The following is a 55,695-nucleotide window of genomic DNA, read 5'->3' on the forward strand; positions in this document are numbered from 1 at the left end:
TCGGGGCATGCAATGATTTTTGCAGAAGGCATTATTCGCTCGAGCTCTCCCTTCAAGGCGGTAGCTTTAGGTTTGTATAGTTCGGAGAAGCCAAGCCGATGCCTACCTAGATTTCCTGGCTGCAGCGACTCCTTATCAACTAGAGCGACCGAGCCGCCAGCAATCCCAGCACCTGCTTTAACAAGCGCCTCTGCCAGATAGCCTCCTATCGTCCCGCAGCCGACAAGCGTTATACGAAGGCCCGAAAGGGTGGTGCAACCGGGGGTGTTTCTTTGCGCGATGTATTCATCATCTAGCCTGAAAATGGCGATCTGCTTAATAGGCAAACGATAAATGTGCTGGAGTGCGAGTGCTGGCTTCTTGAGGAGTCGGCGCTCATTCGGTTGCGGCAGATCAATGAACACTCCATAGCTCATCAACGGCGACTCTATAATTACGACAATTGCCATATAGGGCGAGCGGATGCCTCGCTTCACCGCCTCCAGCACCTTGGCTCTCGCAGTGTGATCTAGCTCATATTGCCAATTCACGACTTCGCCGACGGTCTTTGGAGGCCAATCATTTTGGTAAGGTCTGGGTTGCGCGGTCGTACTAATTTTATAAACCTTGCAACTCATCTCTTCAAAACTGACCCCCAAGCTCTCCAGCTTACGACTTGTGCGCTGCACATCATCCGTCGCAATCACGTCATTACGTCGAAAAACACTTTTACCGTCTCGAATCGTGACTGCGGAAATGACCCCAGTCTGGCGGTCGTCAACATCCATAAAACAGTGAAGATCGAACCAAGATGCGAAGAACTCCTCCGCTAAATCTTCGACCATCTTTCCCTGCAAAACCATGCTCAGAACGTGAGTGGCTTGGCGAACGCACAGTAGCGTCTGGCCTACTGGATCAAATATATCGAACACGATGGTTCCAGGCATGGCATAACAAATTCCACCCGTGGAACTGATATGAGGTGACAGATGCGGCAACTGTGCAGGAGAGTTGAGCAGTTGCACTTGCGGTAAACGGCGGAATTGACGATCAATGCCGACAAGGCAATCGAAATCTCCAACTGAGGTTTTAAGTTGCCCTTCTAATATGAGTAACCCACCAACAATTTGATGCGCAGACCGCTCGAATCCGATCTCACGAAATTTGGCGATGAGTTCAGGAATCACCTCCATCGCCTCGATCATCCTGCCTTCGTGGTTTTTGCCAATTCTAGTGGCCCTGGCTCCGCCGCCGCTGAGGTGACCACACTCGCGACCGTGGCGGCAACAATTAAGTCAGGTCGGATCGGGAAGCGCTTTCCGAGCATCTGTCCAACCCAGACGCAAGCCTGCTCTTGGTTGGAGCAATTGATGGCTGCTCGAAGATACTTATGAAACTCTTCGTACTTGAGCGCAGCGTCCTCTAAGTCATCCGCTGTGAGCGCGTCGGTCAGGTAAATTTCGTCGTCGATAGGACTCACGACTCCTTCTCTAAGTACGCCAGGCAGCTTTTCAAGGACATCTACGAGAGCTAAGTCGTCGCGCGCATGCCGCCCCTCGAAGATCAGTGCAGAGGCCGCCATCAACAGGATCGAACTCGGCCCGCGCACAGGCCATTGCATATCGCGAAATGCCTTGAGGTAGCGAACTATGCGTCGGAACTGAATACCCTTGTCCTCGACCTCTTGGACGAACCAATCATTCATTGCGCGTGGGTCAGACTTAAGCCAGTTCTCAGTCCGGTGCGCGAGAAGCACTTTATCCGTCGGAAGGGCTGCCCAGCGATCTGGGACAGATCCTTTCACCGAATCGAAAACGGCGCTATTGCGTGCCTCCATGGATGCCCTGAGCACCAAGAATTCGTCGTCGGGAATCGCGTATAGCGGAATATCGATGTGGGCAAAATCAGAGATCTCAATTCGAATGCAGGTAGGCTTTTTGATCACCTCCCAATTATTTTCACGTGCTAGAGGGCTAAGAGCGAGTTCAGCTGCTTCGAAGAACAAAGCACTGGCAACACTCGGACGTCCCTGCCCCTTGACGATGCTCATAGGCAGGTAGACGCCATCGTCCAGATCTGACTGCTGAGGAGGTGTTTGGCATGGCCTGTTTAGTGTCTTGTAAGCCCACGACCCCTGAATGTAAAACTTCGGCTCAATAGTCTGAGACGGCAGTCCGTGCTTTCTTAATTCAAGGGAAATGCTTTCGGAGAGATTTCTGCGTAGGGCGTTCCTCACGTCAGTCTTAGCTTTCGAGATGAACGTCTTTTCCTCGGTGGTGAGATCCAGCTCATCGTGAAAATGAGGTTGGTCAAGGGTGGTGAAAAATAGAGCACTTAGGTTGAGCATGAATCCCTCCAACTGCCACCAAGCGGCACACACTATAAAGAGTCAATGGCCATAGTGCTCTACGCTGAAAAGTCAGATAGGAACCGGCTCATCGGTTGAGCTCATAGTGCCACTACACCACATATAGTGCAACGAGCGCAAACACACCACCACATGTTGTTTTTTGTTGCGAGATATGTCCGCCGGATGGAATATCTCAACATCACCGTGATTTCAGATTGAGAGCGGCGGTGTAGCGTGCTGGAAATTCTTTCGCACAAGAAATGCTAGTCACGGCTTGAGGGGGCACCAGGCCTACGCAGGGCGATTCTTCCCGCCGTATTAAACCCTTCCGACCACTTACGATCCGTCCAATACGTACCATCCATCCAGATACAGAGGCCATCATCATGGACGTTCAATCGGGCAGCGCCGTTGTGAGTTGGGCTATCGGTACTCAGAGGAACATCCGTCTCGTTGATATACATATAATTTAACTGCACGCTTGAATCCTGCGCGTCTCGAGAAACGGTCACATGAATGGTCTTTGATCTCGAGTATCTGTCCGCGCTAGTCAGATTCATCCGCACGAAAAAGAGAGTAGATTTTATCGTGACGTGCGCTATCAACGGCTTAGCGGAATCCTCTGCCAGCTTTCCCTGCAATTCTTGGATTTTATTCCAGTTTGAACTTAGCTCAGCCACCCATATTCCATCGATGGGTGGAAAAAAACTTTTGATCAGCGGAGCTCGACATAGATACGAAAACAATTTTGTCTGCCCGATTAGGACAACCAGCAAGGTTCCGATTGCTATCGATGATGAGATCAGTCTCCATCCATCAGCCATCGACCCATCGAACTGGTAACCTAAGAACCACACTCTGATTATTACGATTGCTCCACAAAGAGTCGTGAACCAGGCGAGCATGGTCTTAACGCCAAAAACTTGATACATGAATCGATCCTTGAAAGGCGATGTAGGCAAGCAACATAGCGCACCTGAGAGACGTGTCGCTATACAAGCCCATCCTCAACCATTTTTTATCCCCCCATTTTCGCCCTCCTGTCACCGCGATTGAGGCACAGGCCGGGGGCAATTTCACACATTGAGTGTCGACAAATGTTTCCACCGATGGCAAATCCCAACCTCGAAATCAACGCCACTGAATTCGAATGCTTGGTCAGGGACTGGATCGCAAAGCAAGGTGGTGAACTGACATCGCTGAAGGTGACGCACGACGTGAAGGTAGAGGCCTACGACTCAACCTACCAGATCGACGTGCTAGCGAAGTTCCAAGCCTTTGCAGGTGCCGAATTCATCGTGCTGATTGAGTGCAAAAAATACCGTAACGCAGTCGAGCGAGAGCTGGTTCAGGTGCTGCACGACAAGGTGAGATCTGTGGGCGCTCACAAAGGAATGCTGTTCACCACAACAGGGTTTCAATCCGGAGCGATAAAGTACGCTACAGCACACGGTATAGCGCTGGTCTCGATAATCGACGGTGTAGCTACCTACGAAACTCGCTCGGCGTATCCAGTTGCGGCGAAGCCACCAACTTGGCTCAACTTGCCGAAATATGCGCTTTGGCACGTCGGTGAAAATGACGCCGGCAACATCACGATGAAATCCTTGGGGCGTGCTGATACAGAGCTCAACAAGATGTTTGGTGAGTAAACCTAACCCTACAGCCTAGGTACCTATAAACCTCCACGTTAGTGGGTTCTCCATGAAATCGATGGACGTATCGCATTCATGTTTTATGTCGGCAGTCGTCTTGGGTAACGAATTCGCCGCAGTCACCAGCTTGATATAGAACCCTGCCCAGCGAGAGGGGTCTGCTCTTGTATCAGATCTCGGGAATACATCGAATGTCCGCGCAACACAGCCTAGTAATACTCGCTCGTGGAGGCTACGCCGCTCGAGGATTGCTGTATTTAATCATCGGTATTTTCGCGTTGCTCGCAGCACAAGACTCGACAAAACCGAAAGACAGCCACAAGAGCCTGGAAGCATTGCTGAGCCAACCATTCGGCTATTTTTTGGTTGGGCTTGTGGTGGCGGGTCTGCTCGCGTTTGCGGCGTGGCGCGTGCTTCAGGCAACGCGTGATGTCGATCATCATGGCAAAAAATTCAAAGGTTTGGTAATTCGTGCAGGCCTGTTCGCGGGAGGTATGGTCAACGGCGCTCTTGCGTTCTTTGCGTTGGGCCTACTCATTAGCGGTATTAAAAGTTCGGGCGATTCCGGAGGGCAAACCAAAGACTGGCTAGCGCATTTTTTGTCTTGGGATCACTCGAATTTATTGGTGTACCTGATCGCTCTCGTTCCCCTTGGTGTGGGTGTTGCTCACATCATCAAGGGATGGAAGGCGTCGTTCGAGAAATATTTTGAAGCTGACGAAGACGTCATGCGGTATGTCCGTCCGGTGTCGCGGTTCGGCCTAATAGCCCGAGGGGTTGTTTTTATAGAGATTGCGTTACTACTCGCCATCAGCGGTTCCACTTATCAAGCCATGGATCCACCTGGTATGAAGGAATCACTGGATGCTCTCCAAAATCTGCCAGCTGGATGGTTGATTTTGATGGTTATGGCTTTAGGGCTGATTGCTTTCTCGGTTTACAGTTTCTCAGAAGCCTTTTGGCGCAAGATCAACATGGATGTGCCGGGAGTGCCGAGCAGGGGTTGATGAGAAACGGAAGTCTTACCGCCATGCGGAGCCTTACTCGCACCAAGGCCCCCATGTTGGCGGGTTATCTACGATATCGATGGACGTGCTGAGTTCGTCTTGCATGTGCTCGAAGACTTTGTCGAGACGCGGATGAGCTTTCGATTCTCGCAGTGCACTTACTAACTCCAGAAGCTCTCGACCCTGGGCTAGCGGCATCTGGATATCGCAGTACACCGTGTCATCGTCTTGTCCCATGCCCTCACCCGCGCAGTCTTTTTAAGATTTATTTCTTGCGGCCCTATGCTGCTCCAAGTGCCACATCTCTGCTTCCCAGCTCGCCAGGAATTTATCCCAGTCTGACGCGTATGGCCCATCAACCAACCTAGTCGACCCGACGCTTGCCTGGTAGAAACGCTCTCTCCAGGGCTGCGGGATAGTCTGCTCCAAAATGATGTCGATTCCGGAGTTATGGCGCATCATCGAGACAGAGTTACGAACCTCAATGAGTTCGAGTGGCTTATCGCTACAGGGGGTGTCGTTTCGCTCTTGGTCATCGAGATCATTTAGGATGGCAAGGAGGTCGGATGCAGTGGGATCGCCAGGACGGAGGCATGTAAGGGCCCACAGAGTCCTTCGCCTAGCGCCCTCAAGCTGACGGAGTTCATCGTGGGTCATTTCAGCCGCATCCTTGTTGATTTGATATCGGGCAGTAGCTATGGCGTGCCGCCTGCGGCGGAAGGCTGGCGAGAACTGAGCCACGGCTGCGCCGCGTCTCAGCCCGTTGGGCGCTCATCGTGCACGCCTGCGCGCTCCGCTTGCCTGATACTCGCATGGAAAGTCTGGCGCAGCGAGTCCGAAGCCGGGGCAGGTTTAACCGTCCCCTACGTACAGGATATTACTTATGGAGCTTACTGAAGCGACTAGATAGCACTGCAGCTTCGGTAGCTTCCCAAGCTTCAGGATCAGACGTAGCGTTGAACATCACCAATGCCCTCCACAGGAAAAAAGCGGCAACCAAGCTCGACTCAATAACTGCAAATACCGTAGTGGTATACATATAATCTGAATTTTCCCCGAAGAAAAACAGCACTGGAAAGATCGAAGCGATCCAGCCGGCGACGAAAGTTAGACAAAATGCGATGGCCGCAGTGACCGTCAGGAAAATCGGGACTTGATATCTATACTGGGTTGCAAATGATTTCTCGCCGTTTTGCTTCGCTAGGCCGTACAAGATGCCTGTGTTTTTTTCTTTGTTATTGTTTCTTTTAAACAAGCCATACAAAGTTACACTCTCGCCGACCTCTAGCTCTTCGTAAAGCTTGTTCGACACGTGCAAATTCGGGATAACTGCACCATCAATGCTGACTTTAGCTTTATGTCCGCCGTTCATTCGATCAACAGATCGGACGTAGTCAACTTTTCCTGAAACTTTCACGCAATCGAACTTCATCACTCACTATCCCTGCCTTCGCTTAAAAAACCGCATTCAGTTCATGCCAGGAAGCCTTCTATGATGGTTGCAGGGAGGCATGCGGAGGCTATCCAATGCACGCTCTATGGAGCGGCTCGCATCAAGGCCACCGAGCCATGTCCCACCACCCGCTCTCCTGATCAAACCATCGCTCCTGACACCGTGGCGCCTTGCTCGACGACCGCCTGACGAACCTGATGACACGATAATATCACTATGATCTGTTTATCGAAACACGCTTGCCGTGGCTCTATCCTCAGTTTTGAGGATCCGACTCATGCATCTGAAAGAAGCGCTGGCAGGAGCATTGCGAGGAGCTCGTGCTCATCAGGGGTTGAGTTACGAAGAGTTGGCGGGGGCAACGCACAGAACGTACGTCGGGAAGCTTGAGCAGGCCCGAGCGAACGCGACGTTGGAGAAACTGGACGAGATCGCTGACTACCTAGGCCTCGATCTTTTGACTATGGTCACTCTCGCCATTGCTGCGCAAGGTGACGAACTTCCATCCGAGGCTTTGCAACGTACTGCCCTGCGAATCAGGGAATTCGAGATGTCCGGAGGGTGGCAGTTGGTAGAGGAGCAATTCAGTGAAGGAAAGCTCATCAGGCGCTCCCAAGGAAAGCCTAAGCAGCCGCTTAAAGCGGAATACATTCGAGCCTTGAAAGCGCAAGGTTTCGACAGGAAAACAATCGCTGAAAAGCTCGGCATTGCTAGAAGCACAGTCCAAAAATATTGGAATACATAAGCCTGCAAAACATCAGCAATCCTGCAATCTAAGCACATCGCGGTTTATGGCGCGCCCTATCGGGTCGGCTGTCGTAAACCATGCCATGGCTGACGCCAAGTCATGGCCCTCTGGGCTTCCATCCTCGCGTCTCCGGCCTTACTGGCCTGCGCGCTCCGCTTGCTCTCGTTATTTCCATCGACGGAAGAAACTCCAGGGATACCTTCAGCCCTGCGCACTGGAGTGTAGTCATCCTGTCTATCCATATTTCTGTTGGAAGGTGCGGTCGCTGGGTGGACAATACGGGTTTGGTCACTTGATAGATGGCCATTGAGGAAGGAACCCGCGCATGAGTCAGAAAGTCCTGAGGCTTCCCCGGAACGAGGTCGGTCGCGACTTCGTTATCGGTGACATTCACTTCAAGTCGATTGATCTCTACAAAGGATTGATGAAGCTCGGTTTCGACAAAACTATCGACCGAGTCATTGGGGTGGGTGATCTCATAGATCGCGGGCCTGGAGTCCTCGACGGTCTGAAGCTTCTTGGTGAGCCGTGGTTCTTCACCGTTCAAGGTAACCATGAGCAGATGCTTATCAAGGCTTACAGGGAAAACCCCTGCGCTCGTTATGTAGCTCATGGTGCGGGCTGGTGGTCGACCATCGCTGACGCATCGAAAGAGATGGTCATTGGGAAGCTCAAGAGCCTTCCCACAGTCATAGAAATAGAGTCCCCTCGTGGTTTGGTTGGCGTTGTTCATGCTGATGTCCCTGCCGGGATGTCATGGGTCGAGTTCACCCGAGACATATCAATCCCTGCTGTAGAAGAGATCGCGCTATGGGGGCGCGAGCGGATTAAAAAGCACCATCGAGACGGTGTCAAAGGGGTCTGGCGTGTGTGCACGGGGCACACCTGGATTCCAGAGCCTGTTCGGCTAGGGAACGTTCTTGCACTTGATTGCACCGGAGGGGGTGAAGGGCCACTAGCTGTCTATTGCGTTCAGGCGGACACGATTTATGTGGAGGGGCGCCCCGTGTCACTTGACCAGTCGGAGGCTGTTACCGAGCTACTGGACGAACTTGAGCAGGCTTTAGGTCATCTTAAGGCCACCACCAACGCTAACAAGCTAATTGAGTCACAACGCTTGAGCCATGAGGCCGACGAGTTAGCTCGTCGAGTGAACACTACCTGGCTGACTTTGCGTTCGGAAATTGGTGAGTCTCAGAAGTTGCTTAATGCGCTTCACGGACTCAGCTTGCTCACCGGCGAACGAAGGGAAGCTAAGCTCGAAGAGCTTAAATTCAAGCATGCAGGCACCCAGATAGAGGGATTGTTGTCGAGGCTTCTTGATTGAAGGTTGAGTACCAGTAACCTTGGGGATCTAAGAGAAATGATGGCCGAATCTGTGCGAGTAGTTCGTAAATGAAGCATGTGAGACTAATACGACATGGAGAAAGCGCTGCCAACGCGGGCGAAGCCACTTTAGATCACGCGACCATTACTCTGACCCCGAGAGGAGTTGAGCAAGCGCAGCTGGTGGCATTGTCGTTCAAACATGCTCCGGCTCTAATCGTTGCCTCGCCTTTCACCCGAGCGCATTCAACCGCTATGGCGACCGCAGCGTTGTTTCCTCATATCCCTTTTGAAACTTGGCCCATCCAAGAATTCACTTACCTTGAACCCGCGCGGTGCACTAGGACAACCGTCGCTGATCGGCGCGAATGGGTGGAGGCATATTGGGCCAAGGCAGACCCGGCGCTCACGGACGGTGAAGGCGCAGAGTCATTCCTAGATTTTATATCTCGAGCCCGGTCTTTCCTGAAGCGTCTTGCTGAACATCCCGCCCAACACATCGTTGCGTACTCTCATGGCCAGTTCATTAACGCTGTAGCCTGGCTGATTGATCGCGAACCGCTCGGCATTGATGGCAGAGCTATGGTGGACTGGCGTAAGTATGAGATCGCGAACCATGTGCCCAATTGTGGTGAACTCCTGCTTTCGAAAGATCCCGACGAAGTCGGTTGGAGAGTAAGCCGAACAGCCCTTGAGGAACCACGAATGGATGCCATTTGGCGCGTGCCGGGCAGAGCCTATCAAGTCGCTCGTGATCCTGAGTGCCTGCTCATTGAAGAGCGCGCCGAAGCTCTCTCAGTCGCAGGCTATCCGCTGCCAGGTGATGATACGGCTATGTACGCTGAGCAAAGGCTGAAAGCTGCCAGAACGGCAGCTCGTTCATCCCAGGTAGGTAGCGTTAGCGAAAACACTGCGGCTGAGCTATCCGCAAGAGAGGTATCTCAGGTACTGAGGGAGGCGATTTTCGGTCGAAGCGTTATGAGTAAGGTTGGTCATGAATCGTGGGACGAGATTTATTCCGGCCACTTCCAGATCAATGTAGATGATTGGCAGATGTCGATTTATAACGACTGCGATCAGCTGGATTACTGCGAAGAATGCGTCAGTCCGGATGGACGGCGATGGTCGTTTGACGCGGGGGATAGATTTGGAACAGATCCCATTGCGTTGCTCAGCACATGGGAACATCAGACGCTTAAGCGTCTCCTGAAGGCGCTCTAGGGAGCCAATGTCGAGCGGGCCTCTGCGAGGACGGCTGTCGTGAACCAAGCCTCGCCGTTGCCGAGTCTTGGCCCTGTGGGCTTCCATCCTCCCGCCTGCGCGCTCCGCTTGCTACTGACCCCATGTCACCTTTCCACGAGCCAAGAGGCCCAACAGCCTCGCCTTAATTCAGACGCGGTGCTTGGATGGAAGTGAGTCGGGCACACGAGACTTCACGAATGAAGCGCCTCAACGAGCGCGGCAAGCAGCAAGCAGACGCTCGCCACGAAGGTAAGCCGTAATCGCATCGGCAGGTACCAGGCGGGCAAGCTCATAACCCGCAACAGCTGCCTGTCCTGCCGGAGGTGGATAACAAAGCCGATGACCAACAGCAAGCAACCCAATGGCATTGGCAATAACGTGGCAATCCAAGCAATAAGTGCAGGAGTGACACTCCAGATAAACCGGTCGGAGCGTTGCTCGGCGCTTATGTCTTGCACGCTCATGGCGAAGCCCCAGTGCAAGGCTCCGACGAAGCTCAGGATGACTGCGCCATAGTTAACAAGCGCAATTTCAAACAATGGCCGATAGTCGAGAGAGAACGGGATCAGCAGCGCCAGAAAAATAAACGGCAACAGACCGCCATAACCCAGCAGGCTGACGCGCTTTGGCATAGAGGTTAAAGGCAACGCGTTCATTTGTATTCCTTACGCAGTGAGCGACACTCAAGACTCTAGGCCCAAAAGCCCTGCTTGGGCGAGATATTGATGGCAAGGTGGGCTACATGAGAGCCCGCTTAAAAACGGGAGACACCATCGCTCCAAATACTGGAGTTCGGGAGGTGTGTTCGACATCCTCTTACGACGGCCCCCCGTACGGATCCGGTTTAGGTTGAACCTCTGTTACTTAGGAGGACTCCCAAATCTAAATCCAGGAGAAACGTATGACCCAGACAGCTTTGGTTGTGGGCGCCAGTGGCATCGTCGGCAGCGCCATCACTCAGTTACTAATCGACAACAAGTGGCAGGTCGCCGCGCTATCGAGGCACCCGTCGCAATCGCAAGGCGTGATCCCCGTCGCGGCAGATCTCCAAGATCCAGCTTCGCTGGAAGATGCGCTTGCGGATCTGAAACCTACTCATGTGTTCATCACCACATGGTCACGGCAAGCTACGGAGGCCGAAAACATTCGCGTTAATGCCGCCATGGTTCGCAATGTGCTCACCGCCATTCGCTCAGCCAAGAGCGTCGAGCACGTAGCATTGGTCACTGGCTCGAAACACTACCTCGGCCCATTCGAAGCCTATGGAAAAGGCAGCCTCCCGCAAACGCCGTTCCGCGAAGAGCAGGGTCGTTTGGACGTTGAGAATTTCTACTACGCCCAAGAAGACGAACTCTTCGTTACTGCTGAAAAGGACGGCTTCACATGGAGCGTTCATCGCCCGCATACCGTCACCGGGGTTGCTGTAGGTAATGCTATGAACATGGCAACTACCCTCGCCGTCTATGCCTCGATTTGCAAACAGACCAATCGCCCTTTTGTGTTTCCCGGATCAAGGGTGCAGTGGGACAGCCTCACCGATATGACGGACGCCCGGCAGTTGGCGAAACAACAAATGTGGGCGGCCACCACACCGGCTGCGGCCAATCAAGCATTCAACGTCACTAACGGCGATGTATTTCGTTGGAAATGGATGTGGAGCCGAATTGCCGACTACTTTGACTTGCCTGCCGCCGATTATCCCGCTTCACTCTCCCCTCTTGAGAAGCAGATGGCTGACGATCAAGCCCTATGGACGCAAATAGTCGCGGAGAACGGCTTGAAAGAATCCGATATTGGTCGCCTGATATCCCCATGGCATACCGATGCAGACCTCGGTCGACCAATCGAAGTAGTAACGGATATGTCGAAAAGCCGTGTCATGGGCTTCACTGCCTACCAAGCGAGCGATCAAGCATTTTTCGATGTGTTCGACAAACTACGCGAGATGCGCTTGATACCCTAGGTCGTGCCACAACGGATATGCTCAGATGATTCCAAGGAGAGGAGAGGGAAAATGGCAAGCGAATATTCGTTATCAGACGTTCTGGAAAGAATGTACCAAAATCAGCTCGCTCTCGAAGCTGCACTCATGGAATTGACCCTCCATGTGGAGGCTCACGGACATGCGGATGTAGGAAACAACGTCCGTGGCGCCCTTGAAACCATTGGCGAAAACGCCGGACATATCAAGCAAGGTCTAGCCCGGCTCAAAAAACTCCCATGAGGCAGCCGCTTTTTGATTTTGATCTCAAACGTGTCTCACGCGAGCACTACGTCACAGGGAAAGCAGCCATCAACTTTCCGCATTCAGGAAGCACAACGGGTGGTTGGCATTACCTGTCCTACTTTGACCGAGTGTCCGGCGTAGCCAAGGTATCTCTCGCGGGTATTCACTATCCTGACACCACCGCCTTCTTTAGCGACCTGGGCATCATCGATGTCACTGAGCAAATGGCGAAGCCTGGCTGGTCTGTAGAAGGTCGACAGTTACACATGGCGGATCACTATCGAGCCGCCGCCGACATGATCAAGCGGTGGGCATTTAGTGAGTCTGCTAACTGCAATCTCGAGGTTGATGAGTGGTTCCCATCCCCATCAGAGAAACAACAACTCCTTAAGGTACTCGACGTGGCAGAGCCGGAGCTCTTCTAGGTTGGCAGGCTGCAGAAAGTGGAGGCTTGGCTAAGCTTGCAGTGAATACCGGCACGCAACCAGCAGCTTGGTGCGAACTGTACGAGGGCAATGGATATGCGCAAAAAATCCCAGTCATGGTTAGTCCCGCTTGTAATTCTCTTCGTGGTCTTTTGGGCAATAAGCAAGAAAGACACGCCTCCCGCTAAGGTTCCGCCCAACAAGCAGCCCACGCCGAACGCCTTAATTTCTGCTCCGCTACCAGCGATCCAGCCAGTACAGAGCGTACCAGTCGATCAGTTTGTAAATGCGGATAGGTTGAACCTGCGGAACCAGCCTGGAGGAAAGGTTATCTCGACCTTGAAACGTGGCGACAGGATTCAAGTCTTCGAAAAGAAAAATGATTGGGTTCGCATCAGCGTGGATGGTCAGCCAGCTAAATGGCTATCATCTAAAAGCCTCTGTGACGGGGCGAATTGCTACGCAGTCTCCAAGCAGGAACCAGTGCGTCAGACGAGACCTGCTCCTCAGCCTATTCCTCGGCAAACGCCGAGCTATGGATCCTCTTGCCCTTGTTCATCCGGAAACGTCTGTATCGGGCCTAGAGGCGGTCGGTACTGCATCACTTCTGGGGGGAACAAACGTTACGGTGTTTGATTCCATCTCCATCACAGCACACCAGTCCTAATGGGCTGCGGCGACTCGCAGGGAGCTAATGGGCACAGCGACCTCGATGGTGTAGTCCATAGCCACCATCCTATAATCCGTGCCTGCAATCTCCCCAGGAGCTAATCACTATGGAAGCGAATATGCCTCAGCCTTGGTACAACACTCGTCCAGCCCCCGTCTTCATGATCGTCTTCTACTGTTTCATCGTCCTGCTTCAAGCTGGCGTCTGGGTGGTGGAGGAAGGTTTCGAGCAAACTCGCTTTGGTGACATTTCTATCTCGGTGTTTCTCAATATCTGCGTAGTAGCGCTGCTGATGTTCGTTGGCGGCTTGATGCTATTAGCCAGGAAAAAGAGTAGTTCGCTTTGCTTCATTCTTGCCTTGGCGTTAGGTGTAACGTTTTCCATTAGCCGAATGGGCAGCGGTTCTATAGTCCACCTGCTCACCCTTCCGATGTTCAAGGAGTACGCTTTGGTTTTCGGGATCTGGGTTTACAGCCTTCAACTGCGCACCACCGGATACTTCTTATCGAAGTAAACTGCTGACCATCATCAACGTGGGTGCCGGTGTGAAAAAGAGCGAGCTTCCGGTAAAAACATGCCTTACGTGCGGCCTTCCTTTCACTTGGAGGAAGAAATGGGCGCGCTGCTGGGAGGAAGTTCGTTATTGCTCGGAGCGCTGCCGGCGCACAAAAAGTTGAGCCAAAAAAGGGCCATTAGGGGCCCTTTTCTATCAATAGAGATTACTTCGCGAGCCAAGACTCTACAGTCGCCGCGCCGTGCTCACTTTTCCAATCTTTCAAACCTTTGTGATTGCCGCCCTTCGTTTCGATGACCTCGCCGGTATGCGGGTTCTTATAGACCTTTACCTGACGGGCCTTACGCGTACCCGCTTTCGGCGCCGCTACCGGAGCGCGTCGACCGGCTTGCGGATCAAGCAGGTTGATCACGTCTTTTAAGCTGTAGCTGTATTTTGCGAGCAAATCGCGGAGCTTCGTTTCAAACTCAATTTCTTTCTTGAGGCCTGCATCGCCCTTGAGAGCTTCGAGCGCCTGGAGTTGTTCAGCTAGATGTTTTTCGAGTTGGCGGAATTCTGCGAGTTTGGACATGGGAGTTTCCTGAGTAATTAGTATTGTCACGTTACGAGAGAATAGACACTCGCAGGAAGGAGAAGACTCAACTCTTAGACCCCTATAAAATGCTGGGTGTTAACGCGCTATCGGTAGGAGCGTAAGCAAAAGCTGGAGGGAGGCAACAAGTTGAGCTCCCCTTCTGTCGCGTTACAGCTTGAAACGCGAAACGACAGTACGCAGTTGCCCAGCCAGCAGCGAGAGTTCTTCCGCAGTCACAGCGTTGTCCTCTATCCCCTCCATCAATGCAAGGCTACCGTTACGAATCTCGGTCACATTGCGATTTATATCCTCCGAGACGGCGTGCTGCTGAACCGCCGCGCTGGCTATCTGGGTGTTCATTCCTACGATTTGCTCAACGCCGTCATTGATTGCATCCAGGCTGGTAGAGGCCTGATCAGCGGATTCGATGCACTCCTGCGCGCGCAGTTTTCCCGTTTTCATTTGCTCGACGGCGTCGCCTGTTGCCAGTTGCAGCTCTTGGATAATCCGGCGGATCTCTTCAGTGGAGTTTTGTGTGCGCGAGGCCAGAGTTCTGACCTCGTCGGCGACCACCGCGAATCCTCGACCCTGCTCAGGCTTAGGCACAATCATCGGCCCCCTGGTAACTTCTCGTCATTACCTGACGCTGCAAAATGGTTGCTTACCATTGGCATGCTGCTGGGACGGCTGGAGATACTCACCGTCCTGGTACTCGTAAAACCGGTTTTTTGGAGGTATTAGTCCTATCAATGAATAGGTGAATACCCATGGGCGCGAAAAAAGCCTGTCGAGCGACTCCGCCAAAGCTGTTTGGAACGAGCTGCTTATTTGGTTAGTCTTGCGGTCAATACAGCGACTTCAAGAGGAGCTCCTCGGGTGATCAAGCCGATAATGCTGTTACGCCGAGGCTTCGCCTCCATACGCTGGCGCACCAGGGTAACGCTATGGATTGCAGCAACCATTGCTGGGCTGCTGGTGGTGGCTTTCGCTAGGCTGGCAGACATGGCCTTGGCGCAGTTTGCTCAACAGACCGCTGAGCGAGCGTGGCTTCCGCTTGTTTACACCCCAATGATCGGCATGCTCGTAGTCTGGCTGACAACGCGCTTTTTTGTGGGCGCCCAAGGTAGCGGAATTCCTCAGGTAATCGCAGCAACACGACTTGCGCGTCAAGGTAAGCCCATTAACAGACTGGTTTCATTGCGCATTGCTTTCGCCAAGATAAGCCTTGGAACTCTGGCGCTGACGGGCGGCTTTTCGGCGGGGCGTGAAGGCCCCTCAGTGCAAGTTGCCGCATCCATCATGCAATTCTTTCACCGCTTCCTGCCCAATGCGCGAATCGTGCGCAGCGAGGATCTCATTCTGGCGGGAGGTGCAGCGGGTATTGCGGCAGCATTCAACACGCCCTTGGCAGGGATCGCATTCGCGGTAGAAGAACTTGGACGCAAGCTGGAGACCCGTACCAGCGGGGTTCTTCTCAGCACCATTATCCTCTCTGGGATGGTTGCCATTGCCTTGCAGGGAAACTACAACTATTTCGGTCACTTCGGCATTCAGGACATAAACCTCGACATTGTCGTCCCGGCATTAGTCATAGGAATTGGATGCGGGCTATTGGGTGGTTTGTTTAGTCGAATGTTGTTATGGCCGCAGCGGCATCCACACTTCATCATCTGGCAATGGCGGCGCCTGCACCCGGTGTGGTTTGCCGGCATCTGTGGATTGGTCGTCGCCATCTTAGGTTGGTTGAGCGGCGGAATGTCGTTCGGTAGTGGGTACGGCATTACTTCTCAGGTCATCGCATCCGATGTAGTCCTGCCATGGCACGCCCCCATTACTCGCTTCTTAGCGACCGTAGTGACCTACTTCTCTGGTATTCCAGGAGGTATTTTCGCCCCCTCGCTCGCTGTAGGGGCCGCAGTCGGCGCCAATACCGCAGAGCTATTCCATCTAGCCGCGCAGCCCACTATTGCACTCTGCATGGTCGGATTTCTGGCTGCCGTTACTCAGTCGCCAATCACCTCCGCAATCATTGTGATGGAGATGATTAATAGCCACAGCATGGTGATCAGTCTCATGGCGGTAGCCCTGATCGCCAAGGCTGTCAGTTCAAGAATGGGCCCTGAGTTGTATCAGCAGTTGGCGCGAGGCTTTCTCGAGAGTGCAGAACCTGCCACTAAGCCAAAGATTCCTACTCGATAAGCCTACCGCGTGGTCGTTCTAGCCAGTGAGCTCAGTTTATCCTTCTCATGCTGCAGCGCTAACGTGTCCTCTGCACGAGTGATAAGAAGATCCACGTGCCTGCCGCATGCATCCTTAAAGATCGCTGGGTTTATTCCAGCGAGACTGATGCACCTGCATCGCTTTGCCTTTCAGTGCAGCGTTGGCGATGGAAGAAGATCGTAATCATCTATCCGATCCCTGCAATGACTGGATGTGTACGGCAACGTCTTTCAGCAGGCTTTTGAGTAGGTATTCACCCATTCCTAGCCCGCAGAAACTATATTCGCTAGCTCTTAAATCACTGTCGATTTCTCGGTGGAGACGTCTGTGTAGTCAGCTTACGATAGCGCGATCTGCATCAGTCTTCTCTCTCCGGGGCACCACTGAATGACGCCACTAAGTGCGGTTTTCCGCAACCTTCACCAAGATAATTTGTTGGTACTCGCCAACGTGAGCGATGCTGGCAGCGCACGTATTGTCGAGAGCGTAGGGAGTAAGGCAGTCGCGACCAGCAGCGCCGCCGTTGCTTGGGCGCATGGATACCAGGATGGCAATCAACTTCCCCTAAAACTGCTGACTACTACAGTTGAGTCAATGGTTCGAGTGCTTACAGTCCCCCTCACGGTCGATGTCGAAGGGGGCTATTCCGACGACCTTGAGTCGGTTGCTAAAGTTATTGACTGCGTAGTTAGGGCTGGAGCCGTTGGAATCAACATTGAGGACGGAACAGGCAGCACTGATCTGATTTTGCGAAAAATCGAAGTGGCAAAGAAGGTAGCAAACAAGCATGGAATAGACTTGTTCGTGAACGTACGAACTGACGTTTATCTGAGATGTTTGGTAGAGCCAGCGCGACAATTGCCAGAGACCCTCTTCCGTGCATCGCTGTTCGAGCAAGCAGGTGCAGACGGCATCTTTGCGGCTGGAATGGTTGAGGAAAACGACATTGCTACACTGTGCGAGGCAACGCGGCTACCCGTCAACCTGCTTGCCTGGAACGGCCAACCCGGCATGGATGAATTAACGAGTCTAGGCGTCAAACGGCTAAGCGCTGGTTCCAGCATTGCTGAATTCTTATGCGGCGCCAACAAGGCGTTCGCCAAGAGCTTCCTGCGAACGGGAAAGCTTTTCGAGTATCCATTGGACGCATATACCTACAGCGACCTGAATAACCTTATGGCAGCAAAAAAACACCTAAGCGAAAAGTTATCTTCGCCCTATTAATCTGTGATCCGCATGAAAATCGCCGCTGTTTTCCGCACCTCGAAAGCGATTTTCACACCCATTCGAAGACGAGGCTACGCTCTAATGAGATCTTACAATCACGCTCTTCCGCCCAGAAGCGAGATGGTAAATGCGATGCTATGCAGCGACACCGCCTATGAAGGCGTTTTTTTCACTGCTGTCAAAACTACAGGTATTTTTTGCCGCCCTACATGTGGTGCACGTAAGCCAAAGCCCGAGAATGTAGAGTTCTTTTCGCAGGCCAACGAAGCGATGGCTGCAGGTTATCGGCCTTGCTTACGATGCAAGCCATTAGATCTCGCGGCTTCCGCGCCAGATTGGGTCAAGGGGCTACTGGCCTCTGTATCTGCATCACCTGACGCTCGCTGGAGTGATGCTGAACTAACTACGCGTGGTATCGATCCGTTACGCTTACGCAGGTGGTTCAAACAAAATTTTGGCATGACTTTTCATGCATGGATGCGCTCTAGAAGGCTCGGTGTCGCCCTAGGCCGGATTTCTTCGGGCGAAACCCTGGATAACACAGCATTTGACTTAGGATACGAGTCATTGAGTGGCTTTAGGGATGCTTTCAAAAAAACATTTCAAATGCCCCCCGGTAAGGCAACTGAAACGTCCCTCCTGCTTTATCGCCATCTGACTACACCGTTGGGCCCAATGATTGCCATGGCAGAGGAACGAGGTTTGGTACTCCTCGAATTTCTTGACCGTCCAGCGCTAACCGCTGAATTAAACGAACTGCGTGGGCGTCATGGGTATTCAATTGCGCCTGGCGAGCATCTCCACATCAAGCAAATCGAAGTGCAACTAAAACTTTATTTTGAGGGAAAGCTAAAGAAATTTTCAGTACCGCTCCATATGCCAGGCAGTTCTTTTGACAGGCTTGTGTGGGCAGAGCTTTTAAAAATCGACTATGGAACCATTTCAACCTACGGTGCCATCGCTGGGGCCATCGGTAAGCCAGGTGCAAGCCAAGCAGTGGGCAATGCAAATGGACACAATCGCTTATCCATTATCGTTCCCTGTCACCGTGTCATAGCGACGAATGGAGCACTCGCCGGATATGGCGGAGGACAGCCCCGAAAAGAATTTTTACTGCGTTTGGAGAAGACTTCTTTGCAGATAACTCAACAGGACGAATTCCTGTTGGATTAGCTGCTAATCGGAACATATGCAGACACAACTAAAGAGTTCCGGAAACAGCCCCTCCGAACTCCAGAACTAATGGCGTAAGTCCCCACGTGTCAGCAGGTTAATTCCACATCACCTATTTCCCAACGGTGCTGGATTGAGTGATACGCGATGAGACATCCCGGGCTAACCACAAGACGTGTTGGACAGAACCTTACGATCAGCTATTGTCGCACCAGTTTAAGCTTGGCTTCTAACGTATCAGCGAGCGTTCTAAATGCAATCAATACTACGCTTCAGGACTATCACGTTTGGTCTGATGCTTTTTGCAAGCCAACCCCGCGCAGACTCACTGGTAAGCGAAGAACAACTCTTACTGCCCATCCAGGTTGACTCACATATTGAGAAAATCGAAGCATTAATCGTTCGTCCCGTAAAGGAGGGTAAGTACCCCATTGCATTGATTGTTAACGGCTCGGCGGCAACATCTCCGTCCGCCGCACATGCCGATTGGCTTGCTCATATCGCTCACGACTTTGCGCACCGTGGCTGGCTTGCCGCATCTATTGTATGGCCCGGCTATGGTCGTTCGACCGGAAACTTCATGAATGAAGGGGGAACTTGCACCAATCCCAACGTGGCACGATTTCTCGATGCGCATGGCAGAGAGCTTGGCGCCGCATTGGCGGCTGTGCGTGAGCGTCCAGATGTAGATCCATCCTTGGCAGTAGGTGTTGGTATCTCTATCGGCGGAGCGTCAATGTTAGACCTCGCGGCTCAACCAAGTCACCCATTGACGGCGGTAGTTAACATCTCTGGCGGCGTTTACCACTACACAAATGTGGGCTCTGCGGACTCTAATTGCTCGTTATATCAAACTGATCTTGTGCGAAACCTCACGAAATTTGGCAAAGGCAACCCAACGCCAACGCTCTGGATTTACGCCGAGAATGATCCGTTTTTCAGCCCAGATCTTGTAGGTCGGATGATCGCGGGCTACCGCTCGGCGGGAGGTAATGCTGAACTGGCGCTGCTACCCCCATTCGGTAGGGATGGGCACTCGCTCTACAAACAAGAGGCCAATACCCTTTTAAAGCCTCATATCGAAGATTTTCTCAGGAGCAACCGGCTTCCTGCCATGGACGACAGCGCATTAATGCTGCTGCTTTCGAAGCTGGCGCCCGAAGACCGTGCGAGCGCTGAGGCTTATCTTCAGAGCGTTACCGAGAAAGCCATGGCCATGTCCAAGGAAAGTAGCAGCATTTACTGGTACTACGGCGCGCGCTCACTCAAGACAGCACGAAAGCAGGCGCTTAGCAATTGTCGCAAGGCAACTGGCAAGCCCTGCCAGCTCGTTGCGCAAAATATGGAGTTGATTGATGGCTGGCAAGATGTGGTTTCCCCATCGGAGAAATGACGAGCTGCTTGGCGTATCGACCATATCGCACTGAGTAACCAACGCAAGCGGAGCGCGCAGGCTGGCACAGCCGAAGGCGTGAAGGATGGACGCCCGCAGGGCCGAGATACGGCGGGACGCGGGAGCTCGGTTCGCCACAGCCTGCCCGCGCACAGCGGCTCGCCAACTGAAGTAAGTCAGTCAGATCTTGCGGCCCGACTCAGTAGCGCTAGAGAAGCCACCAACCCCACATCGGTAAACTCCCAAATTTTCCCACCAGGATAAGCAATCAAAATGGGGAGTGTATCGTAATGATAAATTGCGACTGCTGCTTTGCCAGCTCAGCGATACCTCCATTGCAGTGCGCCAGAGTAGTAGAGCACTGATCACAAGGTAGTCAGGCGATTAAGCTGCTCAACCGAAGGAAATCCCAGTGTCCGATAGCGACGTGGATAGCCCGCTTCTGTAGCCAGCAGATCGCCAAGCTCGGATTCAAGTTCACTCCAGGAGACGGTTTTGACTGTCGCTTCCCCACCCTCAACAGGTTCAACCAACGCGACGCGATCTGTCTTGGGCAACAGCGTCAGCACACCTTTTGTCCAGGCGCTCATCGATACCGTCTGGTTTGGTTGGTCAGCCATTTGGAAGAGGTTGTAGGAGGCGACGAAGATGTCGATGCCCTTTTCCAGATTGAGCTTGTCGAGCAACTCTTTCTGATTGGCATAATTACTCTGCAGCAGCAAATGCTCCAGTGTAACCAACCGACTGCTGACCCCTTCATCATCACAGTTAAACGGTATGATATCGCGACCTTCGTAGGTGTAAATATCGGTAGAGACAGCACGCCCCCTTTCAAGAGCCTGGAAAGCAAGCTCTACCATCTGACGAATTCCCTGTTCGTCCTTGTCTCCAGTGACCATCAGGACGTCTCGACTGGGCACCATGAACACTGGCCGACCTTTAACTGGCACGCGCTGAAGGACATCTGGCAACAACACCCTGCTGGTGTCGTACCCATCCGCCCACTCCCCAGCGTATAGGCCTGGAATAATCTCCCCGAAGGCTTCGTTTGTCGTATCACGCAGGTTCTCGCTGGAGATCTTTACCGCCTCTTCCATCGTCACACCCCAATGTGCTTCGGGGCCATTGGTAAGGGTGGCAGTGGACTCGGGCGAATCGACAGCAAGCAGAATAACGCAGTCTCGGCCCAAAGGCTGTGAAACATAATCGTACTGCTTGTCGCCATTTTTACGGGCGTGTTCCAGTCGAATTTCTTCAAGCATGGCAAGGTTGCGAATCACCGGACGCAGCAGTGCTTTGACATTATCAAACACAGTCTCGGTTTTTCTACCCGCCTCTAACAGCGTCGATACGTATCCGGTCAGAACGGCGGATTTCTGTGCTTTGTCTGCATTTTGATAGTCGCGAAAGGCATTATGGAGATTGAAGTACGATCCATCCCCATGGCGGATGCGGAACTCGTTCTTCTCAAAATTCAGATTCTCGCTGAATCCAGCTTTACGAGTCGAATCCATAAATTTTTTGGCAAATGCTTCATCAGTTAGCGGTCGATTGAAAAATTTGTCGAGCAGGGAAAAAAGCATGTACAGAATCCTTTTTGTCAGCAGGCAATTGTAAACAGCGGGAATTGGGCAGGCTTAAACTTGTTCAGCGCTTGGGACGGCTGCTCTCCATATCGACAGCTATCAGACGAAATTGACGTTACGTAGCGGAAAACGAGCAGCGCCAATCATGTGCCTGATTGTAGTGGATGTGTGGATACTGCCCTCCTACGAGGCGGCAAAAAGCTCCAGACCTCTCACAAGCTTTGTTAACTATTCAGCCGGACTTTGGATGCGACGAAGCTCACTCCACGTAACGGAGCCAAAGATGCGTCCGACCGGAGATCGCCTGCGCAACTTTGGAAACACGTCCCTGTAGGTTTTCATCGCTAGTGTTATAGAGCGCACAGAAGTCTTTGGCTACGACGTTAGCAAGTGATGTATCAGGCGGTTCAGCACGAATGAAGCCGATGTAAGAAGCACCTACGCCCATCAACTCATAGCCATGCGCTTCTGAAAAATGACGCGCAACGGCAAAGTTTTTCGCGGGATCCAGATCCGAAGTGAAATAGCCATTCGGAAAAGCCGCGAGTGCCTGGCAGGACTGCTGAACTGGTACCAGGAGCGCTGAAAGAGGCTGCTCTAGAAGAGAGATAGGGTTGTTCTGGTAACCGATCCACTCCTGGAGGGCCTGCTGATCTAGCGTCAAACCATGAGTACAAGCATCCTCGAAAGACGTGGCTGCAACCAGGGTCATGAAATTGCGAAGACAGATTGCGAACTCCTCTTTTGTAGTCGGATAGCCTATGTATTCACCATTCTCAAAGCACTCTGGAGGCAAGCCCGCTATGTCCTGCTCCGATGCATCGTCCATCCCTAAATTATTGCGCACATGTCCCGAGGTGTAGCGGGCTTGGTGCAGATCATCGAGCGAGAACAGAGGTTTAAAGCCTGGATGCGCCTCAGCAATCTTACGACGAGCTTCGGTCAGATCGTCAAAGCTGGTAATCCCGCTCACGCCGTACTCATCGCATGTACCTACAGACGGATTATCACGCTTGCCGTTACCGCGAAATTCGATATCCATAAACCGTGGCCTGCTCCATTTTGGTACTGAATTGAGTGAGTAATCCTAAGCGTTTCAGGATCATCATTGAAGGTCTGCCGCCAAGCGACAATAAGTCTTCCTGCCATCACATAGCAGCGCGCTACGCTAACTTTGACGTTCGCACTTCGAGGTAATGTTGATGTCCGAAACTGGCCTACCATGCAATTTCTAATCGACTCAGGGAAGAACTGATGACTACAGATCCGTTATGTCTAGTCTTTGTGCCGGCTCTGGCGGCAGTGCTGCAAGCCGCCGAGGATAAAAAGGGCCAGCCGCTTACCGAGATTGAGGTGTGTGAAATCCGAGATAGATCCACCTGCATCGCTTTGCCTTTTAGCGCAGCCTTGGCAGTGGAAGAAGATCGTGGTTATCCAGACATCGTCGCGGAGGACTGCTGGAATGAATGGCAACGTCTACGCTCCCAGTGATTTGCGCCTGTACCAAAACAATGCAGCCCTTATGTGATCAGACAATCATCCGACTGTAAGCAACCGTTGCTCTCTGTCGACCACGAGACGCTGATAGCACACCGAGTACCTCCCTATCTGCCAAAAGTGAGTCACCCCCTCATGAACGAAGGTTGGCAAAACGACGACTATTTCATCATCTTCACGGAGGATGAGAGCTTAGCTGCCATGAAGGCCTACGGATTTGATCATCATTTTCCGGGGTACACGCTATTAGGTCTAAGAGGGTGGGACGACTTTATCGTCATCAACTCTTCCGGAGTAATGTTTACCATTCCGACGCTGCCACTCGATGCGTCCTATGCCGCGCCGTTTGCCCTTCCCCAGCAGATTTCCCTTGAGCCGGACGAGCGTTTCGCTGGCAAGATCAAGTGGTATACGAAGCCCTTAGTCTTTGGGGGCGACCCGGCGGACAAAACAAATTTTGCATGGATCACTCACGAGCAACATGCTGAACTTGTCATCTGGTGGAACGAACAGTGCAGGAGCGCCAAATCACAGAGCTAGTGCAATTTGCCCATAAAGCGGAAATCGCAACACATGCTCAAATGGCGTACTGAGGCACTCACGACTAGCCGAGACCCTATTTTTTTACCAGAGCTGCTGGGTGCTATCGATGAGTGTCCGTCTCCTCAGCCGGATAAAACTCGCCTTCCTTCCCCATCTTTTCCAGCCGTTCGCGCACCATCAACTCAACGTTGGCCACAGCAGCGTGATCGCCAAGGTTGACCACCTTCACGCAAAGACGTCTGACGTTCTGATCGTGGGTGCCCTCGCTCATCATCTCGTGGGTGAAGACCTGTTCGCCACGCCATAGGCATAGCTGGGTATGAGTCCCGCCGAGCCATATCTCGTTGATTGATCTCAGGTCAGTGGTCGCCAGTTGATCGACGGTGATTGTCTTATCCATTGCACTGTACCTTACCCGTGAGTAGGCACAGGTAGACATACAGGCATAGCGGGTCGTTCCAAGCGTCTGCAGCTCAACCGCGCCAATGGTGGAAAGTACGCCCCGGATCAACGTCGGACAATTGAAGGCGCAAGTACGAACAGACAAGGGGAATCCCATGACTGACCCGCCTGGTTTTACATGCAGATGGCCGCGCTTGGATAAACCTTAACCCACCCTCCCCTGTCCAATACTGCCAGCTCAATAATCAGCACAGCACGGAAGAAAAGCACTGGCTTCAGACGCATTCCGGCACAGTTCACGACGGCGTGCTGCCTATGGAACGACTGACAGCTATCGGCCAGAAGCGGTCAGTCATTTGTCCAAATTACGGCAGTGAAACTGGGATAATTACACCTGTTTTCTAAGAACGCATACCCATCCAGATTACCGCTTCAGTCCATGCAGTCACCATCGGTGTCAGTACCCTGAACCAGGGATCGCGCACATCAATCTGCGCTGCTGAGTGGTCATGATGTTGCTGCTCCTCCTCCACAATCGACGTAATGGCAGCCACCGCGTGGAGATCGATAACAGCCAGCACATCAAGTTGATGAGCCAGGTGCTTGAGCACCACACTTTCAACCGCGACGGTAGTAGCGACAATGGCTTTGCGGCCACAGATGCCAGTAACCAGACCCAACGCCAGACCGCCGATGCCACACAACCAATAGCTACGGCAGCGGGGATAATTGCGACGTTGCAGCTCCTCCAGAAAAACCGTCCGATGGCGGCGCTCGTGGGAGAGGAACTCCTTGAGTTCGTTCACCATGCCCGGGACGAAAAGCCGGGCCATAAACAACTGTCCACTGTAGATACAGATCGCACCATGCTCGCCCGCATGGTCGACCTTCATCATGCGGTTGCCGAGGTCTTCGCCCTTAGCCGTGTAGTCTGGTGAGTTCACATTGAGATTTCTTGTTCGAGGGGCTTGGTCATCGGGCCTATCCTTGCTCTTGAGCCGGCATCGTGCTGTAACGCCAAGCAGATAAGCAAGTGGGACTTCACAGGGCGCCCCCTCACCATCGTCGATTTGGCCGATCTTTAAGCAGCTGACAGACCGCTTTGGGGCCAGGCTGTGTGAAAACACCGCCGAGCAGTTCAAGACCTGCGGTTTAAAACAGTATGAGTCGATAGTGGACTTTCACGACCGGCAGCCTTCGTTCGGTCGTTGTCCTTCGAACAGCAATGGCTGGGCTCATTCATAAAATTTACCAGCCAGCAAAATGGCCGCACAGCGTTGCCATACGTTTGATCTACTGGCACTCACAGGGGAACTGCGTGAGCTGGCAGTCGCCCACGCTGCGGCAGCATCAAGAAAGGTATCAATAGAGCCGTTTTCCCACCCCAACGCCCCCGGTCCATAGGCAGACGACGGAGAGGTCTCCTCCAGCAAACGCTCCTCGGCGAAATCCATACCTAGAGCTTCAATGAAGCCGATGAATGATTGTTCGTCGTCTACGGTTTTCAGTAGCTCATCAAGATTTATGGACATGGTGACCTTGGAGGTGCGTGATAGGTGATAGCGAAGGAGTAAATTCTCACTATGCTGCTATGCCACGAGATGAGGGGCAAGCTTACGTCCTCTTTGGGGCCAGGCTGTGAGAAAGGGCCAGTAATCGTCTAACCTTTTCATCGTCGAGATCGTAGCAGGGGCGATCATGAAGCGATTTATTGAAGGTGAGGCTCGGACGCAAGTCACCTTGCTGCCGGAGTGTCTGGACGATTACGTAGCCGAAGAAAATCCAGTGCGTGTGGTCGATGTTTTCGTTGATGAACTCGACCTGGGCGCACTTGGTTTTGAGGGCGTCGATCCTGCCGCAACGGGTCGTCCGGCCTATCACCCAGCGGTGTTGCTGAAGATCTATATCTACGGCTATCTCAATCGGATTCAGTCCAGCCGCCGGCTTGAGCGTGAGGCTGAGCGCAACGTCGAGTTGATGTGGCTAACGGGGCGTTTGGCTCCGGACTTCAAAACCATTGCCGACTTTCGCAAAGACAACGGCAAAGCCATTCGCAGCGTATGCCGCCAGTTCGTAGTGCTTTGCCGCAACCTCAATCTCTTCTCCCAATCGATCATCGCCATCGACGGCAGCAAATTCAAAGCCGTCAACAACCGCGACCGTAACTTCACCCAGGGCAAAGTGAAGGCGCGCATGCAACAGATCGAGCAGAGCATTGATCGCTATCTGGCGGCGATGGATTCGGCGGATCGGGCAACGCCAGAAGTGGCCGAGGCCAAAGCCGAGCGACTGAAAGAAAAAATCGAAACGCTGAAACAGCAGATGCAGAAACTCAAGGAAATTGAGGCGCAGCTGCACGACAGTCCAGACCAGCAGATCTCTCTTACCGATCCAGATGCACGCTCAATGGCCACGAGCGGCCGAGGCACCGGAACGGTTGGCTACAACGTACAAACAGCTGTCGACGACAAACACCATCTGATCGTTGCCCATGAGGTGACCAACGTTGGTAATGATCGTGGGCAACTGAGCAATATGGCGAACCAAGCGCGTGAAGAAATCGAGGCTGAAACGCTAACGGTGGTGGCCGACCGAGGCTATTACAAAGGTCTGGAAATCCTTGCTTGCGAGCAAGCCGGCATCACTACCTTCGTACCGAAACCCCTCACATCTGGCAGCAAAGCCGAAGGCAGATTCGGCAAGCAGGATTTCATCTATCTTATTGCGTCGGACGAGTATCGATGCCCTGCGGGGCAGTTACTAACCAGGCGGCATTCGTCGATGGAAGACGGCATGTTATTGCATTGTTACTACTTCTCGGGCTGCCAGTCCTGCTCAATGCAAAAGCAATGTACGACGGGTAAGGAGCGCCGTGTGAAGCGCTGGGAACATGAGGCGGTAATCGACGCGATGCAGGTTCGGCTAGAACATGACCCGGGGAAGATGAAGGTTCGCCGCCAGACTGTTGAGCATCCTTTTGGAACGCTCAAATATTGGATGGGAGCCACCCACTTCCTGACCAAAACACTTCCGCGGGTAAGTACCGAAATGAGTCTTCATGTACTCGCCTACAACCTCAAACGAATGATGAGCATCTTCGGCATAGTAGGACTGCTTGAGGCGATCAGGACGTAAATCCAGCCACTTGCTCGCCCGTTAGTAGCCGTTTGGGCCGCTAACGCGGCCCAAACAGCATTACGAATGTCTATGTAGCTGACTAAGGCAATTCGCGCTTCCGTCTGCTGGTTGTCGCAGACAATGCTCGTAGTTCTCAACTTTCGACGTATTCAGTGCGTTTTCACACAGCCTGGGGCGGAAGCAGTCAGTCGCATGTACCTATAAATACTTGGGCCAATTCACCCTAAAGAGTTCAATGCCGACTCCCTCAATACCGTGCGACGCCTTTATGGCTTCATTGCGCCGACTCACAGGCCTTCAACGGCTCCTTCGGGTGCAATGCACAGATGTCGAAACCGTCACGCCGGGTATAGCCCGCACGCTTCATACATACAAATCGCTGGGCCATCTCTTGGAAGCTGGCATTAGGATCGATGCCGGAGCCATTTTTCTCACCGCAAGCTAGCATGGACGCCAAGACATCATTCCTGCTCGCTCCCGGCTTCTCCCATAAGTCAGCATCAGCCGTAGGGGGCTGAAAAGGCTCGCTGAAACATGCGGTGACGAGGGGGCAAATCAACAGCGCAAATGCCACATTTTTGAGCCACATGATCAATCTCCTTATTTTCTGGTGCTGACGGGCATCAGCGCGGGCTCGCCTTCCGGCTAATAATCTTGCACAGGCTCGTGTATCACTTTCATAACAGCTGTGCATAGTCGTGACACCGATGAAGATGTTACCCAACTCCTTTAACAAGCTACTGCCCTCAGGTAGCACGCTGAATCGTCCAAAATTTCGTAGGGACGACTGACCGCTTTTGGCCGATTTCTGCCTGTCGTAGCGGGCAGTAATCGGCCAGAACCGGATGTTTAAAGCTGGGGCAATGAACTCGTTGAATTTCTTCCCGCTTTAAGAGTTTGCCGACGCGCTCTTACACACTCTGGGCTGGCAAGTAGAGTTAGGAAATCAACTCGTCCCTTTTTATAAAGTAGGTGCAAATGGTGGCTCCCTTCGTTCTCCAGGACTTTGATGTTGGATGGGTCGCCACCGACGCCGTCGGGCAGGTTGCGCTCTTCACTACGGGGGCCGGGGCCGGTTCCTAATTCCGCAATGCCCTCCGTCGAAAACTCCGAAGAATTTGTCCTTTCATTGCCGGAGGTGTCCGATGTAGATCGGGTCACTGCCAGGGCTGGCGTAAACGCTTTCGTTGAATTTGCCAAACGTGGGTTCTTCGCGTACGACTGGTCAGACGTTCATCGCGATTCACGCCAGGCCTTGAGGAGGTATGAGCTGCAATGCCGCCCACTGAATCCACTGACACTTTTCGATTTGCCTGCCCCTTTACGGGCATTAGCTGAGGCTACTCGGCTATCTGATGTAACCTTCGGAGCACCCATCATAGTGATAGGTGATCAGGTTTCTTAGCCTTCATTCGGCGATTCGGAGCCGCTTTTTTGGGCCGGAAGCTTTCAGTTGCGTACCGCAGCTCCCGGTCAATAGCTGCGCTTCGCGATTGACGACTTTCGACCCATGGCGGACGTTCAGCAACCTTTCGGCTAAGTACGTACGGTCAAAACGGCACAATCAGTTGTAGCCCTAGCGCCCGCTTCAAGCCGAACGCTTAGACTAAAACAACAGCCCTGACCTCTTTAGCTTGTTGAAGGACAAAGCTGGCACCTGCACTTTGCAGGATCTTAATCAACGTACGAGGAGGCGTGAGGTGCGCGACAAGCAGATTTGGGAACTGACAGAAAACGATCTGCACGATGTTGGGGTATGGTGCTTTCCGATGGACGAGTCCGTTGAAGATGAATGCACAGTCCGACCTTGTGTTGAGGAAGTAGGCTTGGCGATGATCGTGCGAGCCGAATTTTGCGATGTCGATGGCACTCGCTATCTGGGGTACGTGCACTGGAGTCTGGTTGAACATATTGGCCATCGACAACCCACTCTGTTCCTCAATGACGGCACAGCTGTCTCGTTCTGGGGAGGAATTGTTAAACCCTCCTGGGATGAAGCCTCAAATGAAGCGAAACGGATTTCTTTCCCTATCACATTTAAGTCTGAACCATTGCTCGGGCTTACGCCGATGGTTGGCTTCCTAGATGGGATGTATTACTTAGACAGCAATGACCAGATTTCTTGCCTTTCGATAGGTTAAAGGTGAGGACAATAGCTACCCTAATCTGACTTACACCAGTGCTTGAAAGCGGCAAAAAAGCCAGAGCGAGTCGACCGGTTCTGGCCGATAACAGCCAGACATAGGATTTAGCCCCATGATTTTACCTGCCAACAATCCTGCGTGCTCTATGACGGCAAGACTGAGACCGCGTTTTGTCCTCGGCGCAATGAGCCAAGAGCTCGGTCAGCGCAATGTCTACAGGAAAACCATCCTCCAACCATTTAAGCGCCAGTCCCGACCAATATTCGGAATGCGACGTCAAGGCTGTGATCACCAGCGGCTGCAACGCAATGTCGGCAGGTAGCGTATATTTTTTGCTAAGAGCACTTGCCGCATCTGGCAAATCGAGTGCAGCCGTTTCGAAAGGTTTCTCAAGCAACGGTAATAGCCAGACATAGCTCAATTCTTCGTTCATCTTCTCCCCCGATTAATGGTCGTTTTTTGCCCTAGCACTAAGAGGAGGAATCAACCCAGCGGAGAACAGTCAGCACCAATGGCGTCAGTATCCGGGTGCGCCAAAAACAGATTTTCTAGAAGGCTCAAGGTTTATTTTCCTTGGGTTTGTGAGTCCAGGCGTCCAAGGCCGTAGTAATTCATGAATTCGCGCATAGTCGGTGAAAGTGTCTCTTGCGAAGCAATCTGCCAGAATTTTCTTTCCCCGAGAACCGGCTCAAACCGCTTGATGAGTTCTTGCGCCGTATTGTGATGGCCAGCACGCAGCCAGTGCCTGAACATGTATTCGTTTTTCTGCCTAGGTAGCTGTGCCGCTTGGAGCAGTCTGAGTGAGTGCCGAAAGTTCAGTGGCCACAGTTGCTTTAAAAAATCGAGTCTCTCAGCGATTGGAAGGCCCACTAACCATTGCCTCACATCCTTATCCACCTGAGCATTACCAGATCGCAATGCCACCTGCTCGGGTGTGAAACGAGAGTCGTCCATGGTGTCCAAGGCCTAAAAACATAAGGGAAGGTCACATTCTGTCGTATGCATAGGAATAACGGGCAGCTTATTTTTACTCCTCTTGTCTGCTATTGGCCGGTAGTCACCGGCAGATATCGACCCATTGCGACCATTCGCAGGAGCCACCAGAATCGGGGGACTTCTGGTGGTGAGGTGACGCATGGTGAGGATTGAAGTATCAGAAGAAGCCGACTGGACGCTTTTCGAGGACGTGGCCCGGGTGCTTGAGCAAGGGCTGGGAGGTTGCTGGAAAGAGAGGCTCAATGGCCAAGACCAGCGCTACTGGGATCTGTTGGTAGATGAACACACGCTCACCCTACACCTTGAACACTATTTAGGCATTTCAGTGGACATTCCCGATGGCGCAGATGACATCGCTCGAAGAGTATGTGCGTTGCTCAAGCAGCCTCTTTGCGGGTAAGCCCGCTCCAACAAAGATCACATCTGATCTAGACGGCTGCAGTGGGTCGATTTCTGCCTGTAGCCACCGTCAGCTTTTGGCCGTATATAGCCGTAGCAGACATGCTCATAAACGAAAACCAGCCGGTTGCTAACCGGAAGTACCGTTCTTACATGAAGGCACCCTTGCTCCCACGATTTAGAGCTCAATGGTTCGGAGTTTTTATGGTCTGCCCTGCCTCGAGTGCATTTATTTATGTGTGTGTTGCCCTGTCGGCGAGAGCGAGCACAGGTGATCAAGGAGACGATGGCTTTTAGCCTCGATGCCAGCTAGATTTGGAGCTTTCTACGATCAAGGAAGGATATGAAAAAGCTCATCGCAGTAATGGGAATCTGTGTCGCACTTGGCGGTTGCGCTACGTCCCACTACACCGCAGGACGAGACTTTCCGTCGGCCAGTGTAGCGAGCATCACCAAAGGCAAAACGACGACTACTGAGTTGAAGTCCCTGTTTGGTGAGCCCTACGCCAAGAGTGCTGTAAGCGAGACTGACGAGAAGTGGATCTACACCTACACCAATGGCTCAGCCCATGCCCAAAGCTACGTGGTCACTATGAAGGTGACGACTACTGGCACTCAGAAGACCCTCGACGTCTTGATCCGAAATGACGTGGTCATCAACTACACGTTCAGCGAAGGCCCCGCTCCAGGCACTACCACTGCGACGAACTAAGTTCGCCACCTTGCCATTGGGCGACCCCACTGCGCTCAGCACGTTGTTGATGGAGCAAGCTCATGGACAGAACATATGCCTTCGTGGATGAGTCCGGGAACTCCGACCTTGATACGTCAAAGGGAGGAAGCTCGGGCTTCTTCATCGTGTGCTCCATTCTGGTGGCAGAGAAAGACCTGGAGGCTGCTTATGCCCAAGCTGAAGCACTCCGCATGCGTCATTTTCAAACGGGCGAGATCAAATCCAGCAATCTGAAGCCCAAGGATTCAGATCGCCGTGCTCGGATCCTAAATGAGCTCGCCGAGCTGCCATTCAAGCTCTATTTCACCGTCGTTGATAAGTCCCGAATTCACGAAGACGGCGGTCTCCGTATCAAGACCTCGTTCATAAAATACGTGAACGGGTTGCTCTATGAACGTTTGTTCCGCGCATACCCTGACCTCCAGATGATCGTAGACGAGCATGGTGGCCAGGAATTTCAGGAGAGCCTCAAAAGCTACGTTGCAGAACGATTCGTGGACGACCTATTTGGCGATAAGGATGCCTTCCGGACGATGGCCAGTAAGGACAACGTTTTGGTTCAGGTTGCAGATTTTTTTGCTGGCTCAGTCGCTCAGATCTACGAAGAGAAAGCATCGGAAGAAGCAGTTCTTGCCTACAAAAAGATCCTACGCAGCCTGACTCTTGGAATGCTTGAGTGGCCACCCAAGTACCAGTCTCTTCTGCCACCGCCGAAGGATGAGTCTGGGTATGCAGACTACCAGGTACACCAAGAAGCTCTCCGCCAGGCTGATCGTTTTAGCGAGCGGGCTGGCGAACACCCTGATGAAGGTGAGCGCCTGCAATTGAGTATCCTGCGGTTCTTAAGATTTCAAAGCGAATTCGTCACCAAGGATTACGTGCTGACTACGGAGATCATGGCCCATCTAAAAGACAGCGGACTGGGAGAGGTCAACGGCCAGAGAATTCGTTCCAGTGGCATTGCCAAGCTTCGGGATGCGGACGTCATCATCACAAGCGCGGCCAAAGGCTACAAGATCCCTCAAACACGGGCAGACATTAACGAATTTCTTGAAAGAGCGTCAGGCATTGTTGTTCCTCTACTGGAACGGGTGAAAAAGGCTCGAGAGGTATATCGGCTGAGTAGTCGAGGAGAATATGACATCGTGACTGCAGCCAACCTGACTGAGCTAGCCAAGCTGCTCGCTGCGCTCGAGGCATTTGCAGATGACTGAACTCAGTAATGACCAGGAACCTCACCAGGCTGCATTGATCCAGGATGAAATCCTAGAGATTTTGAAAGAGGCCAAGGTGCTCGCGCGTAGATTCTATCGCCTGACCGGCAAGCCGCTGGGCGTGACCGGCGAGGTCGCAGAGTACGAAGCTGCTGCTAGGCTCGGCCTGTTACTACATCCTGCAAGGCAGGCAGGTTACGACGCTACAGAGGCGCTGGAAGATGGTGTCGCGAGAATCCAGATCAAGGGTCGCTATATCCTGAACCGGCAAAAGATTACGGGACGTATGGGTGCAATCGATCTACGACAACCCTTCGATACTGTGCTCTTGGTGCTGCTTGATTCTGAGTTCAACGCATTTGCAATGTACGAAGCGAGTCGCGGCAAGGTAGAGGCAGCACTGACCCTGCCTGGCTCGAAAGCCAGAAATGAACGGGGAGCGCTGGCGATTAGGCAATTCATGTTGATAGCTACTTTACGCTGGTCTCGCCATGAGGCCAGCGGTGTTGGCGCTGACGCTGAATTGACCCATTGACCGATGCGGTACTGACCCAACACCAACCGACAGAATCCAGCGCTGGTAACACTCCCCCAAGCGAGGAGCCCGGGCCAGTGTAGTTTCGGTAACTGGGTCAATCCTGCTCTGGCGATAACAGCCAAGGCGTCAGGTGATCCAAGCGAGATGAAGAATGCCAAGGATCGCGTTCAGGCTGCCAAAGTGAGTCTAGGGGAGCGTGGGCTAGTTTGGTAGGGCGACGGTGCACCAGATTCGAATCGGCACCCAGTGGAAAACACTCTGTATGCTGACTGGTTTCGAACCACCGGGAGAGGTCAATAAGACTTATATGCTGCTCATAATTGTTTGAGCCTCAATCAGAGCTCTGAGCAAAACGCGCTGGCATACAAACGATGCCAGCGCTAGCCGGGTAACGCATCTGACACGCATGGAATCGGCTACGCCGTTCTGGATCAGCTCACCAAACGGTTCAGGTGTTCTATGAACGATTCGTCATCAGACAGTTGGGATGAGCTCAACGCTCCGAGTAGTTCTTGGGATCGAACCTTGAAGAACATTTGAGCAGTTTCATCCCAATCTTTTCCATTGGTCATACCGAAAATATCAATGAACGTGAGACGGGTGGAAAAGATGTAAATTGGGGCGCCGTTGTACGCTTGAGTATCCACATGCCATGCCCACTTACCATCAGTGCCGGAGGGAATGGAAAGCTCTAGTTGACTGATCAGGGCTTCATCAGGGCCGACGAAGTCGATACTGTCCCCCCAAACACCGAAGCCTATGCTCAGCTCAGGCAAACCTTCCGAAGCCGGTGAGATGTCGTAACAAGTTTTAGAGAGAACCCCAGCCCAGACTAGGAGTGACGAAGCGCTGGCCTTTTGTCCCTCGTAGCTAAGGGCTGCTCCGAAAAACGTAGGTGGGGTCAGTTCACCTAGATGAGCATGCTGTAAAGGGAAGCCATCAGTCGTGCTGTTGATTGCCACCAAGCTTTGGGATAATTCACGTTTTGCAATGCTTCCAAGCTGCGTCATCCCCTGATGGAGTCGCTCATAGGCTGGAAGCACAACGATGTCGCTTAGTTCGAAATGAGTACCGGCCATCCCAATTTCCTCCATGTGTTGTGTAACTTTCAGTCCAATATAATTAAAAGCACTACCAGGGGTCCCTTTGCGATAGCAGCGGCGCATCACGTTGAATACACGGCTCCAATAGCTAACAGGCCCGAACCAGCAGGCGGGTGGATCAGTGGTATAGGTGATGAAAGCGACCCCGCCGTATCGCTCCGGCCTGCTATCTCGATACGCTTGATAGAGTGGGAGCTGATGTTTTACTTCTCCTGTCTCCTCACTCTCGTAAGAAGTGAACCCAGCTGAGACCTTGTTCTCGATGATCAGGAAGAAATTCTTCCCAGAGCCTACAAGGTCTGGACGCTTACCGGTCGCGTCTCCGTAACCTGGCCCAATAATGTGCTGCGTGTCCCAGCGAACAGTTGCCAAGGTAGAGCTATCACCGATTGAATCTTCGCAGTATCCAAAAATGCCTTCTAGCACCTCTCCGAGCATTCCGGCCTCAGTAGCAAGCCGCAGCCATTCGGCCAAGAGCTCCGTTAGATAATCTTCGCAGGCATTCCTAAATTCAGACTGACGATAGCGGTATAACCGAGAGAAAAATGTCATTTGGTACCTATCCCTGAGACTCCCAAAACACTGCAGCCTTTGTCGGTTGATGTTGGCCAGAACTTTAGGAAAAGGAGTAAGTACCACAGTCCTCAGCAAGCGGAGTGCGCCGGCCCGAAGGGCCATAGTCGTGAGGTTGGAAGCCCATACATTCGCTCATGGCTATCTCCTCACCGGTTTGATGATTCTGGGAAAGCATTCGAAGTCGGTGAAACGAACAAGCAATCTCAGAGATCGTCTTTTTCCTTTCGGATTTCAAACTCCCCAAACGCCTAAATAGATATTCTTACAGGTCATTTTGGTGATGAGGCCCTGTTCCAAAAATATTCGTGGGATGTCACTCATCAGACTGGCTATTTCCCAGGGCTCCGTCACGGGCGGTGTAATTTCTTCCACAAAGTCGTCGAGATCAAACTATCGCATAACTTTAAAAGGGCCCGCCCTGTCGTACCCTTCGAAGATACCTGATGCGATGCAAATGACTTCGCCTTCTCTAACGATCATGACAAAACCTCTAGGTTTTTCAGGAGGCTTCGCTCACGGCAAAAACAAGCAGACCGTTACTGAAGTACCGGTGGTACGGAATGGTGCTGTCCTCGTGAAAGGCGCAAATATTCACGCAGGCTCGTGCGCCCGTTGTCACGTTGGAAGGTTGCGAGCACGTACCGGCTATTTTCCGTAGTCATCACCCAAAACCTCCCCTCACGTTCGACCTTCAGCACGTCAGAAGTCCTGATCAGGTGGCCATCGCCAAACCGACCGTACTGGTCTTTACGCTTGTGGCCAAAAACAACACCGATGCCTGCGCGCGCCCTGATGGATACGCCGCAAAGGTAAGCAGTTACCGGTATGTCGAAGCCCTGTTCTTGGGCTTTTATGATTCGCAAAAGGTCGAAGTCTGTATGGCGTTTAGCATGGAAATTTACATCAATGGTGTCGAGCATCTTTGCGCTCCAATGGGGAGTCCGTATGGCGTCATCAGGAATTTCACACGCAACCAGAGGCGCTGGTATCGTGGGGAATTCTTGATAAATTTCAGGCTGATCGAATCATGGTTTCAAGAAAAATTGGCCGGCAGTTCTGTAGTAACTGAACTTGAAAACCTGGGCGGTGTGAGTTGTGGTAAATAGCTCCACTGTCCACCTCCATCAGACTGACTTCAAAGTCGTTATCATCACCGACAGTCACCTTAACGACACGATCCATGCGCCAGCCATCGCAGTTATTCATCCAAGGCGGGGTAACCACTTGCACGTCGACTATCACTTCCCCCGCATTTTGCTGCACAAGCATTTGCTGCAGTCTGTGCTCACCTTCGATCATTCGCGTGAACTCAGTGCTTCGACCCTGCTCGCTGATTCGAACGGTCAAGTGATACCAGTGCGATCTGAGCACCCGTGACACGCCCTGCCAGTGCATCAAGCCTTCGCCAAACAATCCCGGAACGCCAATAGCGTCTGAGTCTTCAGTTCTGAACATCAGGTGCCTCAGTTTTCTGCGGACGCAAAGCAGCCCGGTTGGTTAATTCAAAATAGAGAGAAGATCTCTTTGATGGTTGCTGATTTGCGATGACCCGGCCCGAGCAGCACATAGACGCTATTCCGAGTTTCGAACAGAAAGCCGTCGTTGAACGCAGTGCCCATACTCGACCTGACCCAGTGGCCAGGTTCAAAACGTCTCTGCTCGTCATCCACGACCTTGTGGGCAAACATAAACATTGGTTGGCAGCCTGCGGCGGATACTTTGGCTCGCTCTTCGTCGGTGACGATGGCATCTAGGACAATCCACTCCTCGACGGCGCATAGGGGCATCCATTTGTAGCGCTTTCTGGCTACATTAAGGGCCTCGTCTATAGCGAGTCTGCAGCCTTCCAATTCAGTCCCAGCATCCCCCAACAGCCCATCGTCGATAAGACTGCCCATCCACTCCTCCCTAAATTTGCATGAATTGACGACGCCCACCAACAGCAGCAGAGATTGATTGCGGCGCAATACTCGCATGTCATCTCGACCTAAGCGCCAATCATATCAATATATAGATTTGTGTGACGCTAGGCAAACACGGCATACCGTCTACTTTTGCGGGTATGGAAAATGTCGCTGCGTAAATCCTTCGCAGCAGCGCTCAAGCTGCTTCGCACACAACGTGGTTTTTCTCAGGTTGAGATCTCCAAAACCGTTGTGCAATCCCACGTCAGTCAGCTCGAGAGTGCATTGACCACTGCTACAGTCGACGTGAGCTACGAGCTCGCCTGCGCCCTAAGTATTCAACCACTGACGTTGTTCACGCTGACACTCGCTGGACACAAGCAACAGACGGGACGCCAAATTCTTCTAGACTGCTTGGCTGAGCTCGAAAACTTAGATGTAGCGGATACGCTCCTACCAGATGAACCACCCGCAAAAATGACGCCAGCGATGGTAGAAGCTAGAAAGAAGTGGGTCGCAGTACAGGAAATGAAAGCTCAAGGTTTAACCCAAGCAGAGGTGCGCAAGCGACTAGCCCTACCTGAGCCGACAGTACGTAGGCTCTGGCATCGAGAATCGGCGGGCGACTAAGAGGACGGCAGACGATTGCAACCTTGGATTAGATAGCTATCCATCAACCAGAAAAAGTGCTTTGAGTTGAGATGTGCTAAATCGTAAAAGATTTATTTTAAATACGGATCTACTCCATATTTTCCTGAGGTGAGTTTTATATATCCAGTTTCTGACGCAAGCCCTCAAGCCGCAATAGGTCATCGTACGTAGCAATCAAGTCCATCGGCCCATGCAAGCCAGCAACCGTGAAATCTTTATCTTCCTCACCTGGCATTTTGGTGACAAACATCCCGCCTGCGCCACTTAATACGTCATCAAGCATACCAATAACGAACTTAAGATCGCCTGATAAGCAAGCATTATCTTTTAGCAATTTCTCGCCATCTAGACTCGATACAGAGTCGCCTGAATCAAGATTTCGGATCGTCAGTTTAAGCTGTTCAATGTGGCCCGCCAGACTAGCATTTCGTATTTTTAGCGCTTCGAAGTCTGAGGAGCTTATCGAGACTGGAACGCAAGATTCCACGTTCTGACCTAGATGCTGCTCAAGGATTTGCCGGTACTTATCATTTCTCAACAGTGTGATGTGACTGATAGGTTTAAAGACTTTAGCTTGCATCTCACTTGGCAAACCTAAATAGTTCCTTAACTCAATTTCGGCGACGATTCTGGCAACTGCTTTAGCCAAATTAGTTATATTTTCATAGTTAGCAGATGACAAAACATCCAAGGCACTTTGGATACGTGCAATCCGAGCAGCCCTAGCCTCCTCCCTGTGTTCTTCAAATGTATCAACGCGCGATGCCAAGAGATTACCCCTCCGGTAGAATGACCCCAATTTTAGCAGACATGGATTGCACAGGCTTAGCTTCCAAGGACGGATTAGCAGCAGCGTGTCCAATTTTAACCACATCCCTCACATTCAGCACTCCGGCGGTAAGCATGCTCGCAATCTGGGAGGATAGCTGATGGCTCGGAGGCCTGGGGTCGACACGCAACAGTTCTTCAAACCTACCTTGCCGCACAAGCATCATGCTACGCATGTAAGCAAATTTTTGATCAAGACGCGCACTGTTAACATCAGGAAAGTTTTGAACGTCGATAAGACGCTTCAGCAGGTGCTCACCTTCTGAAAGGTGAATTTTCTTATAATGAGCGGTCAACCCTTTCTTATCCGTGAGAAATAGGCTTTTGACATCCCCATCAGTAGCCATTTTGTAGAGCTGTTGTTCAATTGCTTCAAGAGCACAAGCCTCCCTAGCATGGCGGTCGTATTCACTATTGAGCGTCTCCTCCACCTGGTGATTCCGAGAGGACGGTTTCAGAGCCTGGTACTCCCTCAGTTTGTCCAAGACACCCCGCATCATTTCTTTAGACTTATCTTTTTCCGCACACACGGCTGGCAGATGATCAACGCCTCGAATTGCGTAGGGGCAAAGTGCGCAAGGTCTACCCACGCCGAGTTGATCCACAACCTCTTTCGGACAATGGTTGTTAAAAGGACAGATATGACAGTTGTTATATGCCAGTGTCGTGTAACGTTTGGCGCGCAAAACCTCCAGGCCGTTTTGCTCTTCCTTAACACCAGTCAAGCTCATCAGACCATGAGTCTCAATAGCCTTAATTGGGTCTTGATGTATGCTGTCCTTCAACCTTGCATTCAGCTTGAGAACCGCCTGCGCAAGTTCTGGCGCTTCACCGCCTTGAAGCTTGTCCATATTCTTGGTCATATAGTCAGCGAGTAGTTTCTGGTGGTCGGGCATATTTTCATCATCGAAAATGGTGTAATACCATACAAGCTCTTCCGTCTGTCCCGTCATAAATTGACCAATGATAGAAGGTGGCAGGAAGCGCATCGCCTCAGTCACAAATCCAGCACGCAAACCGTGAGGGGTATGCGGACTGCTGAGTGAGCTCACTGAAACCTTACTCAGAGACAAATCGTCGTATCCTGCGATAGGCGTTTTCTCATTCGGTGCGGTCTTAATGAGAACCAAATCCTCACCAGAGTCATCTTCCATAATGATCTTGATGAAATACTGAAGAATCATCAAAAAAATAGGAAAATGCCGGTTATTTTTCCAGTTACTGTCTGTGGTACCTGAATTACGAAAAAGAGGTTTGTATTGACCAAATTTCGAACCCTCTGTCATACCATACCAGAGATCTTCCTTGTAAGACTCGGAACTGCACGAGTCATACCATTTCTTTTGTCGATCCATGATATGGATAACATGCCTGGACACAATGGCAGTCCATTCACCATGAGACTTATCTGAACTTACGAAAAGCGGCGCTAAAGGACTCTTCCAGTAGCGATCCAGAACACAATCATATTTATCCTTGTTAAGCCACGCGAGGTGGTGCTGACGAAGCCCCGTCTCGCACATAAGCTGTGTCAATCGTACCTCGTTGGGAGAGACGAGTTGCAACACACGCCCTCCAATTTCGAAGTCAACAATTTTATAAAAGCGGGGTAAGAAATCAAACCTATATATCTGTTTCTCATGATAAAAAATAGGCGTGTAATTCAACAGGGATTGGTTGACCTGCTCCATGCCCTGAACCTCCCGCGAAATCAACCCCGCCCATGCATGGGAGTGCAGAAGGTCAGCCATAGACGGCTGAAGTAGCTTTCCATCCATTACGCCGTAATTGATGTCCATTTCCTTCCGACCTGCGACGAATGGCATCAAATTGATATGCTCGGCCAGGTACTCAAGGCTATAGAGCATGCTGAGAAATGTGGCGAAATAAGGGCGTGGGATAGGGCGCTTTACTGTTCCCGACTTCTTTTCAATCGACGGAAAGCAAGAACTTGTGAAAGTACACTTAGATTCGTTAGCGTCAGGCAAGGCAAGACGATTATCTTCAACATACTCACAGAAGTGCTGCATAATCAACACTCGCGAATAGTGAGTTTCATTAGTCCAACCATGCGCTCTAGCGAACGCCTCCACATATGTCAAAAAAGTATGAGGCGGAGCCCGCAAATATTTGATAACGCCGTCTAAGAAAATTGATTCACGTGTAAAATACAGACTGCAAGAAAATTCATTAAGTGTCCTGGGATAGTTTTCAAGCGACCCGTCACGGCGCATGAAGAAATTCGGTAGGTAGGCTAACAAATAGCTCATAAGCATACCAAGCATGAACGTGTGGCCGTCCGACTTCTGCAACCGCTTAGACTTCAAAAAAGATCTGAAAACGGCGTCGATATGAAGCGCAAACGCCTGTACTTGCGGATGCGACCATTCAAAAAAAGGGAACCGGGCGCCCTCCTCTCCTAAACTAAAGATTTCTCTGATACGAGGTGAGGGGAAGTGGGCTTTGAACGTTTCTTTGAAGTCGAAATCACGATTTCCAGAGGCTAACTGTTGCGCGACTTCAAACGACCTCAAAACGGACTCTTCAGCTGCAGTCTTTACCTTCACCTTAGTCGAAACGCGACGTCCCAAGCGAACACGCTCCGGCTTTGCTACTAGCTTAGATATCTTGTATTGGGCAAAGATCGCTTCTACTAGCGCCTTTTTTTCTTCGCACGCGGCAGTAACACTCAGGAGGAAGTCGTTGACGTAATACCTACGAAGCGGCAAGACGCCAACACCGTTCGCACTATCAAATAACTTCTGACAGTCCTCCGACTGGATATCATCCACACCATAAAAGTTTGTACTCAGCAGCAACCTCAGCCAAAAATTAACTCGACTACTTCCGTCATTGAATTCGCCTCTTTTGAAGATACTCGCGATCTTTGACTCAGGATGCAGGCCCCGAATCAAGGTGAGCGACTCAACATCAAGCTTCTCACAGAGCATATCAAAACACTCAACCTGATGATTGATTGTCTGAATTGACAACGGTGCAATCAGCACTCTCCGCCCCCAAAGGGCAATGAACACCATACGAAAAAATTGGCTCAGTGCCGTGCCGTAGGAGGGTGGTGTATTTGCGAGCGTGCGGTCGACATAGCTAAGCGTGACTTCACTATCACGAAATGTCACTTGCAAAAGAGCATCGAGTTCTGGTCTTCCCCACCTACTGATATCGACGCCACAATTCAAAACCGCCTCAACCTTATAAGCTAAGGAAGTGGTGCTGCTTACACCATGAACTTTCCTGTAAATTTGGCGTACAAGCGAGACGGCCTGTCGAAACTCGCCATTCAGTTGCTCGTCGGAAACCAACCAAATAGCGCTGTTCTTATTCAAATTAATCATGCCGCCTCCCCTACAGAGATCAAAAGCTTCAACTGCTCAATTTCACTCTCCAGATGTTTGATCTGCACTTGAGTTACGCTGAAATTAGATGCAGACATTCGAAGCATGTTAATCGCGGCAAATGTCGCCTCGAGCATTTTTGCATCCTTGCGCGCGTAACGTTCCGTAGATTTGATTGACTTATGCCCCATCAACGTCTGCACCACCTTGAGCTCCAACCCGAACTTGTTTTTACCCGCTGGATTAGGACAATGATTAACAAGATAATAGGCGTACATATGACGCAATGAATGGAAGCCATAGCTAGTGCCCGTCAAGTTGGCTGCGGCCCTACTAAATCGCTCCCAAACTGCTTGGTAGGATAGAGGCATAGCATTGCCATTTTTGAGGTTACGAAAAAGAAAACGATGCAGAACTGGACGGCGCCGTTCTTTTTCCTTTGCACGCTGCTCTTCGTTGTAGAGACCAAGGTTGTACCAAAACATCGAGGCAAATGGCTCAATAAGGAAAGTACCGGGCTTGTCCCTTCCTTTATGATTAAGCTTATTCAGATCTGCTTCAGACATGTAATCAATCAGCACATCCCGACGCGTATCAGGATCAACGATATATATCTTGTTCAGATTCGGATGCTCAGTGTCGACCTCAATATCATCAAGCAGTACCGTCAGGGCTTCTGAAATCCTACAACCAGATGCAGCGATGAGCGACCACAGCACCTTGTCTCTCAGACAAAGTGCGCTGTCGATCAGAGATTTGCACTTATCAATAGGAAATGCTATCTCATCGCCCCCAAACTCATCTGTGCGCGCCAAAGTTGATGCCTTTGATTTGGGTGCAAGATTTTGCATCTTGATTCGCTTCACACCGCCTGCAAGGCAACCCGCTAACCAACTATTAGCTTTAATAGATGCACTGACAGCCTTAGGGGCATCAATGTGTTTAGAGATAGTAAGAGGCATCATCGAGATCGCCGCTTCAGATACATAACCACTGCGCTGCATTTGAAGCAAGCCGTCTCGCATAGCCTCACTAGCAGCGATGAAACGGTTTACTGCAACAAGATGCACACCGACAGATGCCCCCGAAATTTTCGGGGAGCTCAGCGCCTTTGCAGCATCACGAGCAATCGGTGCATCACTACCTTCTCCGAAGACCAGATAACTTTCATAGCTATCCAAAGCATCATTGAGAAGAGTCGGGGTAAGGCCGTGGTTATAGATGCTAACTTGGTGCATGAAGTTAAGAAGGCTTTGAACCGCATAGCAGTACGCCTTAACGGTTTTGAATTTCTTCAATTTGGCTAACTGATAAGCCCAGCTATCAAAAAATTCAGACATCGCCTGATCCGGACAGAGGAGCCGGAAAGTAGGGATACCGTTACGGGTGGTTTCATACAGTTCTACGTGTTTCATAACCTGACATGCGCCCTCATATAATTCTTCAGAGCATGACTGGCTCCAAATTTCGGGCGCATCCTTCCACATCAAAATGATGAACGCAATAAGATGCAATAAATTAGTTGCATCTTACAGTATGCTCGCAGCATACCGTTTTTTAAACGCTCAATGAGGGCTGCTATGATGGTGTGACACCGCCCCCAATAGAGGGCTAGTCATATCGTCGCGATTAACAGCGACGGACGAAACAGGTGGCTCTGCGTCCAAGCGAATGCTTTGTCAGCTCGGGCTCTCCTATGACGCACATCCCATCTCGTTTACCGCTGCTAAGTGAACGGAAGCTTTTTAAGACCAGAAATGGATTCAAGCTGGCGCCACATCGGCGACTTTTCGATACCAAAAATCCAGCAACATCGTGCGGGGAGGATCAGCCAGGAATCGGAGGAAATCGGTCTCTGAACGAAGACTCTGCACGAGAAGTAATGTTGCCGAAGGAGGAAGCCAATCAGTTCGCCAATCTGAAAATGCCCCTACCGAGCATCTTACGCCGCAGCTTTTTCATTTCTGCTAGTCATCAACGGGGCATCACAATGTGCACATGCCCTCTCCTTTGGCCACCATCAGACTCTGGGCTCTAGCTCATATTAGGATTGAGGCAAATCGCCCGACTAGCGAACCACGTTCATTTATTGGACGTGCGTCTAGGGGAAGAACAGAGAGAAGTGAAAGGTAGCCACTCACCAACCCAAAGCGTCAACTCAAAGGATTGGCAACGCGCAACTGGAATTGTTGCAGTCTTAGAGAGCACCTCATTTTATCCAGAGAGCGGCACGCCCTACTCCATCTCTCGTCCGAAAAAAACACAAAAAAAGGGCCTAGATTTTCATCTAAGCCCTTGATTTTGTTGAGTTCGCGGCGGGAAACCAGGGATTCGAACCCTGGGAACGCTATTAACGTTCGCCGGTTTTCAAGACCGGTGCATTCAACCACTCTGCCAATTTCCCGTTTATTCCGATGACGCGATGAAGCGGTACAGCAAGGTGCAACTGGAGATAGCCTTAGATAAGAACCCTGGGAACGCTATTAACGTTCGCCGGTTTTCAAGACCGGTGCATTCAACCACTCTGCCAATTTCCCTTGTGCATCACGGGATTATAGTAGCCCTTCCCGTCTCAGCGGGCGCCATAATACCCGAATGAAACACACTGTCAAACTCTCGCCATCGCTTGTTACAGAGCGTCTGTTATGATCTTTGCGACTGAACGTTTCAAAACCACAGGAGTGTCGCCATGCGCGAACAGAATTACGCAGTGAATGGCAACGCCCAGGCTGAGCAGCTTGAAGTCAGCCGCGTGTTGCGCAACACCTACGGCTTGCTTGCCCTGACCCTCGCCTTCAGCGGTGTGATGGCGTTCGTGGCTCAGCAGATGCGTGTTGGCTACCCGAATATCTTTGTTGTGCTGATCGGCTTCTATGGTCTGTTCTTCCTGACCAACAAGCTGCGTGACTCGGCCTGGGGCCTGGTGTCGGCGTTTGCCCTGACCGGTTTCATGGGCTTTATCCTTGGCCCGATCCTCAACCGTTACCTGGGTATGGCCGGCGGCGCGGAAGTGGTCAGTTCGGCGTTTGCCATGACGGCGCTGGTGTTTGGTGGCTTGTCCGCCTATGTGCTGATCACCCGCAAGGACATGAGCTTCCTCGGCGGCTTCATCACCGCAGGCTTCTTCGTGTTGCTGGCGGCGGTGGTTGCGGGCATGTTCTTCCAGATCAGCGGCCTGCAACTGGCGATCAGCGCAGGTTTCGTGCTGTTCTCGTCGGTGTGCATCCTGTTCCAGACCAGCGCGATCATCCACGGCGGTGAGCGCAACTACATCATGGCGACCATCAGCCTGTATGTGTCGATCTACAACCTGTTTATCAGCCTGTTGCAGATCTTCGGCATCATGAGCCGCGACGACTGACTCATTGCCGCAATAAAAAATGCCCCGTATCGAAAGATACGGGGCATTTTTGTTGACGCGGGACTCAATACTGGTTGGGTTCCATCTCCAACTCAACCTTGAAACGCTGAGCGATGTCCTGCTGGATACGCCGCGCGAGGTTGGCAATGTCCTGCCCGGTGGCGCTGCCGTAGTTGACCAGCACCAACGCCTGCATGTTATGCACGCCGGCATCGCCGTCTCGAAACCCCTTCCAGCCGGCCTTGTCGATCAGCCAGCCAGCGGCGAGTTTCATCTGCCCGTCGGCCTGGGGATAGGCGACTAGGTCCGGGTACTGGCTTTTCAGCTCGGCTGCGAGTGCCTGGGAGACCAGCGGGTTTTTGAAGAAGCTGCCAGCATTGCCCAGCTCTGCCGGGTCCGGCAGCTTCTCGCGACGAATGCTGCAGATCGCACGGCTGACGTCACTCGGCGTGGCATCGGTGATGCCCTGCGCCGCCAGACGCTGCTGCACCGGGCCATAGTCGAGTTTCAAGTGGCGGATGCGGCTCAGGGCAAAGCGCACGCGCAGGATCAGCCAGCGTCCGGTGCGCCGCTTGAACAGGCTGTCACGGTAGCCGAACTGGCACTCTTCCAGGCTGAAATCGCGCAGCTCGCCGGTCTGGCGATCCAGGGCGGTGAGACCGGCGAATACATCCTTGATTTCCACCCCATAGGCACCAATGTTCTGCATCGGCGCTGCGCCGACAGTGCCGGGGATGAGGCTGAGGTTTTCCAGCCCGCAGAAACCATGTTCCAGGGTCCACAACACAAACGGATGCCAGGGTTCACCCGCTTCGGCCTCGATCACCACGCGGCTGCCATCGTCCTGCAATACCCGAACGCCCCGGGTTGCCATGCGCAATACCAAAGCGCAAATGTCCTGGGTCAGCAGCAGATTGCTACCGCCACCGATCACCAGCAACGGCAGCGCCTGCGCAGCGGCGTAAGCCAGGGCTTCACGCACATCGGCGTCGCCATGGGCTTCGGCGAACAGCTGGGCACGCACATCGATGCCGAAACTGTTGAAGGGCTTGAGCGAGACCTGCGCCTGCACCTGCAAGGTCATAACCGCCCCTTCAATTCGATCACCAATAAATCACAGGCGCGCTCGATCAGGTCCAGCACCCTGTCGAAGCCTTGCTCGCCTTCGTAGTAAGGGTCTGGCACTTCGTCCACGTCGGCATCGAAGCGACGCAGGAACAGATCCAGCTCCGCCTTGCCCTGCCCCGACTGCATCAGCTTGAGGTGACGCAGGTTACTGTGGTCCATCGCAAGGATCAGGTCGTAGCGCGAAAAATCGGCGCGGCTGACCTGCTGGGCACGCTGGGACGACAGGTCATAACCGCGCATCAGCGCCGCACGCTGGCTGCGCTGGTCAGGCGGGTTGCCGACATGCCATTCACCGGTGCCGGCGGACGCCACGTCGACCTGACCCGCCAGCCCCGCTTCGCGCAATTTATGGCGCAGTACGCCTTCTGCCGTGGGCGAGCGACAGATGTTGCCCAGGCAGACAAACAGAACCTCCATCAGGCCCCCAGCAGGCGACGAACGCGCTCGAGGTCTTCCTGGGTGTCGACACCGGCCGGCGGCGCTTCGAGTGCATCGCCGACATGGATGCGCACGCCATGCCACAGGGCCCGCAGTTGCTCCAGGGATTCGGTGTTTTCCAGCCAGCACGGGCCCCAACTGACGAAGTCGTGCAGGAAGCCGGCGCGGTAGGCGTAAATGCCGATGTGACGGCGGTAAGGCACGCCTTCGGGCAACAGGTCGGGGTGTTTGGCAAAGGCATCACGCGCCCAGGGCAAGGTCGAACGACTGAACGTAAGTGCCAGGCCGTTGATGTCGCTGACCACCTTGACCACGTTCGGGTTGAACAGGGTTTCCACATCTTCGATCGGTTCGGCCAGGGTGGCCATGCGCGCTTCGCCATGGGCGGCCAGGTTGGCGGCGACCTGATCGATCACGCTCGGCGGAATCAACGGCTCGTCACCTTGCACGTTGACCACGATGGCATCATGCGCCAGGCCCAATTGGGTGGCCACTTCGGCCAGGCGGTCGGTGCCGGAATTATGGTCTTCACGGGTCAGCACCGCCTCGGCGCCAAACCCTTGGCAGGCGGCGATGATGCGCGGGTCATCGGTGGCCACCACCACCCGCTCGGCGCTGCTTTTACAGGCCTGTTCCCACACCAGCTGAATCATCGGCTTGCTGCCGATCATTTGCAGCGGTTTGCCCGGCAGGCGGGTCGACGCATAGCGCGAGGGAATGACAACGGTAAAGGCGGTGGTCATTTATCCAGACGCTCATCGGTGGTGAGGGTGCGCGCTTCGCTTTCCAGCATCACCGGGATACCGTCGCGGATCGGGTAAGCCAGGCCCGCGCCTTTGCTGATCAACTCGGTTTTGTCGGCACTGAGCTTGAGCGGGCCTTTGCAGATCGGGCAAGCAAGGATATCGAGCAGTTTGGTGTCCATGAAGGTTTCCTGGAAAGAAGCGTATTAGGGCAAGGGACGTGCGGGCAGCAGGCGCGTCAGCTGCGTGTCGAACCAGGCGACAAACGCTGGCGACGGCAGCGCATCCACCGCAAGGTACCACCAGTCGGGCTGTGCGAAGGCGCGGCACTTCACCGCGTCCTTCTCGGTCATCACCAGCGGCAATGACGGGGTAAAACTCAAGACCTCGGCGCTGTACTGCGCATGGTCGGCAAATACATGGGGTATGGGCTGCCAGTGTAGCGTTTCAAGGGTAGTGAAGAAACGCTGCGGGTTACCGATGCCAGCGACCGCGTGCATGGCCTGGCCCGCCGGAAAATAATCGACCGGCCGGTGTTCTCCGCTGTGCAGGTTGATCAGGGCGGTGGGCTGCAGGCGAAAGGCAAAACCGTCTTCACGGTCGGCCCCTGAGCCGTTATATAACAGCGCATCGACGCTTTGCAGGCGCTCCACCGGCTCGCGCAGCGGCCCGGCAGGCAGGCAGCGGCGATTGCCCAAGCCACGGGCGGCATCGATCAGGACCAGTTCAAGATCACGGGCCAGGCGATAATGCTGCAGGCCGTCGTCAGACAGAATCAGGTCCAGCGATTCGCTTTCCAGCAAGGCTCTTACCGCACGACTGCGGTCGGGGTCGATCATCAGCGGCACGCCGCTGCGCTGCACGATCAGCAACGGCTCGTCGCCGGCCACGGTGGCACTGTGGTCGGCCTCGACGCGCCAGGGCAGTTGCGGCGGTTTGGCGCCGTAGCCACGGCTGACCACGCCCACCCGCAGACCGGCGCGGCGGCAGTGTTCGATCAACCACAGAATCAACGGCGTCTTGCCGGTGCCGCCCACGGTGATATTGCCCACCACTACGACTGGCACAGGCGCCTTATAGATGTCGCCCTCGCCGGCCACGAAGCGCGCGCGCTTGCGCTGCACCACCCGACGATACAGACACTCCAGCGGTGTCAGCAGCGCAAGGGCCGGATGGCCTGCGTACCAGGCCTTGAGCAGACGGTCGGACATTGCCATCAGGGTTGGCCCGCCGCCTCGACGGTGCTCATGCGCAAGTGGCTGAAGCCCAGCTTGCCGGCGGCGTCCATCGCAGTGATCACGGCCTGGTGCTGGGTCTTGCCATCGGCACTGATGGACAACGGCATTTTGGTATCGCCGCCGGATTCCTTCTGCAGCGCGTCCATCAAGCTATTGAGGTCGTTTTTCTCCAGCAACTGGTTGTTCACAGTGAACACGCCATCAGCGCTGATGGCGATGTCCAGTTGCTTGACCTCCTGGTCCTCGGCCGGCGAGCCGCTCACCGCCTCCGGCAAATCAACCCGCAGCGCGGTCTGCCGAGTGAAGGTGGTGGTCACGACAAAAAACAGCAGCAGGATAAACACCACGTCGATCAGCGACGCGAGGTTGATATCGACATTTTCCCGTCGCTTGCGGCGAAATTTCACACCTTGTCCTCAACCAGGTCCACGTCACGGTCGCCCTGCACCACTTCCACCAGCTTGATGGCTTCCTGCTCCATGCCGACCACCAGCTCATCGATGCGCCGTTGCAGGAAACGGTGGAAGAACACCGATGGAATACCTACCATCAGGCCCGCTGCGGTGGTGATCAAGGCTTTGGAAATACCGCCGGCCAGCACCGCCGCGTTGGTGGTCATGCCCGAGCCCATGAACGAACTGAAGATATCGATCATGCCCAGCACGGTGCCGAGCAAGCCGAGCAACGGCGCCATCGCGGCGATGGTACCGAGCGCATTGATGTAGCGCTCCAGCTCATGAATGACGCGGGCAGCGGCCTCTTCGATGCACTCCTTCATGATCTCGCGACCATGCTTGGAGTTGGCCAGGCCCGCCGCGAGGATTTCCCCCAGGGGTGAATTGGCGCGCAGCTCCTTGAGTTTCTGTTTGTCGAGCTGCTTGTTCTTGATCCAGCCCCATACCTGCCCCAGTAGATGCTCGGGGGTCACGCGACTGGCACGCAGGGTCCACAGGCGTTCGGCAACGATGCCCAGCGCTGCGATGGAACTCAAGATGATCGGCAACATCATCCAACCACCGGATTTGACCAATTCCCACACAGTGAATGTCCCCTCGAAAAAGTGCGCCACTTTACCATATAGGTTCGGTCGCGGGGCCCGCCCGTCGCAGGCCGTGAGCGCGCTGGATAGCGAATCAGCGTAACGGTTCACGCCAGAAGCGGCGTTGCGCGCGTGCAACTGTGGCTGGCTGGAAAGCCCCCAACTGCAGGCGCACCGCACCCTGCTCGGCGCTGTCATACACCCGGCTGCCCACTGCGCGGTAACGCTCCAGCACCTGGGCGTGAGGATGGCCGAATGCATTGCCGCGCCCCCGCGAGATCAGCACCGACGTTGGCGCCAACTGCTGCACAAAAGGCCGGGACGACGAACTGCGGCTGCCATGGTGAGGGGCTTGCAGCCAGTCGGTGCGCAGCGCCAGCGGCGAGTCGAGCAACGCGCGCTCGGCGGCACGATCGATATCGCCGGTGAGCAGCAACCGTTCGCCATTGGCCTGCACCTGCAACACGCAGGATTTCGGGTTACCGTCGACGGCCCCGGGCCATTGCCACAGCTCGAATGACACACCGTCCCACTGCCAGCGTTCGCCGCTGATACAAGGTTGAGTGCCGAGAAACTCGGGCAGGCCGTCAGTTTCACCGCCCACCACACGCCTCACCGGCAGCCCGCGCGCCACTGCGGCCGCCCCGCCGGCATGATCGGCATCGGCGTGGCTGATCAGCATCAAATCCAGCGACGCGATGCCAAGTTTTTTCAGCGATGGCAACACCACCCGCGCGCCCAGGTCTGCGGCCCGCGAACGCGGGCCGGCATCGTAGAGCACGGTGTGATAGCGGGTGCGCAGGATGATCGCCTGCCCCTGGCCGACGTCCAGTTGCACCACGTCCACCCGCCCATGGGGCACCAGCTCACGCGGTGGAAACACCGCCAGCAACAGCATCGGCCAACCCAACAGCCGAAAAGGCACGCCGCCCGGCAGCAGCACGATCAACGCGCCGACCAGACTCACCAGCCAAAACCCCAGAGGCACTTCGGCCGGTATCCAAGCAGACAGGTGCGCCGCCAGCAGCGCAAGGCCCTGGAACAACAGGTCCAGCGCGCCGCCCGCCAACCACAGCAGGCCCTCCCCTACAAGCGGCACCGTCAGCAGGGCAGTCCCCAGCAATGCCAGCGGCAACACCACCAGGCTGATCCAGGGCACAGCGACCAGATTGGCAAGGGGAGCACTCAGGCTGATCGGCAAATCAAGCATCAACAACAGGGGAAAAAGACCGATGGCGATCAACCACTGCGCACGCGTCCAGCCCTGCCACAGGCGCCACGGGCCCAAGCGCCCGCCGAAGGCCAGTATCAACACCGCAACCGCACCGAACGATAACCAGAATCCGGGCTGCAGACTCGCCAGCGGTTCCAGCACCAGTACACCGTTGAGTGCCAGCAGCAACGGCCACCAGGCACCCAGGTGGCGAAAACGCAACCGCCACAGCAGCACCAACCCCACCATGACGCAGGCCCGCTGCACCGGCACGCCGAACCCCGCCAGCAAGCCGTAACCCAGCGCTGCAACAAACGCCAGGCCGCAGGCCCAGGGCAACCACGGCCAGGTGGCGGGCCAGCAACCATAACGCGCCAGCAACGCGATCAGCCCGTAGATCAGCCCCGCCAGCAGGCCAATGTGCTGGCCGGAGATCACCAGCAGGTGCACGGTGCCGGTGTCCTGCAGCACTTGCCAGTCTTCGTCCGCCAGCCCGGAGCCGTCGCCCAGCACCAGCGCGGCGAGCCCCGCTTCGCGGCCCTGGGCATCCACCGTCATCAGGCGTTGGCGCAGAGTATCGCGCCAGGCGTTGCGGGCCAGCGTCAGACGCTCGCCGTCCTTTACCGTACCGGTCGCGCCGATGCGCCGCGCCAACAGCCAGGCTTCGTGATCGAACCCATGAAAGTTGAGCAGGCCGGACGGTCGCTTCAGGGTCACGGCCAACCGCCAGCGCTCGCCACTGCGCACCGTCGGCCCGCCGTGCCAGGACACCCGGATGCGCCTGGGCAAGCGGGCGTGGCGTGACCGGCTGTCGGCCAGTTCGAAGCGCACGCCAGTGGATGTCTGCTGCGGTAACCCGACCACCCGTCCCTCCAGCCAACGCGTCTGGCCGTCCAGTGCGGGGGTCAATCGGTCATTCAGCGCCCACTGCGCACTGATGCACGCCCAGCTCAAACCGAACAGGAAAAAGGCCAGCGCGAAGGTGCGAAACGGCAACAGCATCAAGGCCAGCACCAGCATGGCCAGCAGCCATCCCGTCGCTGGCAATGCGGGTAAGACACGCAGAGTCAGCAACCCCAGCGCCAATGCAAACATCCCTGTCTTCATGAATCACCCTTCTCAAATGACCCACTCAGTCTTAGTCGAGCATCGGGCAACGCCTATGATGTTTTGTCACAAAGTCTGAATTTTCTGTTTATAGAATGCGGGCATACTTGCCCCTCGAACTGACCTGGACCCCTTATGCCCCGGCGCTTATTCAAACGGTACATGCCCGACCCCAGCAGTATCAGGGAACACAAGTCATTACAGTTTCTTGGGACCTTGCTGCATGACCCGAACCTCTGGCACCTGAACCGGCACTCGGTGGCGCGGGCCATGGCCGTGGGTCTGTTCGCGGCCTTTATCCCGATTCCCTTGCAGATGTTATTGGCTGCGGTGCTGGCCATCGTGGTGCGCGGCAACATGCCCATCGCCGTCAGCCTGGTGTGGCTGACCAACCCGATCACCATGCCGGTGGTGTTCGTGTGCACCTACATGACCGGCGCCTGGCTGATGAACGTGCCGCCGCGCAGCCTGCCCGACCACCTCACCTGGGAATGGATCAGCGGCCAGTTGAACACGCTGTGGCAGCCGTTCCTATTGGGTTCGGTGGTGCTGGGACTGGTGCTTGGCGCGCTGGCCTACTGCCTGACCATGGGCTACTGGCGCTGGTGGGTCGCGCGCCAATGGAAACGCCGCAAACTGCGCCGCCGCTGAAACCCGACACGCGGGCTCGCGCTCAGCACCATTAATTTTCAGGATTCCAGGTCGCGCAAATGGCTACACTGCGCAGGTGGCGCGGGCCGGATGCCCGCGTGGAAGATTGATATCAGTGGTAGCAGGAGAAGTGGCGTGCTTAGAAGAATGGGAATTAAAGGCCGCGTACTGTTGCTGACCTTATTGCCGACCAGCCTGATGGCCGTGTTGCTGGGCGGTTATTTCACCTGGATGCAGCTCTCGGAACTGCAGACCCAATTGCTGCAACGCGGCGAAATGATCGCCGAACAACTGGCGCCGCTGGTGGCTCCAGCCCTGAGCAGCAAGAACGCCGACCTGCTGGAACGCATCGCCACCCAATCCCTCGAGCAAACGGACGTGCGCACCGTGTCGTTCCTCGCACCGGACCGCACGCCCCTGGCCCATGCCGGACCGAGCATGCTCAACTCGCCGCCGACCGGTAACAGCTCACACCTGCTGCAACGCACCGGCAATGACGCCACGCGCTATTTGCTGCCGGTGTTCGGCCGCCATCGCAACCTGGCTGGCGAGCTGATCCCCGATGAAGCGGACCGCCTGCTGGGCTGGGTCGAGGTGGAGCTGTCCCACAACGGCATGCTGCTGCGCGGCTACCGCAGCCTGTTCGCCAGCCTCCTGCTGATCGCCATCGGCCTGATCTTCACCGCCGCGCTGGCCCTGCGCATCAGCCGCACCATCAACGCGCCGATCGGCCAGATCAAGCAGGCCGTGGCCCAGCTCAAGGACGGTAACCTGGAAACCCGTCTGCCGCCGCTGGGCAGCCAGGAGCTGGACCAACTCGCCTCGGGCATCAACCGCATGGCCGAAACCCTGCAAAACGCCCGCGAAGAACTGCAACACAGCATCGATCAGGCCACCGAAGACGTACGCCAGAACCTGGAAACCATCGAAATCCAGAACATCGAGCTGGATCTGGCGCGCAAGGAGGCCCTGGAAGCCAGCCGCATCAAGTCGGAGTTCCTGGCCAACATGAGCCATGAGATCCGCACCCCGCTCAACGGCATCCTGGGCTTCACCCACCTGCTGCAAAAAAGCGAACTGTCGCCGCGCCAGCTGGATTACCTGGGCACCATCGAAAAATCCGCCGACAACCTGCTGGGCATCATCAACGAGATCCTTGATTTCTCGAAGATCGAGGCCGGTAAGCTGGTGCTCGACAGCGTGCCGTTCAACCTGCGCGACCTGTTGCAGGACACCCTGACCATCCTCGCCCCCGCCGCCCATGCCAAGCAGCTGGAACTGGTCAGCCTGGTGTACCGCGACACCCCGCTGGCGCTGGTCGGCGACCCGCTGCGCCTCAAGCAGATCCTGACCAACCTGATCAGCAACGCGATCAAGTTCACCCGCGAAGGCACCATCGTTGCCCGCGCAATGATCGAGGACGAACAGGAAGACAGCGTGCAACTGCGCATCAGCGTGCAGGACACCGGCATTGGCCTGTCCAGCCAAGACGTGCGTGCGCTGTTCCAGGCGTTCAGCCAGGCCGACAACTCACTGTCGCGCCAGCCCGGCGGCACCGGCCTGGGGCTGGTGATTTCCAAGCGTCTGATCGAACAGATGGGCGGCGAAATTGGCGTCGACAGCACACCGGGCGAAGGCTCGGAGTTCTGGATCAGCCTCAACCTGCCCAAGACGCGCGACGATGTCGACGACCTGCCCTCTGCGCCGCTGCTCGGCCGCCGCGTCGCCGTGCTGGAAAACCACGAACTGGCGCGCCAGGCCCTGCAACATCAGTTGGAAGACTGCGGCCTGGCGGTCACACCATTCAATACCCTGGAAAACCTGACCAACGGCATCACCAGCGCGCACCAGACCGAACAGGCCATCGACCTGGCGGTGCTTGGCGTCACCGCCAACGACATTCCGCCCGAGCGCCTCAACCAGCACCTGTGGGACCTCGAACATCTGGGTTGCAAAGTGCTGGTGCTGTGCCCGACCACCGAACAGATGCTGTTCAACCAATCGGTACCCAACCCCAACAGCCAGTTGCAGGCCAAACCGGCGTGCACGCGCAAACTGCGCCGTGCCCTGGCCGACCTGATCAGCCCGCGCCCCTCGCGCGCCGAGCCTGGCGAGCCGCTCTCCAGCCGTGCGCCGCGAGTGCTCTGCGTCGACGATAACCCGGCGAACCTGCTGCTGGTGCAGACCCTGCTCGAAGACATGGGCGCCAAGGTACAGGCAGTGGACAGCGGTTACGCGGCGATCAATGCGGTGAAGCAGGAAACCTTCGACCTGGTTTTGATGGATGTGCAGATGCCGGGCATGGATGGACGCCAGAGCACCGAAGCGATTCGCCAGTGGGAAAGCGAACGTCATGGCACGCCGCTGCCGGTGGTCGCGCTCACGGCCCACGCCATGGCCAACGAAAAACGCGCGCTGCTGCAGAGCGGCATGGACGACTACCTGACCAAGCCGATCAGCGAACGGCAACTGGCCCAGGTGGTGTTGAAATGGACCGGCCTGGCCCTGCGCAACCAGGGACCCGAGCGGGTCACTGAAAACCTCGGCCACGGCGTGCAACTGCTGGTGCTCGACCATGAAGAAGGCCTGCGTCTGGCCGCCGGCAAGACTGACCTGGCGGCCGACATGCTCGCCATGCTGCTGGCGTCGCTGGAGGCCGACCGCCTGGCCATTACCGTCGCCCGCGAAGCCAACGACAATCAGGCCCTGATCGAGCGCGTCCACCGTCTGCACGGCGCGACGCGCTACTGCGGCGTGCCGCAACTGCGCGCCGCCTGCCAGCGCGCCGAAACCCTGCTCAAGCAGGACGATGCCAAGGCCGCGGCGGCGCTGGATGAACTGGACATGGCCATCACTCGGCTGGCCAGTGAGGCGCGGGTCAGCGCCTGACTCCTGTTGATCAGCGGTCACATACCGGGCTCATGATAGGCCGGCACCCGTGATAGGATGCCGCGCCTATTTGGAGGATCCATGGCCGAACACGATTTCC

58 protein-coding genes, 1 tRNA gene and 3 pseudogenes (2 of these 62 only partly in view) are annotated in these 55,695 nt (G+C 54.0%); 30 read left to right on the forward strand and 32 right to left on the reverse strand.

The genetic code is table 11. The annotated features are described in order from the left end of the window. The 3 genes from VRB54_RS14060 to VRB54_RS14070 form a co-directional block, all read right to left on the reverse strand. Positions 1 to 1,184: the 5' portion of a ThiF family adenylyltransferase gene (locus VRB54_RS14060; protein ID WP_338477705.1), read on the reverse strand. 463 nt of this gene lie to the left of the window's left edge; the window shows 1,184 of its 1,647 coding nt (coding positions 1–1,184); it begins with the start codon at positions 1,182 to 1,184; its stop codon lies beyond the left edge, outside the window. Then, positions 1,181 to 2,326 (reverse strand): CBASS cGAMP synthase, encoded by a 1,146-nt coding sequence (locus tag VRB54_RS14065; protein WP_106579671.1) that lies wholly within the window; start codon positions 2,324 to 2,326, stop codon positions 1,181 to 1,183. Before VRB54_RS14065 ends, VRB54_RS14060 begins: the two co-directional genes overlap by 4 nt. 266 nt (positions 2,327 to 2,592) lie before the next feature. Further along, positions 2,593 to 3,261 (reverse strand): hypothetical protein, encoded by a 669-nt coding sequence (locus VRB54_RS14070; protein ID WP_338477706.1) that lies wholly within the window; start codon positions 3,259 to 3,261, stop codon positions 2,593 to 2,595. A gap of 177 nt (positions 3,262 to 3,438) precedes the next feature. Here VRB54_RS14070 and VRB54_RS14075 point away from each other — a divergent pair, with 177 nt between their 5' ends. Together VRB54_RS14075 and VRB54_RS14080 are read left to right on the forward strand one after the other, a co-directional pair. Beyond that, positions 3,439 to 3,981 carry a restriction endonuclease gene (locus tag VRB54_RS14075; protein WP_338477707.1) on the forward strand — a complete coding sequence of 181 codons (543 nt, stop codon included), beginning with the start codon at positions 3,439 to 3,441 and terminating at the stop codon, positions 3,979 to 3,981. Between the two features lie 194 nt (positions 3,982 to 4,175). Further along, positions 4,176 to 4,991 (forward strand): DUF1206 domain-containing protein, encoded by an 816-nt coding sequence (locus VRB54_RS14080; RefSeq protein ID WP_106579668.1) that lies wholly within the window; start codon positions 4,176 to 4,178, stop codon positions 4,989 to 4,991. A 33-nt stretch (positions 4,992 to 5,024) separates the two neighbouring features. Here VRB54_RS14080 and VRB54_RS14085 read toward each other — a convergent pair whose 3' ends face one another. Next, entirely contained in the window at positions 5,025 to 5,228 is a 204-nt protein-coding gene (locus tag VRB54_RS14085; RefSeq protein WP_338477708.1) for a hypothetical protein, read from the reverse strand. A gap of 640 nt (positions 5,229 to 5,868) precedes the next feature. After that, a complete protein-coding gene (locus VRB54_RS14090) occupies positions 5,869 to 6,423 on the reverse strand; it encodes a hypothetical protein (protein WP_338481110.1) in 555 nt (184 codons plus the stop codon). A 298-nt stretch (positions 6,424 to 6,721) separates the two neighbouring features. Between VRB54_RS14090 and VRB54_RS14095 the strand changes: the two genes are divergently transcribed. The 4 genes and pseudogenes from VRB54_RS14095 (at position 6,722) to VRB54_RS24645 (ending at position 9,739) form a co-directional block, all read left to right on the forward strand. Then, the gene (locus VRB54_RS14095) at positions 6,722 to 7,189 is read left to right on the forward strand and encodes a transcriptional regulator (RefSeq protein WP_338477709.1); all 468 of its coding nucleotides are present in this window, start codon (positions 6,722 to 6,724) and stop codon (positions 7,187 to 7,189) included. A gap of 328 nt (positions 7,190 to 7,517) precedes the next feature. Then, the gene (locus tag VRB54_RS14100) at positions 7,518 to 8,519 is read left to right on the forward strand and encodes a metallophosphoesterase (RefSeq protein WP_338477710.1); all 1,002 of its coding nucleotides are present in this window, start codon (positions 7,518 to 7,520) and stop codon (positions 8,517 to 8,519) included. Between the two features lie 68 nt (positions 8,520 to 8,587). Beyond that, positions 8,588 to 9,196, forward strand: a pseudogene (locus tag VRB54_RS14105) (histidine phosphatase family protein); the annotation flags it as partial. Positions 9,197 to 9,352: 156 nt separating this feature from the next. Next, a complete protein-coding gene (locus tag VRB54_RS24645) occupies positions 9,353 to 9,739 on the forward strand; it encodes a DUF7693 family protein (RefSeq protein ID WP_420876071.1) in 387 nt (128 codons plus the stop codon). Positions 9,740 to 9,951: 212 nt separating this feature from the next. On the opposite strand, the gene VRB54_RS14110 is transcribed toward VRB54_RS24645, so the two are convergent. Next, positions 9,952 to 10,416, reverse strand: a complete 465-nt coding sequence (locus tag VRB54_RS14110; protein WP_122528465.1) for a DUF3429 domain-containing protein — start codon at positions 10,414 to 10,416, stop codon at positions 9,952 to 9,954. A gap of 245 nt (positions 10,417 to 10,661) precedes the next feature. On the opposite strand from VRB54_RS14110, the gene VRB54_RS14115 reads away from it, so the two are divergent. The 6 genes from VRB54_RS14115 to VRB54_RS14140 all read left to right on the forward strand — a co-directional run bounded on the left by VRB54_RS14115 (position 10,662) and on the right by VRB54_RS14140 (position 13,759). After that, the gene (locus VRB54_RS14115; RefSeq protein ID WP_338477711.1) at positions 10,662 to 11,723 is read left to right on the forward strand and encodes an SDR family oxidoreductase; all 1,062 of its coding nucleotides are present in this window, start codon (positions 10,662 to 10,664) and stop codon (positions 11,721 to 11,723) included. Between the two features lie 51 nt (positions 11,724 to 11,774). Further along, entirely contained in the window at positions 11,775 to 11,984 is a 210-nt protein-coding gene (locus VRB54_RS14120) for a hypothetical protein (protein WP_065945829.1), read from the forward strand. Then, a complete protein-coding gene (locus tag VRB54_RS14125; RefSeq protein WP_065930955.1) occupies positions 11,981 to 12,412 on the forward strand; it encodes a hypothetical protein in 432 nt (143 codons plus the stop codon). The genes VRB54_RS14120 and VRB54_RS14125 overlap by 4 nt, the downstream gene beginning before the upstream one ends. A 96-nt stretch (positions 12,413 to 12,508) precedes the next feature. Continuing rightward, the gene (locus VRB54_RS14130) at positions 12,509 to 13,048 is read left to right on the forward strand and encodes an SH3 domain-containing protein (RefSeq protein ID WP_122528496.1); all 540 of its coding nucleotides are present in this window, start codon (positions 12,509 to 12,511) and stop codon (positions 13,046 to 13,048) included. 152 nt (positions 13,049 to 13,200) lie between these two features. Next, entirely contained in the window at positions 13,201 to 13,596 is a 396-nt protein-coding gene (locus tag VRB54_RS14135; RefSeq protein ID WP_032901075.1) for a hypothetical protein, read from the forward strand. Positions 13,597 to 13,627: 31 nt separating this feature from the next. Beyond that, positions 13,628 to 13,759 (forward strand): DUF2256 domain-containing protein, encoded by a 132-nt coding sequence (locus tag VRB54_RS14140; protein WP_083221774.1) that lies wholly within the window; start codon positions 13,628 to 13,630, stop codon positions 13,757 to 13,759. A 42-nt stretch (positions 13,760 to 13,801) separates the two neighbouring features. Here the strand turns inward: VRB54_RS14140 and VRB54_RS14145 are convergent, their stop codons facing one another. Both VRB54_RS14145 and VRB54_RS14150 read right to left on the reverse strand, forming a co-directional pair. Continuing rightward, a complete protein-coding gene (locus tag VRB54_RS14145; protein WP_003191435.1) occupies positions 13,802 to 14,167 on the reverse strand; it encodes a histone-like nucleoid-structuring protein, MvaT/MvaU family in 366 nt (121 codons plus the stop codon). Between the two features lie 171 nt (positions 14,168 to 14,338). Continuing rightward, positions 14,339 to 14,764: pseudogene (locus VRB54_RS14150) on the reverse strand (methyl-accepting chemotaxis protein); the annotation flags it as partial. 1 nt (position 14,765) lies between these two features. Between VRB54_RS14150 and VRB54_RS14155 the strand changes: the two are divergent. The 5 genes and pseudogenes from VRB54_RS14155 to VRB54_RS14175 form a co-directional block, all read left to right on the forward strand. Beyond that, a pseudogene (locus VRB54_RS14155) lies at positions 14,766 to 14,911 on the forward strand (potassium transporter TrkH); the annotation flags it as partial. 135 nt (positions 14,912 to 15,046) lie between these two features. Continuing rightward, entirely contained in the window at positions 15,047 to 16,369 is a 1,323-nt protein-coding gene (locus tag VRB54_RS14160) for a chloride channel protein (RefSeq protein ID WP_065945817.1), read from the forward strand. A gap of 408 nt (positions 16,370 to 16,777) precedes the next feature. Further along, the gene (locus VRB54_RS14165; RefSeq protein WP_003191438.1) at positions 16,778 to 17,614 is read left to right on the forward strand and encodes an isocitrate lyase/PEP mutase family protein; all 837 of its coding nucleotides are present in this window, start codon (positions 16,778 to 16,780) and stop codon (positions 17,612 to 17,614) included. Between the two features lie 84 nt (positions 17,615 to 17,698). Further along, positions 17,699 to 18,790: a trifunctional transcriptional activator/DNA repair protein Ada/methylated-DNA--[protein]-cysteine S-methyltransferase gene (locus tag VRB54_RS14170; protein WP_338481111.1), complete on the forward strand. Its 1,092-nt coding sequence runs from the start codon at positions 17,699 to 17,701 to the stop codon at positions 18,788 to 18,790. Between the two features lie 253 nt (positions 18,791 to 19,043). Next, positions 19,044 to 20,183, forward strand: a complete 1,140-nt coding sequence (locus VRB54_RS14175; protein ID WP_003191440.1) for a hypothetical protein — start codon at positions 19,044 to 19,046, stop codon at positions 20,181 to 20,183. Between the two features lie 365 nt (positions 20,184 to 20,548). Here VRB54_RS14175 and VRB54_RS14180 read toward each other — a convergent pair whose 3' ends face one another. Beyond that, positions 20,549 to 21,766, reverse strand: a complete 1,218-nt coding sequence (locus VRB54_RS14180) for a DUF1444 family protein (RefSeq protein ID WP_338477713.1) — start codon at positions 21,764 to 21,766, stop codon at positions 20,549 to 20,551. Between the two features lie 262 nt (positions 21,767 to 22,028). Then, positions 22,029 to 22,811 (reverse strand): DUF4253 domain-containing protein, encoded by a 783-nt coding sequence (locus VRB54_RS14185; protein ID WP_056859366.1) that lies wholly within the window; start codon positions 22,809 to 22,811, stop codon positions 22,029 to 22,031. 212 nt (positions 22,812 to 23,023) lie between these two features. On the opposite strand from VRB54_RS14185, the gene VRB54_RS14190 reads away from it, so the two are divergent. Further along, positions 23,024 to 23,260: a hypothetical protein gene (locus tag VRB54_RS14190; protein WP_056859367.1), complete on the forward strand. Its 237-nt coding sequence runs from the start codon at positions 23,024 to 23,026 to the stop codon at positions 23,258 to 23,260. A 141-nt stretch (positions 23,261 to 23,401) separates the two neighbouring features. Further along, positions 23,402 to 23,806 (forward strand): hypothetical protein, encoded by a 405-nt coding sequence (locus tag VRB54_RS14195; RefSeq protein ID WP_338477714.1) that lies wholly within the window; start codon positions 23,402 to 23,404, stop codon positions 23,804 to 23,806. 103 nt (positions 23,807 to 23,909) lie between these two features. Here VRB54_RS14195 and VRB54_RS14200 read toward each other — a convergent pair whose 3' ends face one another. The 3 genes from VRB54_RS14200 to VRB54_RS14210 form a co-directional block, all read right to left on the reverse strand. Further along, on the reverse strand, positions 23,910 to 24,209 hold the full coding sequence (locus VRB54_RS14200; protein WP_068933373.1) for a hypothetical protein: 300 nt from the start codon (positions 24,207 to 24,209) through the stop codon (positions 23,910 to 23,912). 403 nt (positions 24,210 to 24,612) lie between these two features. Next, a complete protein-coding gene (locus VRB54_RS14205; protein WP_240035020.1) occupies positions 24,613 to 25,155 on the reverse strand; it encodes a demethoxyubiquinone hydroxylase family protein in 543 nt (180 codons plus the stop codon). 291 nt (positions 25,156 to 25,446) lie between these two features. Further along, a complete protein-coding gene (locus VRB54_RS14210; protein WP_338477715.1) occupies positions 25,447 to 25,743 on the reverse strand; it encodes a DUF7660 family protein in 297 nt (98 codons plus the stop codon). A 166-nt stretch (positions 25,744 to 25,909) separates the two neighbouring features. Between VRB54_RS14210 and VRB54_RS14215 the strand changes: the two genes are divergently transcribed. After that, positions 25,910 to 27,346, forward strand: a complete 1,437-nt coding sequence (locus VRB54_RS14215; RefSeq protein WP_338477716.1) for an IS1182 family transposase — start codon at positions 25,910 to 25,912, stop codon at positions 27,344 to 27,346. A 277-nt stretch (positions 27,347 to 27,623) separates the two neighbouring features. On the opposite strand, the gene VRB54_RS14220 is transcribed toward VRB54_RS14215, so the two are convergent. Then, complete coding sequence (locus tag VRB54_RS14220) at positions 27,624 to 27,938, reverse strand: hypothetical protein (RefSeq protein ID WP_017530066.1); 315 nt, start codon at positions 27,936 to 27,938, stop codon at positions 27,624 to 27,626. Positions 27,939 to 29,049: 1,111 nt separating this feature from the next. Between VRB54_RS14220 and VRB54_RS14225 the strand changes: the two genes are divergently transcribed. Beyond that, positions 29,050 to 29,490 carry a hypothetical protein gene (locus VRB54_RS14225; RefSeq protein WP_338477717.1) on the forward strand — a complete coding sequence of 147 codons (441 nt, stop codon included), beginning with the start codon at positions 29,050 to 29,052 and terminating at the stop codon, positions 29,488 to 29,490. A 121-nt stretch (positions 29,491 to 29,611) separates the two neighbouring features. On the opposite strand, the gene VRB54_RS14230 is transcribed toward VRB54_RS14225, so the two are convergent. Together VRB54_RS14230 and VRB54_RS14235 are read right to left on the reverse strand one after the other, a co-directional pair. Continuing rightward, the gene (locus VRB54_RS14230) at positions 29,612 to 29,926 is read right to left on the reverse strand and encodes a hypothetical protein (RefSeq protein WP_122753675.1); all 315 of its coding nucleotides are present in this window, start codon (positions 29,924 to 29,926) and stop codon (positions 29,612 to 29,614) included. A 131-nt stretch (positions 29,927 to 30,057) separates the two neighbouring features. Then, positions 30,058 to 30,447 (reverse strand): hypothetical protein, encoded by a 390-nt coding sequence (locus VRB54_RS14235; protein WP_122680920.1) that lies wholly within the window; start codon positions 30,445 to 30,447, stop codon positions 30,058 to 30,060. A gap of 181 nt (positions 30,448 to 30,628) precedes the next feature. Here VRB54_RS14235 and VRB54_RS14240 point away from each other — a divergent pair, with 181 nt between their 5' ends. The 4 genes from VRB54_RS14240 (at position 30,629) to VRB54_RS14255 (ending at position 33,370) form a co-directional block, all read left to right on the forward strand. After that, positions 30,629 to 30,889, forward strand: a complete 261-nt coding sequence (locus tag VRB54_RS14240; protein ID WP_064053293.1) for a DUF3630 family protein — start codon at positions 30,629 to 30,631, stop codon at positions 30,887 to 30,889. Positions 30,890 to 31,231: 342 nt separating this feature from the next. Beyond that, a complete protein-coding gene (locus tag VRB54_RS14245; protein ID WP_038443869.1) occupies positions 31,232 to 31,600 on the forward strand; it encodes a hypothetical protein in 369 nt (122 codons plus the stop codon). 62 nt (positions 31,601 to 31,662) lie between these two features. After that, a complete protein-coding gene (locus VRB54_RS14250; RefSeq protein WP_338477718.1) occupies positions 31,663 to 32,835 on the forward strand; it encodes a DUF3800 domain-containing protein in 1,173 nt (390 codons plus the stop codon). Then, positions 32,828 to 33,370 carry a hypothetical protein gene (locus VRB54_RS14255; RefSeq protein WP_338477719.1) on the forward strand — a complete coding sequence of 181 codons (543 nt, stop codon included), beginning with the start codon at positions 32,828 to 32,830 and terminating at the stop codon, positions 33,368 to 33,370. Before VRB54_RS14250 ends, VRB54_RS14255 begins: the two co-directional genes overlap by 8 nt. 434 nt (positions 33,371 to 33,804) lie before the next feature. On the opposite strand, the gene VRB54_RS14260 is transcribed toward VRB54_RS14255, so the two are convergent. The 4 genes from VRB54_RS14260 to VRB54_RS14275 form a co-directional block, all read right to left on the reverse strand. Beyond that, on the reverse strand, positions 33,805 to 35,028 hold the full coding sequence (locus VRB54_RS14260; protein WP_338477720.1) for a hypothetical protein: 1,224 nt from the start codon (positions 35,026 to 35,028) through the stop codon (positions 33,805 to 33,807). A gap of 560 nt (positions 35,029 to 35,588) precedes the next feature. Continuing rightward, positions 35,589 to 35,972, reverse strand: coding sequence for a hypothetical protein (locus tag VRB54_RS14265; protein WP_330214744.1), 384 nt, complete (start codon positions 35,970 to 35,972; stop codon positions 35,589 to 35,591). Positions 35,973 to 36,063: 91 nt separating this feature from the next. Continuing rightward, positions 36,064 to 36,507: a hypothetical protein gene (locus VRB54_RS14270; protein WP_099489887.1), complete on the reverse strand. Its 444-nt coding sequence runs from the start codon at positions 36,505 to 36,507 to the stop codon at positions 36,064 to 36,066. Between the two features lie 47 nt (positions 36,508 to 36,554). Then, positions 36,555 to 37,028, reverse strand: coding sequence for a DUF6957 family protein (locus tag VRB54_RS14275; protein ID WP_330214745.1), 474 nt, complete (start codon positions 37,026 to 37,028; stop codon positions 36,555 to 36,557). A gap of 93 nt (positions 37,029 to 37,121) precedes the next feature. Here VRB54_RS14275 and VRB54_RS14280 point away from each other — a divergent pair, with 93 nt between their 5' ends. Continuing rightward, positions 37,122 to 37,586, forward strand: coding sequence for a helix-turn-helix transcriptional regulator (locus VRB54_RS14280; protein WP_338477722.1), 465 nt, complete (start codon positions 37,122 to 37,124; stop codon positions 37,584 to 37,586). 136 nt (positions 37,587 to 37,722) lie between these two features. Here the strand turns inward: VRB54_RS14280 and VRB54_RS14285 are convergent, their stop codons facing one another. The 4 genes from VRB54_RS14285 to VRB54_RS14300 all read right to left on the reverse strand — a co-directional run bounded on the left by VRB54_RS14285 (position 37,723) and on the right by VRB54_RS14300 (position 44,192). Further along, on the reverse strand, positions 37,723 to 38,376 hold the full coding sequence (locus VRB54_RS14285) for a hypothetical protein (RefSeq protein ID WP_338477723.1): 654 nt from the start codon (positions 38,374 to 38,376) through the stop codon (positions 37,723 to 37,725). Positions 38,377 to 38,380: 4 nt separating this feature from the next. After that, the gene (locus VRB54_RS14290) at positions 38,381 to 41,788 is read right to left on the reverse strand and encodes a hypothetical protein (protein ID WP_338477724.1); all 3,408 of its coding nucleotides are present in this window, start codon (positions 41,786 to 41,788) and stop codon (positions 38,381 to 38,383) included. Then, positions 41,785 to 43,203, reverse strand: a complete 1,419-nt coding sequence (locus tag VRB54_RS14295; protein ID WP_099489884.1) for a tyrosine-type recombinase/integrase — start codon at positions 43,201 to 43,203, stop codon at positions 41,785 to 41,787. Before VRB54_RS14295 ends, VRB54_RS14290 begins: the two co-directional genes overlap by 4 nt. A gap of 901 nt (positions 43,204 to 44,104) precedes the next feature. Continuing rightward, a tRNA-Ser gene (locus VRB54_RS14300) sits at positions 44,105 to 44,192 on the reverse strand. 285 nt (positions 44,193 to 44,477) lie between these two features. Between VRB54_RS14300 and VRB54_RS14305 the strand changes: the two genes are divergently transcribed. Next, complete coding sequence (locus VRB54_RS14305; RefSeq protein WP_010209655.1) at positions 44,478 to 45,149, forward strand: Bax inhibitor-1/YccA family protein; 672 nt, start codon at positions 44,478 to 44,480, stop codon at positions 45,147 to 45,149. Between the two features lie 64 nt (positions 45,150 to 45,213). Here VRB54_RS14305 and murB read toward each other — a convergent pair whose 3' ends face one another. From murB to VRB54_RS14345, 8 genes are all read right to left on the reverse strand, one after another. Next, on the reverse strand, positions 45,214 to 46,233 hold the full coding sequence (gene murB / locus VRB54_RS14310) for a UDP-N-acetylmuramate dehydrogenase (protein WP_338477726.1): 1,020 nt from the start codon (positions 46,231 to 46,233) through the stop codon (positions 45,214 to 45,216). Further along, the gene (locus tag VRB54_RS14315; protein WP_209982771.1) at positions 46,230 to 46,694 is read right to left on the reverse strand and encodes a low molecular weight protein-tyrosine-phosphatase; all 465 of its coding nucleotides are present in this window, start codon (positions 46,692 to 46,694) and stop codon (positions 46,230 to 46,232) included. The genes murB and VRB54_RS14315 overlap by 4 nt, the downstream gene beginning before the upstream one ends. Continuing rightward, positions 46,694 to 47,458: a 3-deoxy-manno-octulosonate cytidylyltransferase gene (gene kdsB / locus VRB54_RS14320; RefSeq protein ID WP_338477727.1), complete on the reverse strand. Its 765-nt coding sequence runs from the start codon at positions 47,456 to 47,458 to the stop codon at positions 46,694 to 46,696. Before kdsB ends, VRB54_RS14315 begins: the two co-directional genes overlap by 1 nt. Then, positions 47,455 to 47,640 (reverse strand): Trm112 family protein, encoded by a 186-nt coding sequence (locus VRB54_RS14325; protein ID WP_003174668.1) that lies wholly within the window; start codon positions 47,638 to 47,640, stop codon positions 47,455 to 47,457. The genes kdsB and VRB54_RS14325 overlap by 4 nt, the downstream gene beginning before the upstream one ends. 24 nt (positions 47,641 to 47,664) lie before the next feature. Continuing rightward, the gene (gene lpxK, locus VRB54_RS14330) at positions 47,665 to 48,675 is read right to left on the reverse strand and encodes a tetraacyldisaccharide 4'-kinase (protein WP_338477728.1); all 1,011 of its coding nucleotides are present in this window, start codon (positions 48,673 to 48,675) and stop codon (positions 47,665 to 47,667) included. Then, positions 48,675 to 49,103, reverse strand: a complete 429-nt coding sequence (locus VRB54_RS14335) for an ExbD/TolR family protein (RefSeq protein ID WP_209982774.1) — start codon at positions 49,101 to 49,103, stop codon at positions 48,675 to 48,677. Before VRB54_RS14335 ends, lpxK begins: the two co-directional genes overlap by 1 nt. Next, positions 49,100 to 49,735 carry a MotA/TolQ/ExbB proton channel family protein gene (locus VRB54_RS14340; protein ID WP_015372391.1) on the reverse strand — a complete coding sequence of 212 codons (636 nt, stop codon included), beginning with the start codon at positions 49,733 to 49,735 and terminating at the stop codon, positions 49,100 to 49,102. Before VRB54_RS14340 ends, VRB54_RS14335 begins: the two co-directional genes overlap by 4 nt. Positions 49,736 to 49,829: 94 nt before the next feature. Next, on the reverse strand, positions 49,830 to 52,055 hold the full coding sequence (locus VRB54_RS14345) for a DNA internalization-related competence protein ComEC/Rec2 (RefSeq protein WP_338477729.1): 2,226 nt from the start codon (positions 52,053 to 52,055) through the stop codon (positions 49,830 to 49,832). Between the two features lie 135 nt (positions 52,056 to 52,190). Between VRB54_RS14345 and VRB54_RS14350 the strand changes: the two genes are divergently transcribed. From VRB54_RS14350 to VRB54_RS14360, 3 genes are all read left to right on the forward strand, one after another. Further along, entirely contained in the window at positions 52,191 to 52,706 is a 516-nt protein-coding gene (locus VRB54_RS14350) for a DUF2062 domain-containing protein (protein WP_209982778.1), read from the forward strand. A 135-nt stretch (positions 52,707 to 52,841) separates the two neighbouring features. After that, complete coding sequence (locus VRB54_RS14355) at positions 52,842 to 55,595, forward strand: response regulator (protein ID WP_338477730.1); 2,754 nt, start codon at positions 52,842 to 52,844, stop codon at positions 55,593 to 55,595. 81 nt (positions 55,596 to 55,676) lie between these two features. Beyond that, positions 55,677 to 55,695, forward strand: partial view of a hypothetical protein gene (locus VRB54_RS14360; protein WP_338477731.1) — the 5' end (the start) only. It continues 422 nt past the right edge of the window; the window shows 19 of its 441 coding nt (coding positions 1–19); the start codon lies at positions 55,677 to 55,679; the stop codon falls past the right edge of the window.

The sequence above is a fragment of the Pseudomonas trivialis genome (assembly GCF_036864995.1).
GTDB lineage: Bacteria > Pseudomonadota > Gammaproteobacteria > Pseudomonadales > Pseudomonadaceae > Aquipseudomonas > Aquipseudomonas trivialis.

Bases quoted from the DNA above. Each gene is read 5' to 3' on its own strand.
- VRB54_RS14090 (WP_338481110.1), bottom strand. From the start codon at position 6,423: ATGAAGTTCGATTGCGTGAAAGTTTCAGGAAAAGTTGACTACGTCCGA.
- VRB54_RS14180 (WP_338477713.1), bottom strand. From the start codon at position 21,766: ATGCTTTTTTCCCTGCTCGACAAATTTTTCAATCGACCGCTAACTGAT.
- murB (WP_338477726.1), bottom strand. From the start codon at position 46,233: ATGACCTTGCAGGTGCAGGCGCAGGTCTCGCTCAAGCCCTTCAACAGT.
- VRB54_RS14110 (WP_122528465.1), bottom strand. From the start codon at position 10,416: ATGAACGCGTTGCCTTTAACCTCTATGCCAAAGCGCGTCAGCCTGCTG.
- VRB54_RS14270 (WP_099489887.1), bottom strand. From the start codon at position 36,507: ATGTTCAGAACTGAAGACTCAGACGCTATTGGCGTTCCGGGATTGTTT.
- VRB54_RS14250 (WP_338477718.1), top strand. From the start codon at position 31,663: ATGGACAGAACATATGCCTTCGTGGATGAGTCCGGGAACTCCGACCTT.
- VRB54_RS14245 (WP_038443869.1), top strand. From the start codon at position 31,232: ATGAAAAAGCTCATCGCAGTAATGGGAATCTGTGTCGCACTTGGCGGT.
- VRB54_RS14200 (WP_068933373.1), bottom strand. From the start codon at position 24,209: ATGGATAAGACAATCACCGTCGATCAACTGGCGACCACTGACCTGAGA.
- lpxK (WP_338477728.1), bottom strand. From the start codon at position 48,675: ATGGCAATGTCCGACCGTCTGCTCAAGGCCTGGTACGCAGGCCATCCG.
- VRB54_RS14235 (WP_122680920.1), bottom strand. From the start codon at position 30,447: ATGGACGACTCTCGTTTCACACCCGAGCAGGTGGCATTGCGATCTGGT.
- VRB54_RS14185 (WP_056859366.1), bottom strand. From the start codon at position 22,811: ATGGATATCGAATTTCGCGGTAACGGCAAGCGTGATAATCCGTCTGTA.
- VRB54_RS14135 (WP_032901075.1), top strand. From the start codon at position 13,201: ATGCCTCAGCCTTGGTACAACACTCGTCCAGCCCCCGTCTTCATGATC.
- VRB54_RS14065 (WP_106579671.1), bottom strand. From the start codon at position 2,326: ATGCTCAACCTAAGTGCTCTATTTTTCACCACCCTTGACCAACCTCAT.
- VRB54_RS14260 (WP_338477720.1), bottom strand. From the start codon at position 35,028: ATGACATTTTTCTCTCGGTTATACCGCTATCGTCAGTCTGAATTTAGG.
- VRB54_RS14275 (WP_330214745.1), bottom strand. From the start codon at position 37,028: ATGCGAGTATTGCGCCGCAATCAATCTCTGCTGCTGTTGGTGGGCGTC.
- VRB54_RS14195 (WP_338477714.1), top strand. From the start codon at position 23,402: ATGAACGAAGGTTGGCAAAACGACGACTATTTCATCATCTTCACGGAG.
- VRB54_RS14280 (WP_338477722.1), top strand. From the start codon at position 37,122: ATGTCGCTGCGTAAATCCTTCGCAGCAGCGCTCAAGCTGCTTCGCACA.
- VRB54_RS14325 (WP_003174668.1), bottom strand. From the start codon at position 47,640: ATGGACACCAAACTGCTCGATATCCTTGCTTGCCCGATCTGCAAAGGC.
- VRB54_RS14145 (WP_003191435.1), bottom strand. From the start codon at position 14,167: ATGTCCAAACTCGCAGAATTCCGCCAACTCGAAAAACATCTAGCTGAA.
- VRB54_RS14305 (WP_010209655.1), top strand. From the start codon at position 44,478: ATGCGCGAACAGAATTACGCAGTGAATGGCAACGCCCAGGCTGAGCAG.
- VRB54_RS14230 (WP_122753675.1), bottom strand. From the start codon at position 29,926: ATGAACGAAGAATTGAGCTATGTCTGGCTATTACCGTTGCTTGAGAAA.
- VRB54_RS14215 (WP_338477716.1), top strand. From the start codon at position 25,910: ATGAAGCGATTTATTGAAGGTGAGGCTCGGACGCAAGTCACCTTGCTG.
- VRB54_RS14115 (WP_338477711.1), top strand. From the start codon at position 10,662: ATGACCCAGACAGCTTTGGTTGTGGGCGCCAGTGGCATCGTCGGCAGC.
- VRB54_RS14265 (WP_330214744.1), bottom strand. From the start codon at position 35,972: ATGCTCGACACCATTGATGTAAATTTCCATGCTAAACGCCATACAGAC.
- VRB54_RS14095 (WP_338477709.1), top strand. From the start codon at position 6,722: ATGCATCTGAAAGAAGCGCTGGCAGGAGCATTGCGAGGAGCTCGTGCT.
- VRB54_RS14210 (WP_338477715.1), bottom strand. From the start codon at position 25,743: ATGTCCATAAATCTTGATGAGCTACTGAAAACCGTAGACGACGAACAA.
- kdsB (WP_338477727.1), bottom strand. From the start codon at position 47,458: ATGACCACCGCCTTTACCGTTGTCATTCCCTCGCGCTATGCGTCGACC.
- VRB54_RS14130 (WP_122528496.1), top strand. From the start codon at position 12,509: ATGCGCAAAAAATCCCAGTCATGGTTAGTCCCGCTTGTAATTCTCTTC.
- VRB54_RS14315 (WP_209982771.1), bottom strand. From the start codon at position 46,694: ATGGAGGTTCTGTTTGTCTGCCTGGGCAACATCTGTCGCTCGCCCACG.
- VRB54_RS24645 (WP_420876071.1), top strand. From the start codon at position 9,353: ATGTACGCTGAGCAAAGGCTGAAAGCTGCCAGAACGGCAGCTCGTTCA.
- VRB54_RS14345 (WP_338477729.1), bottom strand. From the start codon at position 52,055: ATGAAGACAGGGATGTTTGCATTGGCGCTGGGGTTGCTGACTCTGCGT.
- VRB54_RS14125 (WP_065930955.1), top strand. From the start codon at position 11,981: ATGAGGCAGCCGCTTTTTGATTTTGATCTCAAACGTGTCTCACGCGAG.
- VRB54_RS14290 (WP_338477724.1), bottom strand. From the start codon at position 41,788: ATGATTAATTTGAATAAGAACAGCGCTATTTGGTTGGTTTCCGACGAG.
- VRB54_RS14070 (WP_338477706.1), bottom strand. From the start codon at position 3,261: ATGTATCAAGTTTTTGGCGTTAAGACCATGCTCGCCTGGTTCACGACT.
- VRB54_RS14085 (WP_338477708.1), bottom strand. From the start codon at position 5,228: ATGGGACAAGACGATGACACGGTGTACTGCGATATCCAGATGCCGCTA.
- VRB54_RS14165 (WP_003191438.1), top strand. From the start codon at position 16,778: ATGACGCCACTAAGTGCGGTTTTCCGCAACCTTCACCAAGATAATTTG.
- VRB54_RS14220 (WP_017530066.1), bottom strand. From the start codon at position 27,938: ATGTGGCTCAAAAATGTGGCATTTGCGCTGTTGATTTGCCCCCTCGTC.
- VRB54_RS14080 (WP_106579668.1), top strand. From the start codon at position 4,176: ATGTCCGCGCAACACAGCCTAGTAATACTCGCTCGTGGAGGCTACGCC.
- VRB54_RS14120 (WP_065945829.1), top strand. From the start codon at position 11,775: ATGGCAAGCGAATATTCGTTATCAGACGTTCTGGAAAGAATGTACCAA.
- VRB54_RS14240 (WP_064053293.1), top strand. From the start codon at position 30,629: ATGGTGAGGATTGAAGTATCAGAAGAAGCCGACTGGACGCTTTTCGAG.
- VRB54_RS14295 (WP_099489884.1), bottom strand. From the start codon at position 43,203: ATGAAACACGTAGAACTGTATGAAACCACCCGTAACGGTATCCCTACT.
- VRB54_RS14170 (WP_338481111.1), top strand. From the start codon at position 17,699: ATGAGATCTTACAATCACGCTCTTCCGCCCAGAAGCGAGATGGTAAAT.
- VRB54_RS14255 (WP_338477719.1), top strand. From the start codon at position 32,828: ATGACTGAACTCAGTAATGACCAGGAACCTCACCAGGCTGCATTGATC.
- VRB54_RS14350 (WP_209982778.1), top strand. From the start codon at position 52,191: ATGCCCCGGCGCTTATTCAAACGGTACATGCCCGACCCCAGCAGTATC.
- VRB54_RS14190 (WP_056859367.1), top strand. From the start codon at position 23,024: ATGACTACAGATCCGTTATGTCTAGTCTTTGTGCCGGCTCTGGCGGCA.
- VRB54_RS14175 (WP_003191440.1), top strand. From the start codon at position 19,044: ATGCAATCAATACTACGCTTCAGGACTATCACGTTTGGTCTGATGCTT.
- VRB54_RS14100 (WP_338477710.1), top strand. From the start codon at position 7,518: ATGAGTCAGAAAGTCCTGAGGCTTCCCCGGAACGAGGTCGGTCGCGAC.
- VRB54_RS14075 (WP_338477707.1), top strand. From the start codon at position 3,439: ATGGCAAATCCCAACCTCGAAATCAACGCCACTGAATTCGAATGCTTG.